The sequence below is a fragment of the Flavobacterium cheongpyeongense genome (assembly GCF_003202435.1).
GTDB classification, from domain to species: domain Bacteria; phylum Bacteroidota; class Bacteroidia; order Flavobacteriales; family Flavobacteriaceae; genus Flavobacterium; species Flavobacterium cheongpyeongense.
Window position 1 is genome coordinate 57,672 of the sequence record NZ_QJHK01000007.1, and the last position, 57,671, is coordinate 115,342.

Here is a 57,671-nt window from a genome sequence, read left to right on the forward strand (position 1 = left end):
TCTTCATCCCAGCCAATTAAAGTACATTCAATTAATATTTCAGGATAAATAATATCGCCAGCCGGTATATTGAAATCCAGGACCTGTCTTTTAAACCTTAATATTTCTTTATAATTAAAATCAGAAACCTCTAAAACACGTCGCTTGTGATAAGATACATCCTGACCAAAAATCAGACCTATGGAATCCAATAAATTAGATTTCCCTATATTGTTCTCACCTATAATCAAAGTCAAGGGCTTTAAAACAATTTTAAAATCATTAAATGTCCTGTAATTTTTTATAACAAGCTTAGATATATACATAGAGAAATTTTAAATCATTATTATTCTGTAAACTCGAAATAAGCATTGACTGGTTTGAAGTAAATGAAGGAGAATGTTTTTACAACAACAAAATTTGTACTAATTTATATATTATTTTACCGCACGCTAACTGTCATAAAGTTTTTTATGCACATTCTCAACCTGTTGGAATGTTAACAATTAATTTAATTCACAAATACCCTGCAATTTGATTGACTCCATAGAATTCCAGCTGTAGATATATGTGTCTGGCACTGTAGAAAGAAAGTGCTATTGCTTGTAAGGTTCCTTTTTTTGCTCCTTTTGCACTAAATGCTGCAAGTCAGGGTCATTTTTAATACGTTCCAGCTCCATTTCAATAACCATGATTATATCTCTTTTTATTTGTTTATAATTGGCATCAATTTCTTTTTTCATGTTATCTGTCCCGCTTTCGTCAACAAAGGATAAGATCTGTGGTATCCTTTGACAGGTTTCGGTTTCAGTGGCAATCTTTGCATTATCTACAACAATTTCAGCATGGAAAATTTTCTGCTCAATTCGCTGGTCAAAATTGTCCGATACAGCTCCGACAAAGAACCCTTGGGTTAATGTAGAAATTTTGGAAGCCGGTATAAGGTTGTCTAACTGGGTAGATATTGAGGTAGACGTATCATTTCGATTGATGCTCATGCTTTGTCTTTTCTGCAATACTTTACCGAAACGTTCAGAAAGGCTCTTCGCTGTTTCACCTACCACCTGACCGCTGAAAATGTTTCCCACCGTATTTTGGATAACCTTGCTTTCCTTGTCCCCGTAGTCGCGGTTCAATTGTGAAAAATCCTGGAATCCTAGACACACTGCTACTCTATTGCTACGGGCAGTAGCAATTAGATTATCCAGTCCGCGAAAATAAATAGTAGGCAGCTCGTCTATAATTACCGAACTTTTTAACTGTCCTTTCTTATTAATGAGCTTTACAATACGCGAATTATATAATCCCAGCGCAGCTGAGTAGATGTTCTGACGGTCTGGATTATTACCCACACATAATACCTTTGGTTCTTTAGGGTTGTTAATATCCAATGAAAAATCATCGCCGGTCATAACCCAATAAAGACTTGGTGAAATCATACGGGACAAGGGTATTTTAGCCGATGCAATCTGTCCCTGCAGTTGGTCCTGTGCACCTCCCTGCCAGGCATCCATAAACGGTGATAAATAGTTCTCCAGCTCCGAATATGACGTAAGAATGGTAAACACGTCCGCATATCTCTTATTCAATAATTCAATAGCGTGCGGAAATGTGCAATACCTTCCGTCTGCATAGATTTTAAGGAACCATATAATGGCCGCCAAAAGAATAATGGGGCTTTCTACAAAAAAATCTCCCTGCTTCTGTATCCAGCTCCTGTTCAGGTTCAGCATTATGGTGTACGCCGCCTCGTAGGCATCCGAAATGTCGGTCATGAAATCAGGATTAAGCGGATTGCAGCGATGGCTTTTTCTTGGATCATCAAAGTTAATTACATAGAATTTCGGTTTGACTTTGTACTTGTTATGATGCTTTAATAAATGATTGTAGGCAATTGTGGACAGATCGTCAAACTTGAAGTCATAAATATACATTGAAAAGCCTTTTTCAATCTGCTGCTTGATATAATTGTTAATTATTGCATATGATTTACCAGATCCCGGCGTACCCAGGACAATTGTTGCCCTAAATGGATTTACGATATTAATCCAGCCGTCATTCCATTTGTTTTTATAATAAAATCTGGTAGGAAGATTGACCGAAAATTCATTTTGCATGAGTTTGGTCTCCTGATGAAAACTCTCGTTCTCGTTGTTAAAAACGTCATCCATTAAGTTCGTTTTTAAAAGGCGACTGCTCCAGACTCCGGCCAGCATTAAAGCTACGTAGCCCAATCCCAAGGTTAGGATATAAAAGAAAGCTGCTATTTCCTTCGGCAGCATTAACAGCGAGGTATTAAAAAAGAAAAAGACAAAGCCAATGCAAAAAGCACTAAAGATCTTTGTCCAGGTAATTTTCTCATTCTTTACTCCCTTTGTTCCCAGACAGCTTAAAGCCAATAATAATACGGAAAAAATTTTCGTATAAAGTGCATTAGCAAACAAAGCTGCTTTACGGTCGAAACTGTTTAAAATCTTATTTAGGGTTTCCATTGTCAATCCCCTTTCCAGAAAAAAGCCATAACAGTACCAATATAAATGCATCAGTACTATCAGGATACTTACTGCCCTCATAAATGCCATTATCTTGGCAAGCCCTCTTAAATCATCATCACCCTGCATTTTAAAATGTTTAATGTTTGGGCGTGAATTTAAATGCTGGACTGTGCCTTATTATTATTGAGGCACATATTGGTGTTGCTTGGCCGTTTTTGGCTTTATGCAGTAAAATGAAATTCAGAATACATATTATTTTTTTTATTAATTTTATACTACTAAAAATCAATTACTTACAGAAAATTAAAAAAATCACCGCCAATCCATAAAATAATATGTATACTAATTATCCTGATGCTTTTCCAGGCGAAAGCGAAACAGAATATGAAAATCGGAAAATGGAAGAAAGCCAGGCTGCCATGGGATTAATGTTTGGGATAGCTTCCTTACTTTTTTTTGCATTAAAAATGTGTGCTATATTCGGCATTTACTTTTATGCCGGATTTATATTGTCCCAAAATCTGTTAGGGGAAGAAACCAGCAAATCTAGAATTTTGGGTTTGGCACTATTATTTACCTACCTCATTTTCTGCATCATTTATTTCTTTAAAGGAACTGTCATAGGCCTGCGCGCAAAGAACAACAAGCTTTGGATATTGCCTTGGGCATTATGTGTACTGATATGCTGTATTATTCCCGCAATAGTAGTAAAAGCAGTTGTCTCATCAATGTTTGATTATGGAGAACAACAGGGTGCTTTTTACATTGGACTTACCTGGGGAGCATTTATACTGTGCTCCTTATACATGTATGGCATATACCAGTTTAAGACACATGCAGCGCCGAGGATCCTGTATTGGAGCTATGCTTTGGGATTGAGAGTATCTTTATAGTTGCATATTATTATACTATTAAAATTTATTTATCCCTATTACGTTTTCTTTTCTTCTTCATTTTAGCAGCAAAAGCATCCTCCATATAATCTTCCCCATTCGCTTCGGGCAGCAGTCCTCCAAAAGCTCCTAATGAAAAATTATTTTCCTGGCTTACAACACCAGTTTCATTATTTAGAAACTTAAAAAGTTTATGTAGATTTTCATCAGGAAGATCATCAAAATTATCTATGACTATTTTTGAATTGAAGGCCAGCGATTCTTTTGTCTCCTGTATAATGTCGTTACTCCAATGCTTATTAAAAGTATTAGCTGAAAATTCAGTAGCTAAACGCGAACCGTTCCATACTGTCCTGAAATTATGGTCAATAAAAGTGATGCCATAAATACGCCCCGTTTCGTTTCTGCGAACTACTGTATTTATCCCCTGATGGAGTAGCTTATTTTTAAAATCCATTTCGTTATCAGTTGAGTGTAATGCAGCCCGTATTGTCTCTTTAAGTTTTAATGTTCCTGAATTTTCTTTTAAAGCTTTTTTGCATCTGCCAAAATGGACATCTAACGCGGGAAGTCCTACATTCTTTCCAAATAAAGAGGCTTTCAGTGCACGTCCAGCCCGCTCTCCATGTTCGTTTAATGGAAGATATAGTAAACCCTGCCTGATTTTTCCGTGTAGTTGGCTTTCCATTTTTTCAGCAGTAATATTAAACAGGGAAAGAAGGGCATTATATTCGCCCAAAGTCTGAAATTGGTAATATTTGGGAAGATGCCTGATTACCGATGCTATCTGACTTTTAACATCAGCTGCCCTGTAATCCACCGGATTGAATATTTTGTCCTGCTGCCTGCTTGCTTTGTCCTGCGCGGATATCAGTCCATATTTTCTTTCCAGCTCCCGACAAACGGCCATAGATCTTCTTTTCTCAAACTTATCCGAAATCTTCTTTCCTTCTTCATCTACGCAGATTGTTACTATATGGATATGCTCACGCTTTATATCGGAGTGTTTGAATACTGCAAAAGGCTGCTGCCCGTATCCCATTTCCTTCATGTATTGCTCTGCTATTGCGATAAATCTGTCATCGCTGACATTATCTTTTGGGTCAGGGTTAAGTGAAATATGAAGTACGGGTTTTTCCGTATTACGGTTGGCCAATATATAAGGTTCAAAAGACTGTGCTAACTGTGCCGCTGAATATATACCGCCTGGTGTTTCAATCATCTTGTTGGTAAACAGGACCTGTGCTTTTTCTTTTTGTACTTTGATCTGATTGTATGCCAATGCACCATAAAGATTGCTGCCTCTGCCAATTTTCGCTATCATTTTAAGGGTGGTTTTTAAAATGTTTTTCCTCAAATTCCTGTACAATCAGGATAATTTTTTGGCACAATGCGGCAAATTCGGCAGTCTGTTTTTCCAACTTGTACAAGTATGCTGCCGCCTTTTTCTCCGAAAAATTACGGTACAAAAGTTTCACGACCTGATTATAATTTACTCCTACTGACCGGAACTGACTGTGCAATGTGGTCAGCCGCATATAAAAATCAACTGTTCCCTTGTCTATTTTAACTGTCTTGACTTCTTTTCCAAATAAAAGGGATATAATAAATTTTGCCTTATTGTGCATTCCTGACGATTCATATAGCGATAACAGTTTCGCATTTTCCTTTTCAGTCAAACGAAAAACATGTCTGTGTATACTGGGATCAATTTTCGGATTCCTGCCCCCTTTGCCGCCTCTTCTTTTATTTTCTTCTTTCATCTCAAATCAATTATAACTTCTGCAATAAAACCTGACTCCGGAAGGTTTTTCCAGCCCCCGGAAGGGCAAGTTGTTTTGGGGCACGAATTCAATTTCGAGTGCCTCAAAACACAACTTGCCGTGTTCTGGCGAACACAAAAATCCGCCCTTCGGGACGGATTAAATATAGAAGGAAAGACAGCTTGACGCTGTCCTCTTTATTGCCAGAAATATTTATTTGTTTTTGCATAAGTCCGTTAGTAAAAATCACAGTACAAAAGAAAGTACTCTCTGTCAAAGTACTATAAGTCAGCAGAGTACCGAAAAAAGTCTTTGAACGCCAATTAGTGCCAGCTAAAATGAAGCACATATATACCTGCATTTCTTTGTATGTGCAAAAAGGCGCAGGGATGTAAGTATGTTGGGATGTAATTTATCAATTATATATGCACCTGCACATGCCCAGATTTACAGATTTGGGTTTATATATAAATAAGATCACAAATATCTGCCAATGTACATAACTCACTAAAAATGCATCAACATTGGTGAGTACCTAAATACCGCATCATGTACATATACGGCCAAGTGCATAAGTACACACTGAAAGGTCCACCTGGGTACTTACAACTGCGCGTACAGATATAAGTAAATATTAAATAACATAAAAATGAAAACAGAAAACCAACCCGTATTCGTTGCCTTTTCCTCCCAAAAGGGGGGTGTGGGCAAAAGCACCTTTACGGCACTTGCCGCCAGTACCCTGCATTACCGCCTTGGCTACAATGTGGCGGTATTCGATGCCGACTTCCCGCAGCATAGTCTCATGAAAATGAAAGACCGGGATTTATCAATGGTCATGGAAAATGAGTTTTTGAAAAAGGCTGCCTTCAGGCAGTTTACAGCTATTGACAAGAAAGCTTATCCGATCTTTCAGCATAAAGCCGAAGGAGTGCTTCAGGCGGCACATGACTTTGTAGATTCTCTATCAGCTCCTGTTGATTATATTTTTTTTGATCTTCCGGGAACAGTAAACACTCCTGGCATTTTGAAAGCCCTTGCGGGTATGCATCACATTTTTACGCCGATCACAGCGGACCGTGTTGTGATGGAAAGCACCCTTATTTTTACCCAGCTTATGAAGGATGTTATTATGAAAAAAGGAGACACGTCCATAAAAACAATCAACCTGTTTTGGAATCAGGTGGACGGCCGTGAACGCTCCCCTCTGTACGAGGTCTATAACAAACTTATTAATGAGCTAGGCTTAAGCCTAATGGACTGCCAGATCATGAACAGCACACGTTTTCGCAAAGAAAGCGAAGCAGATGCAAAAACTGTTTTTCGTTCCACCCTAATGCCTCCTGATGAACGGCTGATGAGCACGTGCCGTCTGGACCAGTTTATGACAGAATTTTTACGAATCACTCAATTATAGCATCATGGAAAAATACAATAACAAAAAAGCTATTCCTGAAATAGACGAAGAGATGATGATGAACCTCATGGTAGAGGGAGTAAAAAAAGAAGGTTTGCAGCTTCCTTCCGAGCAGCCTAAAGATGTTATAAAAAAGTCCAAGGAAAAATATTTTCCGAAAGAGCGCAGCAAAATCAAAAAAACAGCTGAAGAAAATTACGAAAGTCTCTTTTTCAAAAAGTCGCAAACCAACGCCCGTGAAGGAAAAACAGTTTATATCCGGCCGGATTTTCATGAGAAGCTTACCCGTATCGTACAGGTTATTGGAGAGGATAAGATCAGCATTTACGCGTATCTGGACAATCTGCTCGAATATCATTTTCAGGAGTTTGGTGAGCAGATTATCTCAAGTTTTAATGATAAGTACAAACCTATATTTTAATTATGGAAACGTTAATTTTGATATGCCTTTTGGCTGTAATGGCCCTACTCCTGCATGATAAAATTAGTATTCGGATACGGAAAAAGGAAAAACCTGTTCGCGGGAAACCCAATCATCAACTGCCGAATGTTATGGGACAGCCTAAAACGGTACAACGCCTTTCGACGCCAAAGTGTGCCGCTGAGCCTCCAAACAGCAACAAGAAACAACAAACCGATAATTTTAATATTGAAATCGACAAAGAAGATTTCGATATAGATAATCCGCAGGAAGAACTGGACGATGTTCTCAGAAATCAGCCCGATTTGGAAGAGGAAGAAGAAGAATGGAACGGCTATGGAATGTCGGCATGGAATGACGGTTTTGCCCAAGGGGTTACCTTCGAGGAACTAAGCGCTGTGGGGATGCTGCTGATAAAGGACAAGCTCGAGCCATCCCAAAAGGAAACAGCCATTGCATTAGTTCAAAAAATACAAGGAACCGAATTATTCAGCCTGCTGGAAAATTCCATGGAAAGTGCTTCCCGAAAAATAGCAGAGCTGCTGGACGGCAGCCTTTCCTCTGAAAAGGATTCCGGTTCTTCTTATCTGCGGAAAAATGATTTCAATGATTTTGATATTGGGGATTTTGTCTAAGGACAAAACCCCCTTTATTATTTAATGATTGATACATTCGGTAGTTTAAGTTTTAAAGGACACAAATACTTAGCTTTTTCGTTTGCGCTCAAATAACAAATTTTAATGTCGAAACACTGTCGTTTCGGCGTTTTTTTTTTGCCTGAAAATTACATTTTTCTACATCTGACTGCCAAGTAGTTCCACAGAAAGCCACTTCACTTCAGGCACTCAATTTTCATCACACTTTTGTCGTCAGAGCCCGCATAGTGCGGGAAAACAGTAACAATCTAAAGTGTTTAATGATGAAAAAACAGAGAAAAAAAATCCTGCAGGCAGCAATGTTAGTGCTGTCATCCTTACAGTTATCTGCGCAGGGAAACGGTACGGCAGGTATCACGGAAGCCACGCAGATGGTCACCTCTTATTTTGACCCTGCCACTCAGCTTATCTATGCCATAGGCGCAGTAGTAGGATTAATTGGCGGGGTTAAAGTGTATAACAAATTCAGCAGCGGGGACCCCGACACCTCAAAAACCGCGGCAAGCTGGTTCGGAGCCTGTATCTTCCTTATTGTAGCGGCTACCATACTGCGCTCCTTCTTCCTTTAACCCTGCACTATGGATACGTACAACATCAACAAAGGTATTGGAAGGACAGTCGAGTTCAGGGGGCTCAAGGCGCAGTACCTTTTCATTTTCGCAGGCGGACTGCTGGGAATACTTATCCTGGTCATGATCCTGTATATGGCCGGAACCAGTTCTTATATCTGTCTTTTTCTTGGGGCAGGCGGTGCTTCGCTGATTGTGTGGCAGACCTTCTCGCTCAACAGAAAATACGGTGAACACGGACTGATGAAAATCGGAGCAAAAAAAAGGCATCCCCGATACATCATCTGCCGAAAACCAGTACGTCGCTGCTTAAGGTCAACTCCTAAACCCACTACGGCATGAGAAATACAGCCAAGACCACAACACTGGAAAGCAGATTTCCACTGCTGGCAGTAGAGAACAACTGCATACTTTCCAAGGACGCCGATATTACTGCGTGCTTTGAAGTGCGGCTGCCCGAACTCTTCACGGTGGCCTCCGCCGAGTATGAGGCTATTCATTCTGCCTGGCATAAGGCCATTAAGACCCTACCAGATTTCACGGTCGTCCATAAACAGGACTGGTACATCAGGGAAAATTATGATCCTGAATTAGATAAGGATGACCATAGTTTTCTGGCCAGGTCTTACCAGCGGCACTTTAATGAGCGTCCGTTCCTGAACCATTACTGCTACCTGTTCCTGACCAAGACCACCAAAGAGCGCATGAGGATGCAGAGCAATTTCTCCTCGCTATGCAAAGGTACACTGATACCAAAGGAAATACGGGACAAAGAGACAATACATCGTTTTATGGAAGCCGTGGCGCAGTTTGAGCGCATTATAAACGATTGCGGATTTGTCAAAATCAGTCGGATGAGTGAAGACGACATTGTTGGATCTGAAGACAGACAGGGACTGCTGGAACAGTACCTGACCCTGTCAAGGGAAACCGGAACACCGCTGCAGGATATTGCCTTGGGCAGCGAAGAGGTCCGTGTGGGAAACAAAAGGCTGTGCCTGCATACCCTTTCTGACACCGACAACCTGCCCTCATCTGTATCGGCTGATACGCGATATGAAAAACTGTCAACCGACCGCAGTGACTGCCGTCTTTCTTTTGCCGCGCCTGTGGGACTGCTGCTGAACTGCAACCACATTTACAACCAGTACCTGTTTTTGGACAACAGCGAAGAGAATCTGCTGAAGTTTGAAAAGTCAGCCCGAAACATGCACTCGCTGGCACGATATAGCCGCGCGAACCAGATCAACAAAGAATGGATCGAACGCTATCTCAATGAGGCACATTCTTTTGGACTGTCTTCCATCCGCGCGCATTTCAATATCATGGCATGGTCGGACGACCCATCCGAGCTCAAACAGCTGAAGAACGACTGCGGGAGCGCACTCGCCCTTATGGAATGCAAGCCAAGGCATAACACGACTGATACCGCTACACTGTATTGGGCGGGAATGCCAGGAAATGCGGGAGATTTCCCTAGCGAGGAAAGCTTTTACACTTTTATCGAGCCTGCTTTGTGTTTCTTCACAGAGGAAACCAATTACCATAATTCGCCATCTCCTTTTGGTATCAAGATGGCGGACAGGCTTACAGGGAAACCGATCCATCTGGACATTTCGGACCTGCCGATGAAACGCGGTATTATTACCAACCGCAACAAGTTCATACTCGGCCCCTCGGGAAGCGGCAAATCTTTTTTTACCAACCATATGGTGAGGCAGTATTATGAGCAAGGGTCCCATGTATTGCTGGTGGATACCGGCAACTCGTATCAGGGTTTGTGCGAGCTTATCAAAGCAAAAACCAAAGGCGAAGACGGGGTCTATTTTACCTATACCGAGGACAATCCCATTGCCTTTAATCCTTTTTATACCGACGACGGGGTTTTCGATATTGAAAAGAGGGAAAGCATCAAAACCCTCATACTGACCTTATGGAAACGTGATGACGAGCCTCCCACGCGCTCCGAAGAGGTGGCACTCTCCAATGCCGTGAGCGGCTATATTGAAAGGATCAGGCAACTTGATGCATTTCCTTCTTTTAATGGTTTTTACCGTTACGTAAAGGAGGATTTCCGTCAGGTATTGGAAGCAAAGCAGGTAAGGGAAAAAGACTTTGACCTAGCAAATTTCTTAAATGTACTAGAGCCTTATTACCAAGGAGGCGAATACGATTACCTGCTGAATTCCGATAAACAGCTCGACCTGCTCTCCAAACGTTTTATAGTGTTTGAAATTGATGCAATCAAGGACCATAAAATCCTATTTCCAATCGTGACCATCATCATTATGGAAGTTTTCATCAATAAGATGCGCAGGCTTAAAGGTATCCGCAAACTGATCCTGATTGAAGAGGCATGGAAAGCGATTGCCAAGGAAGGAATGGCCGAATACCTCAAGTATCTTTTCAAGACTGTCCGCAAGTTCTTTGGAGAGGCCATTGTAGTGACCCAGGAAGTTGATGATATTATTAAGTCCCCTATTGTCAAGGAAAGCATCATCAACAATTCGGACTGCAAGATACTGCTTGACCAGCGCAAATATATGAACAAGTTTGATGACATCCAGGCCATGTTGGGGCTGACCGATAAGGAAAAGGCCCAGGTGCTTTCCATTAATATGAACAATGATCCATCACGCCTTTACAAGGAAGTATGGATCGGACTTGGCGGAACGCACTCCGCGGTCTATGCCACAGAAGTCAGCCTCGAAGAGTATTACGCCTACACAACCGAAGAAACCGAAAAACTGGAAGTGATGCAGCTTGCCTCGGAACTTGGGGGAAATGTAGAGCTCGCCATCAAGCAGATAGCCATAAGGAGGCGCGAGCACGAAAATCCATAATTAGTAATAATTCTAAATCTATAAAAATGAAAAAAATATTATTTATGGTGTCTGCGGCAATTATGCTTGCCGCTGCACCATCAGCAAAAGCGCAGTTCGTGGTTACCGACCCGGCCAACCTGGCCTCGGGGATTCTCAACAGCGCAAACGAAATCATACAGACTTCCTCTACGGTAAGCAATGTAGTTAAAAACTTCAAGGAAGTCGAAAAGGTGTATAAGCAGGGCAAGGAATATTATGACAAGCTGCAGGCCATTAATAATCTGGTAAAAGACGCACGCAAGGTACAGCAGACAGTACTCTTGGTGGGCGATGTATCGGAAATGTATGTACAGAATTTCGGCAGGATGCTCAGTGACCCTAACTTTTCGGCACGAGAACTAACCGCAATTGCCAAGGGGTATTCGGCGCTGCTGGGAGAAAGTACCGAGCTTTTAAAAGAACTCAAGCAGATTGTAACCTCATCAAGCTTGTCGCTCAGTGATAAGGAACGAATGGACATTGTTGACCGCGTATACAAGGAGGTAAAAGAATACCATAGCCTGGTGCGCTACTATACCAACAAGAATATTTCGGTCAGCATCCTGAGGGCTAAAAAGCAGAACAGCACCAAAAGGGTGCTTGAGCTTTACGGCACTCCTGACCAAAAATACTGGTGAAATGGAATTTAATAATCTTCACCAGGTCCTCCGCTCACTTTATGATGAGATGCTGCCACTCTCCGCCGATATGGCGGCGGTGGCCAAGGGACTTGCAGGACTCGGGGCACTGTTTTTTGTAGCCATAAAAGTATGGCAGGCGCTCAGCCGTGCAGAACCTATTGATGTATACCCGCTGCTGAGACCTTTTGCGCTGGGACTCTGCATCATGTTTTTTCCAACTATGGTCTTGGGCACAATCAATGCCGTATTAAGCCCGATAGTGCAGGGAACGCACAGCATTCTGGAAGACCAGGTATTGGACCTGAACGATCTGCAGGCAAAAAAAGACCAGCTGGAGCATGAGGCGATGATCCGCAATCCCGAGACAGCCTATATGGTATCGGACGCGGAGTTCGACAAAAAACTCGACGAGCTGGGCTGGTCGCCTTCGGATATCGGGACTATGGCAGGAATGTATATGGACAGGCAGACCTATCAGATAGAGAAAATAATAAAAGAATGGTTTCGCAACCTGCTTGAAATACTGTTTCAGGCTGCAGCGCTGGTTATCGATACCATACGGACTTTCTTTCTGATCGTTCTCTCGATCCTTGGCCCTATTGCATTTGCCATATCAGTCTGGGACGGCTTTGAGTCAACACTCACCCAGTGGATTACCCGTTACGTCAGCGTTTATCTCTGGCTTCCCGTAGCGGACCTGTTCAGCTCAATGCTGGCCAGGATCCAGTCACTGATCATTGAAAGGGACATTGAAATGCTTGCTGATCCCGCTTTTATTCCCGACACCTCAAACACCGTGTACATCATTTTTATGATCATCGGTATCGTGGGTTATTTTACTATTCCGACGGTGACAGGCTGGATTATACAGGCAGGAGGCGCAGGAAACTTTTCACGAAACGTTCACCAGACTGCCATGAAATCCGGAAATATCGCAGGCGCCGGAGCAGGATCGGCCGCTGGCAACATTGCCGGAAGGCTGATCAATAAATAACTATAAATATTCAATAAAATGGAATTTAAAACACTGAGAAATATAGAAAACAGTTTCCGGCAGATCAGGCTCTACGCCATCGTGTTTGCCGGGCTCTGTGCAACGGTGACCGGATACGCCCTTTGGAAATCGTACGGTTTTGCCGAGCTGCAGCGCCAGAAAATTTATGTGCTGGACAATGGCAAATCGCTCATGCTGGCACTTGCCCAGGACGCCTCGATCAACCGTCCGGTTGAAGCCCGCGAGCACGTAAGGCGCTTTCACGAGCTGTTCTTTACCCTGGCACCGGACAAAAATGCCATTGAAAGCAACATGAAAAGGGCATTTAACCTTGCCGATAAAAGCGCCTTTGACTATTACAAGGACCTTTTGGAGAAAGGCTATTACAGCCGTATCATATCGGGCAATGTACAGCAGCGTATCGAGATAGACAGTGTGGTCTGCAATTTCGAGACGTATCCGTATGCGGTGAGAAGCTATGCCCGGCAGATTATAATACGTTCCAGCAATGTGACCCGGCGCAGTCTGGTTACATCCTGCCTACTGGTCAACTCGGTGCGTTCGGACAATAACCCTCAGGGCTTTACTATTGAAAAGTTTGCGGTGGTTGAAAACAGGGACATAGAAGTTATTGAACGGTAAAAAAAATCTCATGGAAGCATTATTAGATTTAGACGCATTCGCGAGAGTCCTAACTGACAAAGGATATAGCGGTTATTTCCATACGCAGGGTGCGCATGCCGGAAAGCTCAGAGACAGCATCTCGGAATACCTTGAAAGCTGCCGAAAAGAAGCAGACTGTTTACCCAAAGAGCACTTGCTGCTGACAGGCTACCTGCAATGGTCGGGCGCGGACAAGCCCAGTGTACGCTGCATTATGCTGGTAAAATACCTGAACGGTAAATTTTCCCTCAACGCAATGGAGGTTGCAAGGAAAGACCAATTTGGGCAGCTGCTGAAAAAATCGGAACTGACAAACCTGTCTGTGCTATCGGCGCCGAGCGCAGCTCAGGCAGTCGCTTTGGTGAGTGAAGAACACGAGCAAAAAGCAGATAGGTCCGCTAAACGTTTCAAGCTATGAAAACAGAAATAATAACGTTATGAAAAATTTAAGAACAAAAATAGACCAGTGGCTGGAAAAGCTTGATAAGGACTGGGACGCGATGCCTGTAAAAAGGCAGCATCTGGTGATACGGTACTTTTTTGCAGCGTACGTGTTGCTTACCGGAGTTGTCATTTTCAATGTCTGCCGTGATACTGCAGCTGCCCGAAATAGCATGGCTGTAGACCATATCGAAAACCCCGCCCCGTCAGGAAAACAAAGTCCGGCGCCTTTGCAGGATTCCCTAAAGCCTATTTTAAAACAATAAGATTATGAAAGACACTAAGAAAAAGGTCAGCCTTCTCTCAGAAGGGACCGGCCAGAGCAGTACCTCGTTTTTGCCTGATGAAAAAAAGACGGCAGTAGAGCGTTTGAAAAAGCCGCTGATTTTTACCCTGATGGGTATTGTCTGCAGCGGCTGTATGTACTTGATCTTTAATCCTTCGACAGATAAAAAGCAGATCAAAAACCCCGGGCTAAACGACAGCGTACCTCAGGCAAGCGAATCGGTACTGCAGGCAGATAAGGAGAAAGCGTATGAGGAGGAAATGCTCGAAGACAAAGAAGAGCAAAAAAAGAACGCGTTAACAACGCTGTCCGATTACTGGCATGAGGATAGCGATCAGCAGAAAGAAGCCTTGCCTGATCAGGCGGAAGAGCCAAACAATCCGGCACTGAACAGCTACCGTAGTGCCCAAAGCACGCTCGGATCTTTTTATCAGCAGGACAACGGAGAAACAAAAGAACTGCGCCGGCAGCTCGAGGAGCTCAAAGAGGAACTCGCACAAAAGGATGTTCCCGCCACTGCTACGGTTGATGATCAGCTGGCACTCATGGAAAAATCCTATCAGATGGCCGCCAAATATCTTCCCTCAGGAGCCAGCCCCATAGAGCCTGCAGGCAAAAATATTGCTACTCCCACTCCTGAATTACAAAAGGAGACTTTTGAAGCTTTGATTCCCGCAAAAAAAAGCAGGGTGTCCTCGCTGTACCGCCAAGCGTCCGACAGCGTTTTTCTGGCGGACTGGGATAAAAACGGAAACCACGGATTTTATACCGCAGGTAAATCAGCAGAGCTGCAACAGCCAAAAAACAGCGTGAAGGCCTGCGTGCACCAGACCCAGACCATTATCGGGGAGGCCGGCGTTTCCCTTCGTTTACTGGAGCCTGCCCGGATTTCAGGCCTAACCGTAGCAACAGGTACAATTGTTACGGCGAATGCCAAGATACAGGCAGGACGACTGCAGCTCAAAGTCACCTCAATCGAACTGGACGGTATTATTATCCCGATGGACATCACCATTTATGATCTGGACGGACAGCAGGGAGTAGCAGTTCCCTATTCTGCTGAAAGGAATGCCCTTACAGAAATGGCGGGCAATATGAGCCAGCAGTCCGGCACGAGCCTTATGATGACACAGTCTACTGGACAGCAGATGGCCGCTGATTTGAGCCGGGGCGTAGTCCAGGGCATCTCGGGCTATTTCTCCAAAAAAGTAAGGACACCCAAAGTGACCCTGAAAGCAGGATATCAGGTCTTGCTGGTGTCTAAAAAATAACAGCAATCCTAAATAAATTATTATGAAAAATCATTTCAAAACATTTTGGGCAACTGCCCTATTAATGGCCTTTTCACTGCCCTTGTCAGCGCAGGAAAACCAAACTGAAAACCTTGATTTCGGAAAGATAGAACCCTACAATATGCAGGTTACCTATGACAAAACTTCGCATCTTATTTTCCCGTCGGCTATCCGATATATAGATCTGGGAAGCGAACACCTGATTGCCTCTAAGGCCGAGGATGCGGAAAACGTATTGCGCGTCAAGTCATCGGTCAAGAATTTTGAAGAAGAAACGAACTTTTCAGTAATTACCGATGACGGCCGTTTTTATAGTTTTACTGTGCAGTACAGCTCCAGCCCGCCCACCCTCAGCTATGACCTTGTCAACCTACAGAAGTCAATGGACAAAGCAAGAGGAAACGATGTACTCTTTGACGAGCTCGGGAAAACCCCGCCCTCACTGGCTGCACTAATTCTGCAAACCATTTACAAAAACAACAAACGAATCGTAAAGCACATTGCATCGCAGAGTTTCGGTGTACAATTCAGCTTAAAGGGAATCTACATCCACAATGGCAGGTATTATTTTCATACGCAGCTTGAAAACCGAACCAATGTCCCTTTCGGCATCGATTTTATGAGCTTTAAGGTGATAGACAAAAAAACAGCCAGACGCACTGCCGCACAACAGATAATGCTGGTAGCGCTTCGCATGTTCAAGCCCCTTACGGAGATTCCAGGAAAAAGCACAGACCAGAATGTGTTCCTATTGGACCAGTTTACCATCGCGGATGATAAGCTGCTGCTTGTTGAGATTTTCGAGAAAAACGGAGGCAGGCACCAGACACTGGAGCTGGAAAATGCAGATCTGGTAAAAGCAAGGCTGATCAATGACATGCACCTGAAATTGTAGCAATCCTAAAATTAGAAAAATGAAAAAATATATCTATGCAGTGATGCTGGTAATGACCGGCATTATTATGACCTACGCACAGCGCATGATCCCGGGACAAAAAGGATTCGAAGTTACTACCGGAACCCTGTCCGGCGATATGCCATGGCGTAATTATTACCTGAACCTGGGCATGACCCTAAATGGAAAAAACGGCAATTACCAATTATGGGCACTGGAATACAGCCACCAGTATTCGAAGTACAAGGCCCTGCGCCTGCCACTGGAAACCTTTACAGCGGAAGGCGGTTACAGTTTTTTCGTGCTGGGCGATGCCCACAGGAATTTTGCCCTGAATGGATCACTTGCTGCCGTTCTGGGTTATGAGAGCATCAACCGCGGTGAAGCCCTGCTTCAGGACGGGGCAAAAATAATAAGTGACGACAATTTCCTTTACGGGGCTGGTGGACGGCTGTCCCTTGAAACCTACCTGTCCGACCATTTTGTCCTGCTGCTGCAGGGACGCATCAAAGCAGTGTGGGGCACTGATCTGCAGCAATTCCGTCCGTCAGCTGGTCTGGGATTAAGGTTTAATTTTTAAAAAACGACAAGATGAAAGCAATTTTTAAAAGAAGCAAAAGAGCGGTACTGGCAGTGCTGATGTGCTCATTTACCTTGCTGTCCTGCGATCAGGATAAAATGGAAATACAGCAGGACTTTCCTTTCGAAGTGAAGGTCATGCCGGTGCCCAAAGAAATTGCCAGGGGCAGTACGGCGGAGATAAGGATCAGCATAGCGCAAAATAACAGCTATACGGGAGCCGGCTATTTTATCCGTTACTTTCAGTTCGACGGGAACGGAACACTGCAGTATTACGATCAGCCGCATTACCTCCCCAATGACCTATACCAGCTGAAATCAAGAGAGTTCAGACTTTATTACACCTCACAGTCTTCCGTCTCGCAGTCCTTTGACGTGTGGATCTCTGATAATTTCGGGAACGAAAAACAGCTGAGTTTTGAGTTTAACAGCTCTGATTAGTGCCTAAAGACTACCAGTGTATATGTAATGACCTGCTAATAATTAGCAGGTCATTTTTTTACAATGTTTTTTTTAGTACTTTAAATATTTAATTTAACTTCATTATTCTGTACATTCAGATCCAGTTAACATAGAAAAACATCAACACTATGGATATAAGTACAATTGCAGATCTCCTTGATGAATTTGTTTCAGCTGAAAGAGAAATTCTCAATAAGCAGGATATTAAACACCCCACTACTATAGGAGCAATGTATGAAGGGCTCACAGAGAGTGTACTGAAAAGATCACTTTTTGAGGGACTGAATCTAAAAGTAATCAAAAACAGCTTTATCACGGGCTGTGCAACGGAATTTGATGTGATGCTGGTTGAAGGCGAAGGTGAGCGAATCCCCTATACTGAACGGTATAAATACAGGCCTGAACAGGTTATTGCAGTTATTCAGGTTAAAAAAAATTTATATTCAAAAGATATAAAAGAAGGTTTCAGCAATTTACAATTTCTTGTAGATAATTATGACCCCGTAACTTCAGAAAATTTTATTGGAAGGCTGTTTAGGGATGCCTTTAAAACGGTCTGCAGGAAAGATATCACATCATATGAATCAGGTGAACTTACAAAACATGAACATTCCGTTTTTACTACTTTAAAAATTGAAGCAGTACTGCCAGTTAGAATAATTTGGGGATATAACGGATTCGCAAACGAATTTAGTTTTAGGGAATCATTTTCCAAATACTTAGAGGCAAATGTCACAACGGACCTGAACAATATCATTCCCGGATTTGGCCCGCATAATTTCCCGAGTCTAATTTTCAGCGGACAGTACTCCATGATAAAGCACAATGGGATGCCTTTTGGAAGTACAATAAAAGACGAAAACTGGTGGCCGTTTTATAGTTCAACCTCCTATAATACCACAAAACTTTTTCTTGAAACAATCTGGACCAGATTATCCTATAAGTTCGAACACCTTCCCATGAAAATATTTGGAGAAGACCTTACAATGGAACCCGTAAACCGGTTTCTGGACTGCAGGCTACAGGGAATTGAAGGCAATTATGGATGGCAGTATAGTTACTTTGAATTGAGTAAGAGTTCTTTAAAACAGCATACAGAAGCACTAATCTGGGAGCCTGCTGAACTGGATATCATACAGCATGCCATTATTGGAGAATTATGCATGAGACAAGAAATTGATCTTGCCGCGGAACAGCAGCTCGAGTTTTTTGTAACACGTAATGGTGCATACAAATCCCTGAATGACTTTTTAGAAAAACTTAAAAGTACCGGGCTCGTATTTGTTGAAGGCGGTAAATTAAAACTGCTTACTGATAATTGCCAGTGCGGGATGCTGCCAAATGGGAAATTTGTAGCCGGGGAAAATAAAAGCGGGCGATTCACAAGGTGGTTTAATAAGGAAATTGCAAAATTACAACAACAAAAAAATGACCCTGCCGATAAACTGCAAAAATAAAAACTGTGAATATGACCCGTTCCGGCGGTCTTCTTTTGCTTCTCCTATGTTTGTATAATATAATCATAGTGAAGAAGGGCGAGAGCAGATTTTGCTTTAAATAGCCTTATGGTATATTCAAGAAAAGAGACTGCCTCCTCTTCTTTAACCTTTTAGAATCTGAACAGAATGTAAGGAATTTGCTCATTATGAGTCTAATAGCCAGTATATCCAGTCAGGAGAAAAGATGAAGGAAGGTTATCACTTACCTAAACCATATAAGATGAAGGTATTATTAAAGCAGACAGTAGGAATTGATGTTGCACAAAATGAATTAGTTGTATCGCTTGGTAGAATGGATGAACAGATCAGCATAGAAGTCTATGGCTACAAAGTATTTCCCAATACTAAAAAAGGTTTTTTAAGTCTTGTATCGTGGGTAAATAAACAGACATCAACTACAACAGAAGTACGGTACGTGATGGAAGCAACAGGAGTTTACCATGAATCCTTAGCCTACTATCTTTACAGTATTCAAAAACAAGTCAGCATCGTTTTGCCAAACAAGATCAGTAATTATGCAAAAACACTTGACATAAAAACCATTACTGACAAGAGCGCTTCACAAGCGATTGCTAGATTTGGTTTGGAAAGGCAATTGGAAGTATGGCAACCTCCTTTAAAAATATTTAATGATTTGAGACAGCTTTGTAGGGAACGTGAGCAGCTTGTACATGAGCGTACAATGTTGAAAAATCAACTGCACGCAGAACGTACTTCTGCAACTTCAAGTGAAAGCTCAGTTAAACGAACTAAAAAAAGAATAGCTCTTATTGATTTGCAGGAAAAGCAGATAAGAGAAGAAATTGCTATCCTTATCAAAGGAGATCAAACTCTAGTAGAAAAGATGAAAATAGTATCTTCAATTCCGGGAATTGGAAATCTGACTGCTGTAACAATTATCGCTGAAACCAACGGATTCGAGTTAATAAAGAATAAAAGACAGTTGGTCAGTTATGCAGGATTAGATGTAAGAGAAAAGACATCTGGAACCTCAGTGAAATCCAAACCTCGAATTTCCAAGCGGGGTAATAGGAATTTAAGAAAGGTAATGCACTTTCCAGCATTAACTGCAATTAGGACTGATGAAAGGTTCAGAGATATTTTCTTAAGAATGGTTTCAAGGCATGGTATCAAAATGAAGGCTATAGTTGCCATCCAAAGAAAACTCCTAGAATTGACTTTTATATTATGGAAAAACAATTCTTATTATAATTCAGAACACCAGCATCAAATCATTCCGTTTCAGGAAGTAGCGATGTAAATAAAGAGAAGCTTAATTCTCTATCGATAATTTGTTTAAGAGGTTGGCTTTAGCTTATAACCCCCGAACCATTTTTGGGTTTATTTAAATCTAATATTTAAACTTAGTTTAAAAGTAAAAGGCTGAAATGCATAAAAAAAACATCGAAAACCATAGAAAAAATCTGATAGCTTTCGATGTAAACTTAAATATACCAATGTTACTTATTAGTCATTACTTTGTAGGTAGGATCTTCGATAATATTCACATCTATAACTGTTTCAGCATTTTTCAGTAACTGTCTGCAATCTTGGCTTAAATGTCGTAAATGTAGTTTTTTACCTTCCTTGTGATACTTCTCCGTAATTTTATTTAAAGCTTCAATAGCAGACATATCAACTACTTTACTTTCCTTAAAATCAATTACAACTTCATTCGGGTCATTTAGTACGTCAAATTTTTCAATAAATGCGGCAGTAGAACCAAAGAACAGCGGTCCAAAAATTTCGTAATGCTTTACACCATCTTCATCTACATACTTTCTTGCACGTATTCGTTTGGCACTTTCCCAGGCAAATACAAGAGCTGAAATAACTACACCTATCAAAACGGCTAAAGCTAAATTGTGTAATAGTACAGTTATAACTGCTACCAGCATACCAATAAAAATGTCGTGTCGAGGCATTTTATTAATAATTCGAAAGCTAACCCACTCAAATGTGCCTATAGCTACCATCATCATCACCCCGACTAATGCCGCCATTGGAATTTGTTCTATTACAGGACCTGCAACCAGAATGATCAATAAGATTGCAATTGAGGCAATTATTGCAGAAAGTCTGGCTCTTCCACCGGCTCCGATATTCACTAAAGTCTGAGCAACCATTGCACATCCACCCATTCCTCCGAAGAAACCGTTGGTGATATTTGCTATGCCCTGTGCGGCAGCCTCACGGTTAGATTGTCCTTTTGTGCTGGTTATTTCATCAACCATATTAAGCGTTAACAGACTTTCAATCAACCCAACACCTGCCATTACTAAGGCGTAGGGGAAAATAATTTTCAGGGTTTCCAGATTAAACGGTATTCCCGGAATATGAAATGATGGCAGTGAACCACCTACTGAAGCTATATCAATTACTTTTTTAGTATCAATACCGAAAAAATATACGATACCGAATACAACAATTATCGCTACTAACGATGCAGGAACCGCCTTTGTAAATTTTGGTAATATAAATACAATTGCTATGGTTAACAACGTCAATCCCGCCATTAAATAGAGGGCAGAACCCTGCATCCAACCTTCTATTCCGTTTTCTACAACTTTAAATTGAGCTACCTGTGCCATAAAAATGATTACTGCAAGACCGTTTAAGAAACCATACATTACCGGTTGTGGGATCAAGCGGACAAATTTACCCAGCTTAAAAATTCCTACTGAAAATTGCAGTAGACCTGCTAATATAACCGCAGCAAAAAGATATTCCACACCATGCGATGCAGCCAATGCAATAAGTACGACTACCGTTGCTCCAGCACCTCCGGAAACCATTCCGGGTCTGCCTCCCAAGATTGCTGTAACAATACCCATTAAAAAGGCTGCATAAAGCCCTGTCAAAGGCGATAGCCCTGCCAGAATAGCAAAGGATAAAGACTCAGGTATCATCGTCATAGCCACTGCAAGACCCGCAAGAATTTCATTTTTGTAATTAATTTTCTGTTTGAAATCAAACAAATTGATAATTTTCTGCATAAAGATTTATGTTTAAAGTTGTAAAATGTAAATAGAAAAGTAGGTACACGAAAGCAAAACCTTCGGATACGACAGAGAAGCCAATAAATTAAAATTGGGAAATATAACAGTTAGCCTAAGATCAAGGCGGAGTAACTTGAGATGATATTTGTACTGTTCTTTTCATTGAGTTATGCAAAAATACATTTTCTAGATATTTTACACAACCTAATGCAAAATAAAACTGGAAAAAGTTGTTTTATAACACAGAATCTTTTCTTTGGCCGCTAATGCAGAAAGAAAAGAAGCCCGCCTAAACGAAAAAAGGGATGCCGAACATCCCTTAAAAAAAACGCGGCGGGTTTGGTAAAATAGCGGGCACTGCATTTTGGCAAAGCCGCTCCACCGTTTTAAATGCAAAAAGACTGTCCCGCCCGAAGGAAGGGAGTGTCTTTTTGCCGCCCGATCTGGGCTTATCCAACCGCAATGGGCTGTGTTCGGAAATCTTTCAAGTTCAGGAAAAATCCCCTGTTTGCTGTCATCCCCTCACGGAACAAATTCCATAAAAGGGAGCATCCCATCTGCGCCAAAGCGGAATTAATATACAAGTCCTGTTTCTCCAGCGCCTCAGCAAGCGAACAGCTTGGGGTGTCGTCCTGCTGTTGGGACTGCTTTAGTACTTCCCCAAATTCCTCGGTCACAAACGGCAGGCGCTCCACCGTTTCAAAAATCCCAGACTTGGGTTGTGGAATCTCCCCGACGGTCGACAAAACAACCTGCCCCGTGTACTGGCTGTTGCCAAAATCCATCCAGTATTTCGGGTCGTCCCTGTGATGCCTCTGATTGCTGTATTTTAAAATATCGGCAATCTCAAAACGGGAGCCTGTGCTGTCCGTGCAGGTGATATAAATCGTTGCCTTTGCATTTGCGGGCAATTTTCCAAAATTGTCCCTTTTGAATTTTATAGTTTCCGCTTTCCAGTTTGTTCCCATAAAACGGTTGGCTCGGTTGACAAGTGCCACGGATTTGTAAAGCCCAACTTCACTCTGCGCAAAACGCTGTCTGCCAAGGTTGGCATTTGTGATAATGTCATCATCCCAAAGGCGGACACACAGCCCTGAATGCCCGAGCGATACGAGGCTGTGGTTCATTTCCATAAGGGCGGTCAGCACTTTTGAGCCTGTCCCGCCCGCCCCTATGAGGTTGACCGTAATGGGATTTGTAGGGCTAATCAGATACGGGTCTGTAAAATGGACTTTGGTCTTTCCTGTTTTCATGACAATAGGTTTTTAAGTGTTTTGTTATTGGTTTTTAAAAGGGCTGTCGGAAAGGGTCTGCCTGACAGGACAAGGTCTTTCCAAAGGCTCACGCAGTTTGCTTTTACGGGACTTATCTCGCCCATTAAATGGCTGAAATAACTGTTGAAAAAATAATCTTCCCACGCTTTTGTAAAGTCTTCCACGCAGGCAGATTCGGTAATGCTGATATTGACCGACCCCATACAGACCCTGCCGTCCTCATAGATATTGAAAAACGGGGCGAAGTACAGCGGTGTTTTTTCGGTGGGTCTTTTATTGCCCGAAAGCGCAAAGACCCGCAGGCTGTTTTTGGTAGCCTGCCAGACCATGGGCGGGACATACGCTGTTTCGCACGGTATGCCCAGCGATTCTATAAAATAAAGGCTTCTTTTTTGGGATTTGGTGTACCATATCACTGCGCCTTTGTCCCTGCTCGGATTGATGTGCAGGATGTTTGTCGGCAGAATCCCGCCCGATTTTAAAAAGGCGGTCTGCTTTTGCTTTTCGGTTACAAGCGCTTTTGCAAGCGCTTCGGCTTCACGCTCCGTGAGCGGGTGGGCATTGATGGGCGTGCCGTTTTTGTCCATATCGAAATGCTCGACGTAAATATCTTTCTGCGCTCCTTGTGATGCATAAAAAACAAGGGCGGATTTCGGGTGGTAGAGTGTCCCCAAATCTTGGGTGATATCAGTTAAAGTGTTCATCTTGTAGTGGTGTGTAGTTATACAATAATTCGCAGAGATCATCCAAAAGGGCAAACAGCCGGCTTTCAAAATCAAGACTGCTTTGGGTCAGTTCCTGCCCGTCAAAGGATTTTATAATGGTAGGCTCATCCATAGAACCGCACTCGTTAAATTCATTGTTGATGCTCTCTTGAATACTTTCATAGAGCCATCCTTTGGTATCGGAAATAAAGGAAATATACTTTTCCATGCCAATGCTCTCGGTTTCCGTGTCTTCATCCTCATCCTCTTCGTGTACGGATGCATTTCGAAAAATGCTCTCATTGGGGTAATCGGTGTATATAGCAAAAGCTTTTTTGCCTATATCCAAACACTGTTTATCAAAGTTATCACGGCTTTTAAAACCGTTAAGCCGTTTTTCAAAAAAGTTCAGGTTCATGGGACTGAAAAACTTTTGTCCCATACAGTCCCCGATAAGTTCTGCCTTGTCAAACTCCCGCACGTACCTCTCGTTTTCTTCCCTGTCCTGTTCCTCTTCCGTCCATTCCCTGTGCATTTCATAGAGCCAGTACAGGTAACTGCCCTGCTCCCTGTAGTTTGGAATGCCTGCAATATGGTACAGATAAGAGCAGACCGAGAGAAGCAGTTGCGTATTTTTTTTGCGCTCAGGGTCTCTGAGCATCTGATAAATCGGATGGGTCGGGATATAATACAGGGTTGTGCCTGTATTGAATTTTTCCTCGCTGACCAGATACGTTTTAAAGCCGTCCTGTAGTACCCTTATTTCCTGAAAATTAATAAAGCTGTTTTTCAGCTTCTGCTCCAAATCCCATACAGCAAGTGCCATATTATAAGGATATTCCAAATGACGGGTCGGCATTGGCGAAACACCGTAATGCCCCGCAAGACGGTCAAGGGAGGCATAAAAATCAGACTGCATTTTTTCAGTTTCCTGACAAGCCCGTGCCTTTTCGCCCTGATAGAGTTTAGGCAGAAAAGAAACCTTTAGAAAACCATCGGTAGCATCTGCGCAGGCACTGAGAGTCGTTTGTCCTTCTGCACCTCTCCCAGGTCTTTGGGTCTTTGCATCGAGTGCATAAACCCGCTGAGCTGTTCGTGAAGCTGTTTTTGTCTTTTTTGCGCAGGCAGTTTTACTGTCCCTGAAATAATTGTCTTTTGCATGATTCATGGCTTTTAAATTTTGGTTATCCTTTTGTCCCCATTACCGTTTCAAATCGGTATTCGACCGCATCGTCCCTGATGGCAGGGGCTGAGATTTTGGCGGTAGTCAAAATCGGATAGGTCGGTGCATAAAAATGCAGTACCGCCTCGGTACTCCATTTGGGTTCGGGGTCGGAAAGCCTGATTTCCTGCCCCTTGTCTTTGAGTATAAAGACCCGCTGTAATTGTGTCGCTAATAACATAACTGTTGTATTTTAAATTAATATCTTTCTTCGGGGTCGTCCTCCCAGTCTTCGATGTCCTGTTTGCCCGTTTCGCGGTCTTCTGTTTCGGGGTCTTCGACTTCATCGGGATAATTTGGAAAAAGTGCCTCTCGGGGCGGTTCGGGTGCTGACTTCTGCGCTGTACTGCCGAAAAGGTCGGGCGCAAATTTTGCCGACAGTTCGGATTTTCGCCTGCGTATCTCCTCCGCCTTAAAGGGGAACTCATGTATTTCAGGCACTTTTATCCATGCCTCACGGAATTTCCCGTCTTTTTCCAGTTCGTCCGCTTTTGCCATGGCATCCGTATACTTTTTGTCTTTGGCTTCGGTTTCTTTTTTTTGGCTGTCGGCTTTTTCCTTCTGCATTGCCGACTGCTTTTTAGTGGCTTCCAACTGTTTCATATAGCCTTCCATATCGACCATCAGACCCGAAGCGGTCTGCATGGGGGTGGTTATGTTTTCAAAAAAACCATGGTCAAGTTCTTCCGCTGTTCCTGTAAGGTTCAGGGGCGGTATGCTGTGCTTGGCGCTGTCGGTACAATTCTCGTTTTGAAGCATGACCTGTACGATAAGCCTGTTCTCTGCGCCCTTAGCTATCGTTATGTGCAAATCACCCGTGACCTGCAACTGCGCTACCTGATTAAAAAAATTAGTGTTCATTGCTGTAAATTTTAAAATGTCTTTTGTTGCATCCTTTCTATATGCAGGGCTATAAGTGCGCTTATATCCCTGTCGTGTTTTAAAGCAGTCGCCCCGTAAGGCGACCGCCTTTAAGGGTCTAGTTAAGGTTAAGGATTTCCGCTCCGCTTTTTTCAAAAGCCGTACATAAATCAAATGCCTTTTGGGCTTTTTCCTGGGCTGTGCCTCCCATGACAATCGACTGCAGTTTGGCCTGCTCGTCTTTATATTTTCGCACATTCTGATAATAGCCCGTCACGGCATTGTAAGCCCCGAAAAGCGTGCCTTTTGTGGTTTCCATCTGCTGTGATTCGCTAGCCATGGCATAGGCAAAAGCATCCTCAACTGTATTTTTAAACACGGTTGAAACCTCCTGCTCTGCCCCTTTTTTGATTAAATCCAACGTTTCCTTATTTGGGCAAAGTGCCAGCTGGATGAGTTTTTTAACCTCGCTATCGGTCACCTTTACTTTTGCCCACTCATTGAAAATGCCTTCCAACTGCTTGGTCAGGATGTCCGCCAGTCCCATGACTTTGTGGGCATCATCAAGGCGCTGTTTCGCCCCTGAGGTGTGGCGGATGCGCACCACGTTGCTCATCGAACGGAGCGAAGCGTTAAGGGTGTTTTGGCATACGATGCGGATAGGGGTAAAAGCCGCTGTGATGCTTCCGCTCCCGTCGTGGGAGGTGGTCAGGAAAATGTACTTTTCGGTAACGTCATCCCCTTTGCCCACACGGATATAATCAGGGAGTTTGGCTGTGATAAAGATGCGTTCCCCCTGCCCGAGCGCGCCCGCTGTTTCGTACAGTATGCCCTCGCCCCCGCCTACAATGGCATCAAAGAAGCTGAACGCTTCACGGTTCTGCACGATATGGTAGTCTTTCCCCACTACCCCCAGTACGGCATTGCTGTCAGTGCGGATAGTGGCAAAGCAGTCAGGCACTGCCAGTTCGGTTTGTGCTGTGACGATACCGTCAGGAGTTTGGATAATGCCCGATGCTTTTGTGTAAAGCGGGCTTTTAGCTACTTCGTAATCAAGCCCTGCGTGTTTGATGGCTTCTGCGCCTGTCGGGTACTGCTCCACAATCTGCCCTAGCCCATGCCATGCTTTTTCCTTTACGCTGAAAAAAGAATAATTTCCTGTTGTACTGTTGTAATTGATATTATGTGCCATGATAAATGATTTTAAAAATTTTTAATTTGTTTTTATTTACTAACCTTTAAAAAGGCAGGTCGTCCTCAGGCTCTTTAACTGTGACCTTTTTGTTTTTGTCTTCCGTTTGGACTCCCTGCGTAGTTTCTGATTTCTTGCCACCTGCATGCAGTTTTATATTGGAGGTGTTGAAGTTTAGTCCTGCTCGTGGTTCTCCGTCACTTCCTGTCCACGCCCTTGCGCTTACCCTTCCTGTTAGTTCCACAACAGTGCCTTTAGTAAGGATACTGGCTACTTTGGGGCTTATCCAATAAGCGCATTCAAAAAAAGTTGTCTGCTCTACTTTGTTGCCATCTTTACTGCGGTAGCTGTCATTGATTGCTACTGAAAAATTCACTACCTGTCTGCTGTTTGACAATGTGCGTACCTCTGCATCTTTTGTCACTCGTCCTGTGATGTTCATGATTTCTAGTTTTTAAAAGATTAATTTTTATTTTATTTTTTTTGAAATTTTATTCGGCAATGAGAGGAGGCGCTGTTTTGTTTCATCACTGCTGTTTTCAATATTTTACTTTTCATTTCTGACATTTTTTTTTATTCGTCTAAAGAGCCGGAGTATGCTATGTTTCGTTTCATGAGCATAAAAAGGTGAGTGTTTAGCAAAAGCAAGGCTTTGATAAAAAATACAACCCGGATGGGTGGAGATTTTTTATCAAACCTGAAAGGCACGGCCTTGCTGGTGCGTTAAGAACACGGAGTTACCTTTGCTCCTGAAATCGGACAACAGCATACAGGTTCTTTGATAAAAAATAAAAGGGAGGCAATTGAGAGACTGTTGATGCAAACATTCTTGTATGAATACAAACAGGCATCTTCCTGCCTGAATTCCAAAAGACGGAACCGCAGGTCCAGGACCGGCAGTAAAAAGAGTTTCTAAAAAACAAAAAAAAAACATGCTGGATAATTCTATGACTGCCACTATAGTTGGACAAAATCCATAGAAAACAAGTGAAAATTCTGCGGTACTAAGAGTCCCCAGGCCTTGACCGGCCTGTAATTTTTGCGTAATTTTGTCCATGACTCCAGATGAAATAAAACGCTACTTTGAAGCCGCTCCGCCACCTCAGGAAGTGGATTGGAAACCATGGGCGAAAATCACAGATTCACACGCAAATATCTTTTGTTATTGGAACAATAAATTGGAGCATCAATCCTGAAGAAATTCTACATTTTTAGATCCATTGATTCTTTAACGAAAATTTAATTTAATGTAAAATTCAGACTCCTGAATACTGCACATAAATATTACGCTTGTATTTCATCGTTTTATAATTTCATAAAAAAACGCTCCAAAAATGGAGCGTTCTTATTTTGATAATGAAATCAAAAGGACATCTATAAATAGAAACACAAAAAAACTATAGCAGCCTATATTTTTTTGCATCTTAATTCAGAATGTTTAATAATTCAGATTTATTCCCATACCAAATCCCATATCGCTGTCATAGTGTGTTGTAGCACTAACATTTCTTTTGATAATATATCGCAGCCCTGCCATATATTCCTTATCGGTATTCCACATCAGGTTCATTCGAAGCCGTTTGGAAACTGGAATATCCATTCTCTCAAATTGCAATCTGAAATTTCCATCGGTAAACACCTCAGCCTGTGCCTTTATAAGCATAGGCAGGGTATACTCGATACCTGCACTAAAAACCGCGCGGTTGTTTTTAGTGTTTGCTTGATTAAAGAGGTTTTTTTCCATTTCTCCATCTTCCATTTCCCTGTACCTCCAGTCGAAACCAATAAAGGGCATCAGCCATTGCATTTTGCCAATGTATCTCCCGATATGGGTTTCAGTTTCATAGCCATGCATGTCATTGTATCCCAATCGCCATTCTGTGCCTATGCTCCATCGTGTATTGCTTAACATGGCCATACCGTCATTTCCGTTGGTGGCAAAATCATTTTCTGTCATAAAATGAAATTTTCTGTCATCAGCAAATAATTTGCGCTGAGCCAGTTTGGGGTCTGGTATTTCCGGATTTGGAGGTGAATTTTCATAACTAAAAACTCTTCCCATTCCACTCATCATGTGATACAGAATATGGCAGTGAAAGAACCAGTCGCCCCCGTCCTCGCTTGCGGCGAATTCAATAGTATCTGTCTCCATGGGCATGATGTCGATAATATTTTTTAACGGGGCATAATCACCATGTCCGTTAATTACCCTAAAATCGTGGCCGTGCAAGTGCATTGGGTGGCGCATCATGGAATTGTTATGCAGGACAATGCGCAAAATTTCTCCCTTTTTGATCAGGATTTTGTCTGATTCCGAAACGACTTTATTATCCAGACTCCAGACATAGCGATTCATATTTCCGGTAAGCTCAAATTTAAGTTCCCTTACAGGAGCATCTTTTGACAATGCCGTATTGGTAGGGGATTTTAGCATGGCATAATTTAATGTGACAATATCTGAAAGAGCGTTGGAATCGTACTTGTTTTCCATATTGTGCATCTCGTGCGATTTGTCTGCAGTACCCTCTTTGGTTTCCGTATTGTTCATCTCCATTGGCATATCTTTGTCAACCCCTTTTTGCGGACCTGTAATTTCTGGGTACATTACGGTATTCATATCCATCTGGTTCAGCGACATCTGCATTCCCATATCATCCAGGTCTCCATTCATCTTCATCATATCGTTCATCATCTGCATGCCTTCAAAGTATTTCAGTTTTGGCAAAGGCGAGATGAGCTGCTTGACACCCTTACCAATATATAGGGAAGTCGATTTTGTCCGGTCTTCCGGTGTGGCCAAAAATTCATAGGATGTGTTTTCTGCCGGAATGGTCAGTATCACGTCATAGGTTTCAGAGACTGCAATGAGCAGACGGTCTACCTCAACAGGCTCAACGTCATTGCCATCACTGGCCACTACTGTAATTTTACCTCCGGCATAGGTAAGCCAGAAATTACTGGAAGCCCCTCCGTTAGACACGCGTAATCTTACTTTATCACCTGCTTTGAACTGCGAAAGCTGGCTCTCATTTTTCCCATTGATTAAGAACTTCTCATAATAGACATCACTTACATCCATTGCGGTCATACGTTTCCATTCGTTGATGACCTTGGTTTTGAAATAACCTTGTTTTATGGCTTCACCATAGCTTTGGGTCGTGCCCTTTTTTATTGCAAACCAATCTGAGGCATTGTGCAACAGCCTATGGACATTCTCCGGATCGATGTCGGTCCATTCGCTCAGTACAATGGGAACTGTCGGAAGATCATCTATGCCTTCCCTGAAATTTGGATCAGAGTTTCTTTTGTTCATCACAAAAGATCCGTACATCCCGATTTGTTCCTGCAATCCTGAATGGCTGTGATACCAGTGTGTGCCATGCTGTCTGATAGGAAAGGAATATTTATAGGTACTGTGTGGTTTTATTGGCATTTGGGTAAGATTAGGTACACCATCTTCCTTATTGGGTAAAAATAAACCATGCCAGTGTAAAGAGGTTTCCTCATCAAGCTGGTTATGGACATAAATCTCTGCGGTATCACCTTCAGTAAATGTTAATGTAGGCATCGGTATCTGTCCATTCACTGCTATTGCCCTTTTTGATTTTCCTGAAAAATTCACTACTGTATCGCGAACATATAAATCGTACCTGACTACTTTTGGCGGCTCGTCTTTTACCATCCTTTTTTTTACAGGAGGATTCACTGCTGCCTTTTCCATGTTTTTCATATCATGTCCCTTATCGGGATCGGGTTTATCTGCAGTGGAAGATTTGCCTTTTTCCATTGTTTCCTTTTTAATAGTAGCTCCGGCCTTAGGTTTTGTAGCTGCTTTGGACTGACTTGGCTTTGACTTTTCTTTTACTAATGCCATGCCGCATTTTGGACATTTTCCGGGTTTTGGTGCGTGGATCTCGGGATGCATCACACAGGTATAAAAAGTCTGTGGTGAATTAACCTGAGCTTTGGCAATGATATTTATAAAAAAAAGAAAAACTATAATTGATAATTTGCTTTTCATGACTTTAATTTTTTAATATTATTTCCCAATCCGCTATTCTTTTCTTTAATATCTCGATTGTACTCTTCTTTTTTCCCTTTTCGGCCAGCGCAAGTGCTTTTTTGGCGGCTTCGATCGCAGTGGTATAATCTTTTAATTCTGAAGCTATTTTCTGTCTCAAATTTGGATAATAGAAATTTTCAGGATCAATTTTTTCTGCTTCTGAAAGCCATATTATTGCCTGTTTATAATCTCTATTGGTACTGTAATAATAGTTAGCGGCCTGAAATAACAAAGTGGCATCCCTGCTTTTTCCTTTTATTACATGTTGGTCTATCAATGCTAATATACTCTCGTCCTCCTTACTCTTTATTGGTATTTTGACCATTGTATTTTCCCAAATTATTTTTAGAAATGCTTCTCCTTTGCTATTGATGTCATTTAATTCAACTGTAAATGTTTCATAAAAGCTGGGACTCTTTTCTAGAGGGACCTTGAAACGCATCACATCTTTTTTTTCATCATATCCAGTTTCCCCATGTAAAGTAGTATCTGTATTAACAATTAAAGTCCACTCGTTTATTGAAGGAATGGAAAATAGGGAATAGCTTCCTGCTTTCAATACATTGTTAGCAAATGAAATATCTTCGGAGGTTGTTATAACCGTACAATCACTTGCACCAGTGCGCCAAAGTTTATCAAAAGGCACCAGCTCACCAAATATTTTCCTTCCTCTTACCAATGGCCTGCTGTATGCCACTTTTATTTTCGCGCTGCCTATTTCCTGCTCAAAGGATGCTGCAGGGCTGGCTGAGGTTAGTTTAATTTGTACTTTGTCTTGTGCTGACAGTAATACAGACTGCAAAAGCAGAAAGCTTATCAGTATTCTTTTTTTCATTTATTTATATTTTATAATGATTTCTTAATTTTTATTGCGCTTTATCTAATTCATTAAGTTTAGCTTTTATTTGGTCAATTTCCGCCTGCTGGCTGGTAATAATGTTCTGAATCAATTCTTTTATTTCAGGATCAGTTACTGATGCCTCTTCTGCCATTAATATTGCTGCAGCATGGTGAGGTATCATTGATTTCAAAAATTGTTTATCTCCTACAGCAGTTTGCTGCCGGATACCCGTAAAAAAGGCAATCAATAAAATCAAGCCTGAAGCCAATAGGATATAATTTAATTTTTTGTTCTTATACATCCCACCCATAATTACAATTTCAATAATAAGCATAGGCATAGTCATCAATCCGGCCATATACAGTTGGTTGACATTAGGTATTACATTGGCAAAAACATCTACCATTGCATACATAAGCGCATACATCGCACCAAATGATAATACTATCATCAGTGCTAATTTCTTGTACATCACACTTTCTTCTGTTTTATGTTGATGTTTCTGTGCTGCATGTTTCATTTCCATATTTATTTGATTTTAGTTGATTAGATGCTCATTATATCAGTCCAGATCAGTTTCAACCTATAAACTGTTTGTATTTAATTAACATGCTTCTAAAGCTTCAGACTTCGCAATCTCAAAGCGTTTACAATTACCGATACGGAACTGAAAGACATTGCCAAAGCAGCGATCATAGGCGATAATAATATTCCAAAAAACGGATATAAAACTCCAGCTGCAATTGGTACGCCAAGCACGTTATAGAAAAAAGCAAAAAATAGATTTTGTTTGATATTTCTCATAACTGCATGACTTAGGTTTTTAGCTTTTACAATACCTTGTAAATCACCTTTGACCAAAGTTATTTTAGCACTCTCTATAGCGACGTCGGTTCCGGTTCCCATTGCAATTCCAATATTGGCCTGTGCCAATGCCGGAGCATCATTTATACCATCACCAGCCATCGCTACAATTTTTCCTTCGGCCTGCAAGCGTTTAATTTCATTTAATTTATCTTCCGGTAAAAAACCAGCCTTGTACGATGACAGGCCTAATTCATCGGCAACTGCTTTGGCCGTATTGATATTGTCACCCGTAATCATGATGACTTCCACACCCTGTCTCATTAATTCTTTTATTGCATCTTTGCTGGACGTTTTGATAGCATCTGTAATTGTCACAAATCCTGTCCCAATTCCATCAACGGCTATGTATGAAACTGTTTTTCCTAGTTTTTGTTCAGCACTAATTTCATTTTCTAAATCATCTGAAATCTTTGCCTGTACATGCTCCATCAGTTTTTTGTTGCCTAATGCCACTTTTTTACCGGTGACTGTTCCGGTAACTCCTTTTCCTGTAACGGCTTCAAAATCGTTTACCCCGATTAAAGAAATTGATTTTCCTTTGGCATAATTCACTACAGCTTGCGCTAAGGGATGCTCGCTGTATTGATTCAGCGAAGCTATGGCCTGTAGCAAATCAACTTCGTTGTTATTGGCTGCATAAATTTTTTCTACTGATGGTTTCCCTTCCGTAATCGTTCCTGTTTTATCGGTAATTAAAACGTTTACCTTATTCATGTGCTCCAGAGCTTCGGCATTTTTTATCAAAACCCCTGATTGCGCACCTTTTCCAACCCCGACCATTACTGACATAGGTGTTGCCAATCCTAAAGCACAAGGACACGCGATAATCAATACCGCAATGGCATTTATAAAACCATAGACCAATGCCGGTTCGGGTCCAAATTTTGCCCAGACTAAAAACGTAATTATCGATATAATCACAACAATTGGCACAAAGTATTTGGCTATGCTGTCAGCTAATTTTTGAATAGGTGCTCTAGAGCGTGAAGCGTCGCTGACCATTTGTACTATTTGGGAAAGCAATGTCTCAGAACCTACTTTTTCTGCAATCATCACAAATGACTTGTTGCCATTAATTGTCCCGGCAATTACATTATCGTCTTTCTTTTTGTCAACAGGAATTGGCTCACCTGTAATCATGGCTTCATCGATACTGCTTTCTCCGTCGGTTATTTTTCCGTCAACGGGAATTTTATCTCCAGGTTTTACCCGAAGTAAATCGCCTTCTTTGATGTCATGGATTGAGATTACTTTGTCTCCTCCGTCTATTACCAATGTGGCCTCAGTTGGCGCTAGTTTCAGCAGTTCTTTTATGGCGCTGCTAGTTTGGCTGTGCGCCCGGGCCTCCAATAATTGTCCCAACAAAACTAAAGTAAGGATAACGGTAGTAGCCTCAAAATAAAGAAGGACTGTGCCGTGGTCTGTTTTGAATTCACTTGGGAAAATGTCAGGAAAAAACATACCGACTAAACTAAATAAAAATGCTACTCCCGTGCCAATTCCGATAAGGGTAAACATATTGAGATTCCAGGTAATGATTGATTTCCATGCTCGTACAAAAAATATCCAACAGGCATAAAAAACAACCGGAAGAGATAAAATAAGCTGTACCCAATTCCATTTAGCGGCATCCATTAACCCGAGTAAAGGATTGTTGTGTGCCATTTCTATCATGGCAATAACGAAAATGGGTACCGTAAACAGTACTGCTATTTTCATTTTCTTTACCAAATCCTTATATGTCTTTTGATCTTCGCTTTCGCTTGGTTCCATAGCCACCAAATCCATCCCGCAAATAGGACATGAACCTGGAGTTTCACTGATTACTTCTGGATGCATCGGGCAGGTATATAAAGTTTTGCTGAGTGTTAGTTCAGGTGCCTTCACCAGATCCATTCCACACACAGGGCAATCCCCTGCGTTGTCATATACCTTATCGCCTTCACAATGCATTGGACAATAAAACTTTCCCTGTGCATTTTTTGGTATCCCGGTCTCATTTTTATGATCCCCCGAATGCATGGAGCAGCATGACTTTGCAGAGGCTTCACTAGTTGCCGCTTGCTCTGTTATCTTACCGTTATTCATTTCTATGGTGTATTTCCCAACTGCTGTCAATGCTTCCTGCAGCCGCACTTCTGGAATGTGCTTTTCCATAGTAATCGTTGCCACTGGAGGCTGTAATGTTACAATAGCCTGAACACCGTCAATGGCATTTAATGCTTTTTCGACTTTAGAGCGACAGCCATCGCAAGTCATACCGGTAATGCTGTAAGTATGTATCATATTTATTTCTTTAGTAAAATAGTATTATATGAATTATTTTTTTTTCTTTTCAATAATCGGCCGCGAGACTATCCGTTGTTTTCTCGATCCATTTAATAACTTGCTGCTTTTTATTATCCGATAGGATTGCATTTCGATGAATGAATGTATAAGAAGCCAATGGCATCTCATCAGACTTAATTTGTTTTACAATTCTGTCTAGCTTATTTTTTTGCTTGCGATTTCCATAATCTCCCCACTGGTCGAAATTCAAATTTTCTTTGCCTTCTTTGATATGGCCTTCCATAAAATAACGAGCAGGTTGAAGGTACGAATAAATAGGGTAATTCGTATTATTGCTGTGACAGTCATAACACGAAGTTCTAAGGATAGTTTCTATAGGTTTTGGAACATGATAAACCTTGGTAAAATTTACAGTTTTAGCCTGCTCATAACTTTCGTTGCGGGCAGGCTGATATAACTGTATCAGCAAAAAAACGAGTAATCCGATAAGAACTGATTTTTTGGCTGTACTTTTCATCTACAGTGTTTTTTTTACAGAACCGCAAGTAAGCATATCAGAACCATAATATGGATTTTTGATCTCTTTGATTTCACTGATCCAGATAGCACCCTTTCCTTCGTCAGCCATCGGACAATAATCCTGATATAACGTTTGACTAGTTTTGAATGTTTTTAGCAAATCGTTAATGTCATTGCTTAACATTACAAAATGCTCCCTTTGGTGTGCAATTTTACCTGCATTGGCGCCAATATGTTCAGCATGCTCTTTAGCGTCATCAGCAATGTCCAGATATTCTTTTTTCAATTTTACATCCATGGATCCCGGATCGATTGTATTGAAAGCTGCATATAATTTTTTACCTGCCTTGGATGCCAGATTAGCATCATCTTTTGTCAACGCATTCTTTAAAGCCAAATAATCCACCACAATAGCATCAATTGAAAATCCTGATTTAGCCGTTTTAGTGCCTGCTTTAGCTGTTAAAGAATCTTTATCGGTTTGAGTTGCTGCTGCTGGTTTTACCGGTTCTGTTAGTTCCATTCCGCATTTAGAACATTTTTCACCTTTTTTTCCTGTTACTTCAGGATGCATAGAACATGCGTATGATTGTGATGCTGTTTCTTTAGGCTCTGGAGTATTGCTTACTGCTTCTTTATTTTTTTGATTACAAGACACTAGTAGTAATGCAGCTGCTGCTGTAGAGAGAATGATATTTTTCATGTTTTTTATTTTTTGTTTAAAATATTATTTTTTTATGGTTTCAACCGTCTTGCCACATGTCATCATTTGAGTGCCGTAGTAAGGGTTTTTAACTGAATTCTGTTTGCTTAACCAATTGGCATCTTGCATTGGGCAATATTGATAGTAAATCGGTTGCGCTGGTTTTGAAGCTTTTATCAATTCGTACATGTTTTTAGACAATGATTTAAAAGATTCCCTTTGCTTTTTAATATCTTGGGTTTCAGAAATACTCTTGGAATCTGCTGATAAACCCTTCAACACTTTCATCCAGACCATATGCTCGTCCATTTGCAAGGTTTCCATTTTAACAGAAGAAATAACCGTCGCTAATTCTTTTGCGCCTGCAGCGGCGGATTTAACGTCTGTATTGACCAAAGCATCTTTGAGTATAAAATAAGAATCATATACAGACTGTAATTGATTCGTTTCCTGATTCTGGACCATACCGGCATGATTATCTGCTACCATCTTAGATTTAGGTTCTTGTTTAATTACTGTTTTTGCTTCTCTTTTATATTGACAGCATTCCAGCAATTTAGAGTACGCCATATCAGGGGCAAGAAAGTACTGATTGTCATACCCGGCCAATGCAACACGTTTTAGAATCTCATCAGTATTTGTCTTTTGGGCATCATAAGTAATGACAGCCATTTTAGTGTCTTTATCCCATTCGACATTGGCCACATCTCTTATATTTCCAGCCTTTTTAATAGTAGCTTTGCACATTTCACAATTCCCAAATATTTTTACTGTTTCAGTAGTTGGGTTTTTAATTTGTGCGCTGAATCCAGCGATTGATAACAATAGAGTTATTGCCATCATCAATTTTTTTAATGAATACATTTTGTGTGTTTTTAAATGAAATCGGTTATCAAATGAACAAAACAGCAAACTAGTAGAAAGCAGCAGCGATCGTCATTATATGAACCGAAAAAAAATGAATTGATTTGAGCAAAATGCTCATAATTAGACATACCTATCGCTGTCTATTTTAGAATCAGCCTATTTTAGGGATAAGCCAAAGTGAAGAGAAACCGGAGGAAATAAAGGTTTCTGAACTGTAAAATTTTTGTTTCTCGTTTGAAAAAACATAGCGATTGAATTTTAAAGAAACAGCAAAAAAAGCTGAAAAACCACTACAAGATGCGGCGCAAATACATTTAGAATGCTTGCATTTTCCACCACAGGAATTATGCCTTTTATTTTTGGATTCACTACTGCTTTCGCAACAATCTTTTTTTTCTGTTTTGGAGGACATTTCTGTCTTAGAAGAATGTTTTTCTGATTTATTTCCACACGCAAAAACATGACTTGGCATCAGGTAGAAACCAAGCAATAAAATGAATATGATGTGAAAATTTTTCATCTTTTGAAATACATATAAAACAAAATTAAACAAATTATGTTTATTATTACCAATAGCAAGTTAAAATAATAATATAAAACAATACGCGCTGTTTAGCTGCAGGAAAGGGAAATGTATTAATTTAGATTAAACCGATCCTTAAATTTAACTGAAAACTAAATAGACAATGATCAAAATCAAAAAATTACCGGCACTGCTGGTGCTGTCGCTTTTAATGTCCTGCACTTCAAAATACAAATACCACAAGATGGTGCAAACAGACTATAACCTGAATCCATTTAGGGCCAGTGATATTATCAGATCAGATACCACAGCAGGCAATTATATTGAGACCGAAAAGAAAGAAAGCCTATTTATATTTGAGGACAATAGTGATTTCATCTTTAAAGTTTCAAAAAATCCCCCTCAAATAGACATTGTGGACAGGGAAGGCGTAAATTCAAGATTTGTAGCAGAAAGGGGTTTTGAAATTACCAGCAAAAAAGCGGGGGACACTTTAATTGTGCGCTTTTTCCCAACCAAATCAACCCCAGACAACGTATTGAAATTTGGGGTTGAATATAAATTTTTCAAATAAGACAATTGTTCGGGATAGGGAGAATTAAATGTGTTTATTCACTAATTATCCTCAGCAAAATATCAAATATCATCACCTTCATCTCCTTATTGTAAATCGTAATATCCTCCTGGGGAATACTTCCATGATAAATAATGTTTCTAATACGTATGAGGTCTGTTAGTTCAATTTCATATTTACCAGGATCCAAACCTAAATACAAAATAAAATTCTCAAACTGGTCTATCAGTCCCGTTTTTTTTATAAAACTCACCTTGAGGTTTGCTTTGGAATCAAACTCCCCCTGATCTGGCTCTTTTACTATTTCGCCAATTTCCTTAATTTTATTTTTAATGAACTCATTTGTGCGTTTTACGCCCTTTGTAAATTCAAATTCTTCCTTAATTATGAAAAGAGTATCTCCAAAAGGATTTTCTAAAAAATAGTTCCTGAATTTTTCTATAATATTATACAGGATCATAAATACAGAGATATCATCTAAATTTTTGACTCTTATTAAACGCGGAACTGCCTGCCTGACAAGCACCTTATAGATTTGGTATTTTTCAAAATTCACGGACTGCGCAAACTCATACAATGTTGGATACATATCCTTTAAAAAATAGGCCTCAGCATAATCCGGATTTTCACTCGTGAATCTGAAGACCTCTCTGGTTTTATAATTCTCCAGATCATTGATACGAATTGCGGCGCTAAAAAAATCAATGTTTTTTTCCCAGTACAATGACATCAGCAGGCATAAGTCCTCCCCCAGTTTCAGCAGTTCGGTGTCTTTTAGAGTTTCACTCTGATCAGTCAATGTCAGGTAGGCATCCCTGGTAATCTGAAAATCCTTAACTGATGGAATAGATTTATAGGAATGATTAAAATTGAGGATAAAATCGATCGGACCAAACTTTGTCATCCTATTGTCATTGCGCTCTATAAACTTATCATCACCTTCATAATTCCCCAGCATCCCATATTGTACATACTGGTCCAGATGCAGAAAAATGTTTTCGTTCATTTTAAATCGCGCATCACCAGCGTATCTCCCATTTAGGATAAGTTCGAGATTATCTATAACAAGCATCAGGGTTTTCTTATCATGGTCCCAATAGTGCGTATCCTTGATCTCAATTAAAGAACTTCCTGAAAAATCAAGGATATCAGGATGCACCCAGGCGTGCTGAGAACTTACCGGCTGTATTACCTCAAGAATATTAACCTTTGAAGTGTATAGAAAATTAAGCTTCTCATATAAAAAATCAGCTTGCTTATAATAGATTAGCAATTGCAGATGTTCCGGTTTTCTCTCATTGTATACTAGCCTGGCATCGTACTGGACATTCTGGATATCACCTTCAATTATCTCGCCTAAAAGTGCCTGATGCCCTGCCAGGTGCAGGCTTATCGGAATGTCCCTCTGAAAATATTCTTTCATTACTTTACAATTAAATTACCACATGTAAATATATTATATTCAAGAGTATTCCTTACAAATAAACGGCCTGTTATTTCTATAGAAAAAGCTGATGCGCGGATAATGCCAGAGATAAGTTCAATTTTATATTTAATGGCAGCAACAGAAAATCAAAGCCAAAATGCCCCACGCAAAGCCTCAAATCTGCACTGCTCTATATACGTCCTAATTTTACACGCACATAAAACTGATCAACCGATTTACTTTATCAATCAATAAAACCTCAGCTTGCTTATCAAATACTATTGAATGAGTATCCCAGAAAGCTATTAATATGGTTTAATGATTTAGAGGTGATGCAATGTTGATCAATAAAAAAATATTGAAACAGCATAAGGCAATTGAAAAATGTCAAATTAAAAATGACCAGATTATGAGCGAGCAGATAACAAAAGACGATTTAAGACAGTTTGCCCAAATGATTATTAATGAAATCAGAAGTGATCGCAAAAAACACGAGGAGTTCTGTGCGGACTGGATTAAAAGCAGTGCAGTGAAAAAGTTTTTGAGTATTTCTTCGGCCTCTCTTCAAAGCCTGCGCATCACGGGAAAAGTGCGATGCAGAAAAATACTCGGTTCATATTACTACAGCAAAAATGATTTGACAGAGCTTTTTAAAGATTAAGCTGTATGGAAATGCAAGCACTACTAAAATACTTAAAGCTCTTTGAAAAAGATAACCGATTAAATGTATGGCATTTCTCATTACTGAGCGCTGTTTTATATTTGGGTTACCGGCAAAACCAAAGCAAAATTATAAAAGTAAGCAGAAGCAGAATAATGTCACTATCCCATATAAAAACCTTGCCCACTTACCATAAATACTTTAAAGAGCTGCAGACAATGGGCTATATTAAATACACGCCATCTTATCACCCCGGATATCAAAGCGAAGTTGAATTATTGTTCAATTAATCTTTTGTAACTTATCCAATAAGCGGAGTATATCCATACATCAAGAGCCAGCCTAAATCATAAACCACTATTAACGTCAGTCTACCCTTCCACACGTAATCAAGCAATAATATAAGATTGAAGGCAAATTATGTAAAAAAAGCAAAATTATTGAATCTAATTTTATAAGATGCAGCCGATTTCTATTCTGCTATGTTCAAAAATCCCTTTAATTATCATCATAAGAGCATGCTAATTGGCTAGGGACTTAACTTCAATACTAATGATGCATGGCAATGGAAACATTGGAATCTAGCTTGCAAATTCCTGAATTGTACATGATAATTTAAACCCAATAAAACGAAAATTATGGATCAGAAATTTAGAAATTGTATTGAGGCCTGTCTGGCTTGCGGTATAGCGTGTAATAAATGCGCAACGGAATGTCTGAATGAAGACGATATAAAAATGCTTGCGAGATGCATACAGCTCGACAGGCAATGTTCGGTGATATGTTTTGCTGCTGCAAACCTTATGAGTATTGGGGGCGAGCATGCCTCTCACCTATGTGCTGAATGCGCAGAAATATGCAGGGCCTGCGCCGAGGAATGTGAAAAACATGCCGCAATGGGCATGGATCACTGCAAGGAATGCGCGGAAGCCTGCCGTAAATGCACGGAAGCTTGTGAGGCAATCGCAAGTTAATGCTATAAACTAATTAAACAAAAACCGCACAGCAGTGCGGTTTTTGTTTATGAATATCAAGACTTACCTCAGCAAATATTTGTTCTGTTTATTGCAATTAGAATTTCATTTTCTGAATCCGTACTGCATTAAGTATAGCGAGCAAGGCAACGCCGACATCTGCAAAGACAGCCTCCCACATTGTGGCAAGTCCACCCGCTCCCAGAATAAGGACAATTGCCTTGACAGCAAAGGCCAGTATAATATTTTGCCAGACTATTTTTCTGGTCTGTTTTCCTATATTGATAGCCATTGGGATTTTGCTTGGCCTGTCATCCTGAATGACCACGTCCGCAGTTTCAATTGTGGCATCACTGCCTAATCCTCCCATAGCAATACCTACGGTACTTAACGCTACAACAGGTGCATCGTTGACACCATCACCCACAAAAGCAACTGACTCATTTTTGGCTTTAATTTCATTTACTTTATTTACTTTGTCTTCGGGCAGTAAATCCCCAAAAGCATTCACAATACCAAGTTTATCAGCTACAAATTGAACAACATTTGTTTTATCACCACTGAGCATTGTTGTCTTAACGCCCATTGCTTTTAATTTATCAACAGTCAGCTGTGCATCTTCCTTTATAGTATCGGCAATCGTTAAATAACCTGCAAACTTTTTGTCGTACGCTACAGCAATCAAAGTATAGACTATGGAATTCGGATCAATATCATATTTAATACCGAACTTGTCCATCAGTTTAAAATTACCAACATGCAGCTCTTTTCCATTAATTTCAGCTTTTAATCCATGTCCTGATATTTCTTCTACATTTTCAAGTACTATCGAGGAATCAATCTCGCCAACATGATCATGGATAGCCGTTGCTACAGGATGTGTGCTCTGGCTTTCTAAGGCATTGACCATCTTAAGAATTTCTTCCTTCTTAAATTCGTCTGAAATCACTACATCCTGCACTTTAAAAACACCTTCGGTCATGGTTCCGGTTTTGTCCATTACCACATTTTGAATATTGGCAATACTGTCCAAAAAGTTACTTCCTTTGAATAATATTCCGTTTTTGCTCGCTGCCCCAATTCCGCCAAAATAACCAAGAGGTATGCTTATAACTAAGGCACAAGGACATGATATTACAAGAAAAACTAAAGCCCTGTACAACCAGTCGTTAAAATCATAATTATCGACAAAAAAATAAGGCAGTAAACAAATAGCAACCGCCAGGAAAACCACAATTGGGGTATAGATCTTTGCAAACTTTCTTATGAACAATTCCGTTGGCGCTTTCTGCGTAGTGGCATTCTGAACCATTTCCAGTATTTTTGAAAGCTTACTGTCATTATAAGCTGTGGTTACCTTTACTTGTGCAATGGTATTTCCGTTTATCATCCCTGCCAGAACAGTTTCGCCTTTTACCTTGGTGTCAGGTTTGCTTTCACCGGTAAGGGCAGCTGTATTAAATGAAGCCGTATCAGATAGCAGTTCTCCATCCAAGCCTAATTTTTCACCGGATTTAAGCTGTATTACAGACCCGATACTTACCTCAGATGCTTTTACTGTTTCTACAATATTATCCCTAATGATATTTACTTCATCAGGTCGCTGATCCAGCAGGCTTTTAATGTTCGATTTTGCACGACTTACGGCCAAAGTCTGGAATACTTCTCCAATGGTATAAAAAAGCATAACTGCTACCCCTTCCGGATATTCACCAATGGCAAAAGCCCCAATTGTGGCAATACACATGAGTAAAAATTCAGAGAAGACTTCCCCTTTGGTAATGCTTTCGAATGCCTCTTTCAAAACCGGAATTCCCACAGGAAGATAAGCCGCAATATACCAGGCTAACCTAACATACTTGGTAAACCAGCTTTGCGGAAAATAGTTATCGAAACCTATACCGATAATCAGCAGGACAAATGAAATTATCGCAGGCAGGAACATTTTAAAGGTACTTTGGTCAGCATTATGTTCATGGTCATGCCCATCGTCGTCAGAATGATTATGTTCATCCTGCTGTGTCGAACAGCATCCGCTGCTTTTGTCTGTTTTTGCATTAATTTTTTCTTCCAGTGTGCAACAAAGCTGTTTGCCGTTTGCATCGTATTTGTGCTCATGTGCCATATTGTCTATTTTTTTAATTCAAAATTTTAATTATGGAATGTCTCTGTTTTAATGTTCATGCTCCCCACCGCCTTTTATAGCAGATAAAAGGTAAAATGCCCCTTTGATTACTATTTTGGCATCAGAGGGTATATGGTCAACAAATTTCACCTCGGTAAAGCCCAAATCTGTTGTCCCGGGTACTACTTCGATTGCTTTAAAATGAATTTCATTATGTTCTGCTTCTGCCTCTTTGGCTTCACTTTTCTCTTCCTTATGATTCTCTTCCTGAATATACACAAAATATTTGTCACCATTTCTAACAATCGCATCTTTTGGCAACGCCGGAACCGTAGCATTTGTGATATTAATGTTGGCCGAAACATACATGCCGGGAATTAAGCCCTTTGCATCTGCCGGATCAATTTTGGCGTGAACCGCCACTGTTTTGCTTTCATTTGAAAATGATTTGTTGATTCCGAATATTTTTCCTTTGATTGATTTGTTAGACTGGTTGGTGAGAACAAAATCAATAACCTGCCCCACAGAAATAGATCCGAGGTCTTTTTCGTAAACATTAAGGTCCAGGTGCATCTGGCTATTGTCCACTACTTCAAAAAGTGTTACCCCTGTTTCAGCAAACGCACCTTTTGCAATATTTATTTTTCCCACATAACCGCTAATGGGTGCCACAATAGGAACAAGTGAACTGCTCCCCTTGGTGCTCACATGCAAGGCTTCCAGTTTGTTTTTCGCTGCCTGTGCCCTGGCCCTTTCCGCTGCTAATTTTGCTTTGACTTCCTGAAAAGTCTTTCTCGGGTTTACGTTTTCATCACTTAGGGTTTTCTGACGGTTGTATTCCAGCTGCAGGTATTCAATGCTTGCTGAGGCAGAATGATAATCTTCCTGCATTTCAATGACCTCAAGATTCTGAATGGTTGCCAGCACTTTTCCCTTATTTACATAAGTCCCTTCCAATACCAAAATATCCTTGACTGTTCCACCGATAAGCGTTGCCACTTCTGCGGAGTTTTGCGGCGGAACGGTAGTGTAGCCGTTGGCCTTTATAATTTTGTTTAAATTCCTGTTTTCTACGGAACCCGTTTCAATCCCAACGGTTTTAAATTGAGATTCGGTCAATTCCACTTCATTCTCAGACTTTTCCTCTTCATGGGATTCTTCTTCTTTTTTATCCTGACAGGAGGTCGTCAGAAACAAAGCTATAAAAACAATCAGAATAGTACTTTTAACTGAAACCAATGAGATGTTATTTTTAACTATATTTTTCATTCTGTAAAATTTATTTGTTTGAAATAGATGGAAACTGCAGTTCGATCGCACTTTGATTATAAGAATGGGCAGCTTCGGCATATTGTTTTTTAATATCGATGGCCTGATTTAAAAAGCTGATATAAGACCAGTAGCTCATATCACCATTGGCATAACTTTTTTGTGCCGTCTCAATTATCTGACCGGCATACTGCATTCCCTCATTTTGATAATAGAAAAGCGCTTTTTGCTGCTTTTCAAAATTATTTTCAAGTTCCTGCATCTGGAGGTTTATAGCCAGTTTGTTTTTATCCAATGCCAGCTGCGATTGTGAAATACTTATAGAAGCCGCCTGAGCCCTTGCAGTATTCACTCCTCCAAATAGTGGTATTTGCAGACCTGCGGTAAACCCCTGGAATAGTGATTCGGTATTGATGGTCTGGGCAAAATACCCCAGTCCTAATTTTGGTGTGCGCATGGCTTTAAAAGTATTGGCTTCTTTTTGGGAAACGGCAATCTGCTGCTGATAAAAATCTGTAACAAGTGCCTCTACTTTTGGATTTCCTTGCTGTTTTATCGCTGAATACAGTAAAGGAACAGTCACATCAGGAACAATATCCTGGTCTGTCTGAATAAAAAACTGCAGTTGTTTCTGGTAGATTGCCAGATCATACTCCAACTGCGCTTTCTGGGTTTCAATCTCTTTTACTTTTGCCTTTGCACTGATCACTTCAATATTCCCGCTTTCGCCCGTCTGAAAACGTAGCTCTGCATTTTTAAGAAATTTGGTATAAATATCACTGAGCTCCAAATTTAATTTTTGAATAGAAATACCATACAAATACTGATAGTAGGAAAGTGTTACCGCCTTTTCTATTTCATATTCAGATAGTGCTTTTCTTTTCTCAGCCAATTTGACCAGTTCCTCCTGAAGCTGACGATTGGCTTTTGTGATTTTTCCTATTGGAAAATACTGCTGGATTGAAACGTTATGATCAAAGTCAGCACTGTTGAACTGCCCCCCCTGGTACTGAACGTTTAGAGGATCGGGCTGGAAGGCGGTCTTTTTTAAAACAGTTAGTTTTTCAATTTCCTTATCAGCAATTTTTAAATCAATGTTATTTGATTTTGCCATCTCGAGCGCTTTTTCCAAACTTACTGCCTGGCTGTTTTGAGAAAACGAGAAACTGGTAATAAATAGCACCAGTAGTGTTATAATAGGCTTTTGTATCATTTTTCTTTTTTTTGTTCTATTCTCCAGCAATAGGTATAATATAGGCAAAACGATCAGGGTCAATAACGTTGCTGAGAATAGTCCCCCAATAACTACCGTAGCCAATGGCTTCTGCACTTCCGCCCCTCCGCTGGTAGATAGGGCCATTGGCAAAAATCCAAGCGAAGCAACTGCTGCTGTCATCAGCACGGGTCTTAATCTGGTTTTGGTACCAATTAAAACACGCTGCAGAGGATCTGTTACCCCTTCGGTCTTTAGCTGATTGAAATAAGAAATCAAAACGATTCCGTTTAGTACGGCGATTCCAAATAAGGCTATAAAGCCTATTCCTGCTGAAATACTAAAAGGCATGCCGCGCATCCAGAGGGCAAAAACACCTCCTATAGCTGATAATGGAATGGCTGTAAAGATTAATCCAGCTTGTTTGAAACTGTTAAAAGTAAAAAACAACAGCACCAATATGAGCCCTAAAGCAATTGGCAAAGCTACCGATAAGCGTTTTGTTGCTTCGACCAAATTTTCAAACTGCCCGCCGTAGGTCACATAATAACCTGCCGGAAGCTTAAGTTCCTTGTCTAATTTTAATTGAATTTCTTCCACAACACTTTTGATATCTCTCCCACGAACATTAAGCCCTACGGTAATTCTTCGCTTGCCATCTTCACGGCTCACCTGAACTGGTCCCTGCTCGTAATCAATGGAAGCTACCTGTGATAGTGGAACCTGCTGCCCGTTAGGAAGGGGAATAAACAAATTACTCACATCAGTAATATCGCTTCTGTTGTTAGCATTCATGCGCACGACAACATCAAACCGTTTGCTCTGGTCGTATATTTTACCGGCACTTTCCCCTGCAAAAGAGGATCGTATAATTCGGTTTATATCAGATATATTTAGTCCATACAAAGCAATTTTATTGTAATCGTATTTAATGGTAATCTGAGGAAGACCTGTTACCTTGTCGGCTTTTAGGTCTCCTATCCCTTTAATGCCCTTTACTTTTGATATCAGTTCGTTTGCCTTTGCATCGAGAACTTCCAGATCATCTCCAAAAATTTTGATGGCGATATCGCTTCGGCTTCCTGTCATAAGTTCGTTGAAACGCATTTGAATAGGCTGGGAAATTTCAATGTTGGCACCTGGAATCACTTCCATTTCTTCCTTCATGGCATTGGCTAATTCTTCCCAGTTATCATATTTTCCGCTCCACTCTTTTTTGTCTTTAAGGACAATTATTAAATCGGCACTTTCTATCGGCATTGGATCGGTTGGTATTTCACCGCTTCCAATTTTGGCTACAATAGTTTTGATTTCAGGAAATTTAGCTTTTAATATTTTTTCATATTCAGTAGTGGTTTTAACCATCTGTGTAAGTGAACTTCCTGTCATTATAGTAGCATTGATTGCCAAATCACCTTCCTCTATGGTTGGTATGAATTCACCTCCCATGTTCTGAAAAATTATAATTCCCAAAGCGAATAGTCCCAATGCAATACTCAAAACTATTTTTTTAAACTGCAGTGCTTTCTTTAAAAATGGAAGATAGATGTTTTCTAATTTTGCCATCATTCGATCACTAAAGTTGTCCTTATGCTCTGTATTTTTGGAAAGAAACATGGCACTCATCATGGGTACATAAGTAAGCGACAGCACAAAAGCTCCAATCACTGCAAAACCGACTGTCATTGCCATTGGTTTGAACATTTTTCCTTCTGTTCCGATCAGCGCTAAGATAGGGAGGTAAACTATAAGGATAATAATTTCTCCAAAAGCGGCGCTATTTCTGATTTTTGATGCTGAGGCGTAAACTTCTGCATCCATTTCTTCTTGTGATAAATCATCTTTCCGTTTGAGCTTTTGCAAATGATGCATTGTGGCTTCCACTATGATGACCGCTCCATCGACAATGATTCCAAAGTCAATAGCTCCAAGGCTCATTAGATTTCCACTTACACCAAAGGCATTCATCAGGATAACTGCAAAAAGCATTGCCAGTGGAATCACGGAGGCAACAATTAAACCGGCCCTAAGGTTCCCCAGGAATAAAATCAATACAAAAATAACAATCAAGGCACCTTCTAATAAATTTTTAGTTACGGTTCCAATGGCATTATCCACTAATTTTCCTCTATCAATAAATGCTTCAGCAACAACACCTTCAGGAAGGCTTTTATTAATCTGGATCATCTTTTCTTTGATGCGTTCAACCACTGCACTGGAATTTTCACCTTTTAACATTAAGGCCAATCCACAAACAATCTCTCCCTTTCCATCTTTGGTCGCAGCGCCGTAACGCAACGATATTCCCTCTCGTACCTCCGCAACATCGCGTACCAAAACCGGCGAACCATTACGGTTTTTTACCACTACATTTTCAAGATCTTTGATCCCAGTTGCCATACCCACTCCACGAATAAAATAGGCATACTGGTCTTTTTCAATATATGCGCCTCCTGTATTTTGATTATTTTTTTCTAACGCATCAAAAATTTCTGTTATGGTAACTCCAAGGCTGTTTAAGGTATTTGGATTTACTGCGATTTCATATTGCTTTAATTTTCCTCCCCACGTACTCACTTCTGCAACGCCTTCAATTCCCTGTAATTGAGGTATAATAATCCAATCCTGTATGGTTCGAAGTTTGACAGCGTCATATTTGTCTTCATATCCTTTTTTGGCATAGACATCATATTGGTAAATTTCACCAAGACCAGTAGAAATAGGGGCTAATTCAGGGGAACCTGCATAGTCGGGAATATTTTCTTCAGCTTGTTTTAAACGCTGAAATATTTGTTCTCTCGCCCAGTAAATATCTACATCGTCTTCAAAGACAACTGTAACTACAGATAGTCCAAAACGGGAAATACTACGGAGTTCAATAACTTTAGGAACCGTTTTTACAGCTTGCTCTAAAGGATAGGTAATTAACTGTTCTACTTCCTGACTTGCTAAAGTTGGAGCCGTGGTAATTATTTGTACCTGATTATTAGTTACATCAGGTAAGGCATCGAGGGGTAGTTTTTTAAGCGAGTAGCTTCCCCAGGCAATTAATACCAAGGTGAATAAAAGTATAATGAATTTGTTCTTTATACTAAATTGTATGATTTTATCTAACATTTGAATAAATAATGAAATGAGAAATGAGACAAAGTTTTGTCTATTTAAATACTGTGGAAATTCCACAACTCTCTAACCCGAAATTACTCGGGCAACATTATTATACTATTTGGGGTGGTTGCCAAATACTTCCATAGAAATTGGAAGCGACAACTGAGATATAACTAGGTAAAGGGCACTTGATAGTTTTAGCCAGAACCGGAAAATCGTAAGTAATAGCAGAGGAATAACTCAAAACCTGTACTCCACAGCAGCTGCAGATGCAAAACGGTGAACATGAATCATTTTGCTTTTCATGTGAATGATCTATATCTGCTGTAGCAAATCGGGCTGCCATATGAGCAGAACTGTTTGCTTCCTTGTCTGCACAGGGCATACAGGAAATTATCAGAATGATAAGAGACAATATGATATTGGTCATTTTCAAGACAGTAAAAATACTACTTATTCTATTACAAAATTAAATTATTTAAAATGCTCTTGATAAAAATGAATAAAACGTGCCCCTATACCTAATAATAATATGGCGCAGATCAAAACAATTAAAAATATCCGAATAAAATCTTTAATGGTTAATTTTTTCTTAGCTTTTATTTTTTTCTTATTCTTTGATTTGCTGTTTCTCCCTGATTTTCTCATGTAAATTCATTCTTCGAGTAAAGTTAAAAATCAATATGCTTTATTTCTTTTATTGGAAACAAAACTAATCTCAAATGCATTTTTTTCCGTTTCCCAAATGTAGAAATATAAATAAAAAAATTTAAAATAAATATTTTTCATTTAATAGTTATGTTTGTTTAAAAAAATATTTAGATTTGTCTAAAAATTAAATAATGTATTGTATAAATATTTTTTCTACAAAACCTTTCTTGCTGCTAATCTTTTGTTTCACACTATTATCTTGTGATGCAAGTTATGTTGAAGTACCAGCCGATGATGAACTACTAGACGGTCCGGTTGATGGTTTGTCGAATTCTGAATCTGCACAATTCTTAAGAGGTGATGCAGCAGTAAACGAAGTTTTTACCAGAGAAACAGGTTTAGGACCAACATTTGTTGGAACGAGCTGTATCAATTGCCATGCGGGTGACGGAAAAGGGCATTTATTTACAACACTTACCCGGTTTGGACAAATTGATGAGACAGTGAATCAATTTTTAAATCAAGGAAGCCCGCAGCTTCAAAACAGGGCTTTGCCAGGTTACTTGCCTGAACAAATCCCAGCCGGGGCGACATTCTCTAAATTTACACCCCCAGCATTTACAGGCTTGGGCTTTTTACAATATGTTTCTGATGCTGATCTAATCAAGATGACAGATCCTGACGATAGTAATGGTGATGGTATTTCAGGTAGTGTAAACTGGATTACTATTCCTGGTTATTCAATTCCAGCTTCCAATGCAATAACCCAAAACAGTAAATATATTGGACGATACGGCAAAAAAGCCTCTGCATTTGATTTATTGCATCAAACAGTTAATGCCTACAATCAGGATATGGGAATTACATCTGTATTTAATCCCATTGATCATTATTCTAATTTAGAAATTGATCCTGAAATCTCAACTGCTAAGGTCAATGATGTTATTTTTTACTTAAGCACCTTAAAGGCTCCAATTCAACGAAATCAAAATGATGCCGGTGTTATTCGCGGTAAAAACATATTTACCCAAATTAATTGTGTGGCTTGTCATAAAAGTGAACTTAAGACAAGTTATTCTCCTATAAACGCCCTTTCTTATAAAACTTTTGCCCCTTATACTGATTTGCTTTTACATGATATGGGAAGCGCATTAGATGATGGCTACACAGAGGGAAGTGCCAAAACCTATGAATGGAGAACTCCTCCGCTTTGGGGGATAGGTCTTTCAGAAAATTCACAAGGAGGAAACTTATTTCTGATGCATGACGGTCGTGCACAAACTATTGAACAAGCCATAACATTACATGGCGGCGAGGCCGAGCAAAGCAGAAATGCATTTGAAAAACTGTCTACACAAGATAAAGAAGCTTTACTGAAATTTATAAAATCATTATAATAATGAATAGAAAACAATTTTTAAAAACATGTGGTTTTGGATGTTTGGCAGGAATAGCCGGAGTAACTTTATTACAAAGCTGTGCTTCTTCCCAGATTCTTTCAAGAGAGATTAAAGACTCTGATCTTTTAGTTCCCATTTCTGATTTTATAATACAAAAAGGAACAAAAACAGAATTTAAAAAATACATCATCATTCAAAATGAAATATTAAAAGCACCCATTTGTGTGTATCGTTTTGATACAAACGATTATTGCGCCATGTTTATGTTATGTACACATCAGGGTGCGGAATTACAGGTTTTTGGAGATAAATTACAATGCCCCGCACACGGAAGTGAATTCAGCAACCGGGGTATTTTAGAGAACGGTCCCGCAAATACAGATCTTAGAAAATTTCCGGTAGCAATAGAAAATAATATTCTAAAAATATCTTTAAAATGAGATTAAAACTAACTTTATTTCTGGCAATCTCTTTCTTCATTTACGCAAATTGTTTTGCACAAATTGATCCCAGTTTACTAAAAAGGGTACCAAAAGATACTGTAAAAAACATCTTAAATATGGATGCTGTTTACAATAGACCGGCATTGAATATAAACAAAACACCAATTTCTATTGGTGGGTACGTTGAAATGAACTGGCAAAAACTAACCACAGACGGAGTATCAGAAGGTCATCAATTTCAAGCCAGAAGATTATCTATTTTCATGTCATCAGCTATTAGCAAAAGAGTGAAGTTTTTAAGTGAAATTGAATTTGAAGATGGAGGAAAAGAAATTGCGATTGAATTTGCATCTGTAGACGTAGAATTTGATCCTTTGCTAAATTTAAGGGCTGGAATAATTTTGAATCCAATTGGTTCTTTCAATCAAAATCATGACGGACCCAAATGGGAATTTACCGACCGGCCAATTTCATCAACTCAAATGTTACCCGATACATTTAGTAATGCCGGCGCGGGACTTTTTGGAAAAAAATATACAAAAAACTGGATGTTTGGATATGAAGCCTATTTATCGGGAAGTTTTGATAACTCTATAATTGAGAACACCGAAAATAAAACTTTCCTGCCGGCAGCAAAAAATAATCCTGAAAGATTTGAAGAAATAAATAGTGGCGAACCGTTATTTACAGGAAAATTAGCCCTTAGGAATAATAAAATAGGTGAACTGGGAATTTCATATATGGGTGGAATATATAACAAATTCCAGGATGATGGAATTGTTATTGACAAGAAGAGACGTGTAGCAATTTTTGCCTTGGATTTTAACACTACTCTGCCAAAAATCAAAACCTTTATCACTACAGAATTTGCCTGGATTTATGTTGATGTTCCCGAAACTTATTCTCAACAATTCGGAAATAAACAAAAGGGGGGCTTTATAGATATTGTACAGCCCATCTTGACAAAAACAATTCTGGGATGGGAAAAAGCAACTATAAACATCGCCTGCAGATTAGAATATGTGGATTGGAATGTGGGAAAATTTAAAGAGACAGGAGGCAATATTGGTGAAGATGTATGGAGTATAATGCCTGCCATTAGTTTCAGACCAACTTCTCAAACCGTAATTCGTCTAAACTATCGCTATTTAAAACAAAGAGACATTTTTTCTAACCCTTCGTCAATTACTGATGGATTCAATATGGGGATTTCGACATACTTCTAAAAATAAAATGCTCTTCTCTTACTGAATTGTTCCCTGCAGGTTATTTCTATCGTGGCACAAAAATTGTAGTAATCTCATATAATAAACATAAAAACATCTTTATATGAATAATAGGCTAAATTGTTGGAAATGTGTGTTGGTAATTACTGGTGTGATGGGCTTTGTTTCATTTTTTTCACAGTATTAAAAAATTACAACATTTATCAAAATTTGAAGGAAATTAGTATAATCAAAATTTAAAGCCATTTCTTGCGAAATGGCTTTTTTATTTCTTATTATTAATTCAGGTTATCGAATTTAAAAAGCCATTTTCGTAGTTTTATATTGATAAATTTCAAGGTGAAGTATTTTTTAAAAAACTTGTATAACCCATTCTTTGCATGATTTAAAAGAAACTTTATACAAAACAATTTTATTATAAATATTATATTTTAAATTTGTAGCGTGAAAATATTGATAACTTTTCTATCGCTTGTTGTACTGTTTCTTTCAACAGTGCCTTGTTCTGCATATTCTAAACATTCTGAGTGTAATGTAGAAAAGAATTGCAAGAATGATTCGCATGACTGCGGAAATGATTGCAATGGAAAATGTTCTCCTTTTTATTCTTGTGGCAGTTGCATTGGCTTTACTATTGCACAAAGTTCACTTTTAATTTCACAAGAATTAGAATTTACAACAAACGAAGTCCTACAGCCTAAATTTTATAATAAGTTTGTTGACTCTTCATTCATTTGTAAAATTTGGCAGCCTCCTAAAATTACTTAATATGTAAAATAGTTTTTCGTTCTTGATCTACAGATCATGAGCATATTTATGTATTAATATTAAGAAATTATAAATGTTTAAATATATTTTATCAATTGTGGCAATAATAACTATTGGCACAGCACAAGCACAGAATAAAATCAAAATTATCATTAAAGATGCCCAAACAAGTCAGCCAATAAATAGCATTACTGCTAAAATTGAGAAAGCTAATTTATCATCTGTATCAAACGCAGAAGGCGTTATTGTTTTTGAGAATCTTCCCCAGGGAGTTTATAATGTTTCTTTTTCTACAGAAGGTTACAAAACTCACATCGATACTTTTACTATACCACTGGAAACCGAATTTTTAGAAGTTTTGTTAGAAAGCGAAGCTGAAGAGATGGATGAAATTATTGTCACTTCAACCAGGAGCACACGAACGATAAGTAATATTCCTACCCGAGTGGAATTTATTGCCGGAGAAGAGCTCGAAGAAAAAGCCAATATGAAACCAGGCGATATCCGAATGATGCTTAATGAAAGTACTGGTATTCAAACTCAACAGACATCGGCAACTTCAGGAAACTCTTCCATCCGAATTCAGGGATTAGACGGTAGATATACACAGATATTAAAAGATGGTTTTCCTGTTTATTCAGGAGCTTCCAGCGGTCTTGGATTACTGCAGACACCACCGCTCGATCTAAAACAGGTAGAGATAATTAAAGGATCTGCCTCTACCCTATATGGTGGTGGAGCGATTGCCGGATTGGTGAATCTAGTCTCTAAAACCCCGACAGAAGAAAGAGAATTGCGATTTTTATTAAATGGAACTTCAGCACTTGGCTTAGATATTAGTGGATTTTATTCACAAAGGTTCAATAAAATTGGATTGACTGTATTTGCATCGCATGATAGAAATGCACCATATGATCCTGCCGACATTCAGCTTACAGCAATTCCTAAATTTGAACGTTATAATTTCAATCCGAAATTGTTTGTCTATTTTAATGAAAACACAAAACTTAATTTTGGAGTAAATACAGTTTTCGAAAATCGTATCGGTGGAAACATAGATTATATTAACGACGAAAGTAAATACCCTGATAGTTATTTTGAAAAAAACAAAACACAAAGAATCAGTACCCAACTTACCCTTACACATAAATTAAGTGAAAAAGAATCTCTAACATTTAAAAATAGTTTCAATAATTTTAGCCGTGTTATAACTATTCCTGATTATGTTTTTGACGGTCTTCAGAATAGTACTTTTTCTGAAATTACATATTCGCACAATGGTGAAATATCCGAATGGGTTACAGGAGCCAATTTGTACACTGATAAATTTACAGAAAACAGTACTAGTGTTTTTCCTTTAAGAGATTACAATCAGATAACTTATGGGGCTTTTGTTCAAAATACTTTAAAAGCTAAAGAATGGCTGGATATTGAGACAGGTCTAAGAGGTGATTATGTCATTGATTACGGGTTTTCGTTATTGCCAAGAATTTCTGCTTTATTTAAAATAAATCCTAAACTTACTTCAAGAATTGGCGGTGGATTGGGTTATAAAACTCCAACCATATTTACTGAAGAAAGTGAACGTATTCAATATCAAAACGTATTGCCTATTAATAGTGATTTTAATAAACTTGAAAAAAGCTATGGTGCTAATTTTGATGTTAATTACAAGACCAATATTACTGAAGATATATCTTTATCACTCAATCAATTGTTCTTTTACACTAATGTTGACAATCCACTGATTTTAACTTCTCTTCCAAATAATATTTACCAGTTTGTTAATGTTGATGGCTATTTAGATACCAAAGGAGCCGAAACTAATGTAAAATTAGGATATAAAGATTTCAAACTATTTCTGGGTTATACTTATACTGATGCATCAATAGATAATAACGGTATTAAATCTGAGAACCCTTTAACCGCTAAGCATCGATTGAATAATGTTCTGATGTATGAAGTAGAAGACAAATGGAAAGCCGGATTAGAGGCGTACTATTACAGTCCACAAAAACTAAATGATGGAACCACAGGAAGAGAATATTGGATTTTCGGTTTTATGGTTGAAAAATTATGGGAGAATTTTTCGCTTTATGCCAATTTTGAAAACTTTACCGATACCAGACAAACGAAATTTGGAAGCATTTATAGCGGACCAATTTCAAATCCTGTTTTCAAAGATATTTATGCTCCGTTAGATGGTTTTGTTGTAAATGCTGGGATTAAAATAAAAATTTAAACACCCTTAAAATGTTATCTGATTAAAATATTTCTTGCTTTAAAATTATCGCTTCATAAATCTCAGTAACTTCAAGTAATCATAAAAGTTACTCGATTACCAATTAGTTTTCTAACCAAAAAACCTCCTAAATAGACTTTGGAGGTTTTTATTTTTTGTTGGACAACAATGAGTTAAAGTCGAAGTAGCTCTTAAAATTTAAATTAAATTTTCTTCAATTCAGTTTAATATGATTCACATTTATTTTTTTCTGCTATTTAATATAAAACTGTATTTTTGCTTTTCAAACAATTATGAATTACAACGTTCATTTTAAACAATTTAACACCTTTAAGGTGTACAATTTTAATTTTGTGGCACATTCATGGCGCAGTAGAAAAAAAACATTAGAAATGCAGTATTAAAGCGGGATGTGACGATTTTGTTCGAATCCCTCTTTCTCCGTTGCATGGTATGAAAATATTGTATTAAAAAATTAAACATTAATACTAAAAGAAGGTGTTCGACTGTCGAACACTTCTAAAAAATGAAAATATAACTAAGCTTATCAATAAACATTAATATAGGGATTAAGTGTTCGATTGTAATCCCATCAATTCCACATCTCGCACTCATAACCGTTGTAAAATTTATGTCCTATAAGTCTCTAAATTTTTTATAAAATAGATTACATAAGAAAACATTAATTTTATTTTAGGTGCAAAATAGGTGCATTCAGATCCAGTACCAAATTAAAACCCTGTGAAACAAATATTTAAGAGTTTAAGTTCGAAACATTACTAGGAACATGATAAGAACAAATTTCCGTATAATGAGTTCCATATGATAAAAACTCAGCAAAATTGAATTCTTCGACGACTAAAAATTATCCAAATAAATCAAAATACGACATAGAAAGAGTAAAATCTCTATACAAAAACAAGAAATCTTACAAAACCACATCAAGTGCTTAAACTAACCATTTGTAATTTTAAGCCCTTTCAAAAATACAAAATACAAAATTCTGAACCGAATTAAAGGGGGTTTTATGATCTACAGTAAAGGATTCAATCATTTTGAAATCAGAACTAAATTGTTCCTCTAAAGAAATTTCAGAATATTGCTTAATTTCTATACCACTACATTTGGTCGGTCCTGATTCAGAAAATGTTCCAATTGCTAAAGTACCATTCTCATTTATCCCTTGTTTGGCGGCCTGCAGATAGGCACTGATATCATCCTGTTGCGTCAGGAAATGAAAAGCAGCTCTGTCATGCCAAAAATCGTATTTAAAAACAGGCTTAAATTCTGATGCATCACATATAATCCAATTCACTTTATCAGCATCTTTACCTAAGCGTGTCTTCGCTCTTGATACTGCATGTTCAGAAATATCCAAAACAGTTATATCCCTATATCCTAATTTTAACATGTGATCAACAAAATAACTGTCACCGCCTCCAATATCAATAATCTTAGCATCATAACTAATATTGTATTTTTTTAATAGATCCAATGAAGTTTGAGGAACTTCCTGATACCAGCTTACTTCAGTCAACTCTTTTGTTTGATATATGTTTTCCCAATGTTTTTTCTTATCCATTTCTTTAATCTTTGAATTATTATCAAATTTCTCAATCTTTTTTAGAGCTTTTAGAATTACAGTGCCGGCTGCTTCAATGTCCTCTACTGTAGTTTCCCATCCTAAACTTAACCTAATGGCTGAGCTTGCTATATCTTTAGAACGCCCAAGCTGAAGCAAGACATTGGACGAATCCGGCTTACCTTCATGACATGCCGATCCTGTCGAGCAAGCAATTTTATCTTGTATGAAATCTTTGAGCAAAGCAGAATCAATACCGGGAAAACTTATATTTAG

At 39.5% G+C, this 57,671-nt stretch carries 53 protein-coding genes (2 of these 53 cut by a window edge); 27 read left to right on the forward strand and 26 right to left on the reverse strand.

Annotated features, from left to right (window positions below; translation table 11 throughout):
• Positions 1-305, reverse strand: partial view of an ATP-dependent nuclease gene (locus DMB65_RS09855; RefSeq protein ID WP_110306484.1) — the beginning only. It extends 1,579 nt beyond the left edge of the window; 305 of the gene's 1,884 nt are visible here — the first part of the coding sequence; the start codon lies at positions 303-305; the stop codon falls past the left edge of the window.
• Between the two features lie 270 nt (positions 306-575).
• Positions 576-2,600 carry a conjugal transfer protein MobC gene (mobC, locus tag DMB65_RS09860; protein ID WP_110306485.1) on the reverse strand — a complete coding sequence of 675 codons (2,025 nt, stop codon included), beginning with the start codon at positions 2,598-2,600 and terminating at the stop codon, positions 576-578.
• Between the two features lie 209 nt (positions 2,601-2,809).
• Here mobC and DMB65_RS09870 point away from each other — a divergent pair, with 209 nt between their 5' ends.
• Positions 2,810-3,367, forward strand: a complete 558-nt coding sequence (locus DMB65_RS09870) for a hypothetical protein (RefSeq protein ID WP_110306487.1) — start codon at positions 2,810-2,812, stop codon at positions 3,365-3,367.
• 25 nt (positions 3,368-3,392) lie between these two features.
• On the opposite strand, the gene mobB is transcribed toward DMB65_RS09870, so the two are convergent.
• Together mobB and mobA are read right to left on the reverse strand one after the other, a co-directional pair.
• On the reverse strand, positions 3,393-4,691 hold the full coding sequence (gene mobB, locus DMB65_RS09875) for a conjugal transfer protein MobB (protein WP_110306488.1): 1,299 nt from the start codon (positions 4,689-4,691) through the stop codon (positions 3,393-3,395).
• 1 nt (position 4,692) lies between these two features.
• The gene (gene mobA / locus DMB65_RS09880) at positions 4,693-5,130 is read right to left on the reverse strand and encodes a conjugal transfer protein MobA (RefSeq protein WP_110306489.1); all 438 of its coding nucleotides are present in this window, start codon (positions 5,128-5,130) and stop codon (positions 4,693-4,695) included.
• Positions 5,131-5,779: 649 nt separating this feature from the next.
• On the opposite strand from mobA, the gene DMB65_RS09890 reads away from it, so the two are divergent.
• The 17 genes from DMB65_RS09890 (at position 5,780) to DMB65_RS09970 (ending at position 20,070) form a co-directional block, all read left to right on the forward strand.
• Positions 5,780-6,547: a ParA family protein gene (locus DMB65_RS09890; protein ID WP_110306491.1), complete on the forward strand. Its 768-nt coding sequence runs from the start codon at positions 5,780-5,782 to the stop codon at positions 6,545-6,547.
• Between the two features lie 4 nt (positions 6,548-6,551).
• Positions 6,552-6,968 carry a DUF3408 domain-containing protein gene (locus DMB65_RS09895; RefSeq protein ID WP_110306492.1) on the forward strand — a complete coding sequence of 139 codons (417 nt, stop codon included), beginning with the start codon at positions 6,552-6,554 and terminating at the stop codon, positions 6,966-6,968.
• Between the two features lie 2 nt (positions 6,969-6,970).
• A complete protein-coding gene (locus DMB65_RS09900; protein WP_110306493.1) occupies positions 6,971-7,603 on the forward strand; it encodes a conjugal transfer protein TraD in 633 nt (210 codons plus the stop codon).
• A 284-nt stretch (positions 7,604-7,887) separates the two neighbouring features.
• Positions 7,888-8,193 carry a DUF4134 domain-containing protein gene (locus DMB65_RS09905; protein ID WP_095382661.1) on the forward strand — a complete coding sequence of 102 codons (306 nt, stop codon included), beginning with the start codon at positions 7,888-7,890 and terminating at the stop codon, positions 8,191-8,193.
• 9 nt (positions 8,194-8,202) lie between these two features.
• The gene (locus DMB65_RS09910; protein WP_095382660.1) at positions 8,203-8,535 is read left to right on the forward strand and encodes a DUF4133 domain-containing protein; all 333 of its coding nucleotides are present in this window, start codon (positions 8,203-8,205) and stop codon (positions 8,533-8,535) included.
• Positions 8,532-11,036: a TraG family conjugative transposon ATPase gene (locus DMB65_RS09915; RefSeq protein WP_110306494.1), complete on the forward strand. Its 2,505-nt coding sequence runs from the start codon at positions 8,532-8,534 to the stop codon at positions 11,034-11,036. The genes DMB65_RS09910 and DMB65_RS09915 overlap by 4 nt, the downstream gene beginning before the upstream one ends.
• A gap of 26 nt (positions 11,037-11,062) precedes the next feature.
• Entirely contained in the window at positions 11,063-11,695 is a 633-nt protein-coding gene (locus tag DMB65_RS09920; protein WP_095382658.1) for a DUF4141 domain-containing protein, read from the forward strand.
• Position 11,696: 1 nt separating this feature from the next.
• On the forward strand, positions 11,697-12,692 hold the full coding sequence (gene traJ / locus DMB65_RS09925) for a conjugative transposon protein TraJ (RefSeq protein ID WP_110306495.1): 996 nt from the start codon (positions 11,697-11,699) through the stop codon (positions 12,690-12,692).
• A gap of 18 nt (positions 12,693-12,710) precedes the next feature.
• On the forward strand, positions 12,711-13,334 hold the full coding sequence (gene traK, locus DMB65_RS09930) for a conjugative transposon protein TraK (protein ID WP_110306496.1): 624 nt from the start codon (positions 12,711-12,713) through the stop codon (positions 13,332-13,334).
• Between the two features lie 10 nt (positions 13,335-13,344).
• Positions 13,345-13,773 carry a hypothetical protein gene (locus DMB65_RS09935; protein ID WP_110306610.1) on the forward strand — a complete coding sequence of 143 codons (429 nt, stop codon included), beginning with the start codon at positions 13,345-13,347 and terminating at the stop codon, positions 13,771-13,773.
• Between the two features lie 19 nt (positions 13,774-13,792).
• The gene (locus DMB65_RS09940; RefSeq protein ID WP_110306497.1) at positions 13,793-14,062 is read left to right on the forward strand and encodes a nitrogen regulatory IIA protein; all 270 of its coding nucleotides are present in this window, start codon (positions 13,793-13,795) and stop codon (positions 14,060-14,062) included.
• Positions 14,063-14,066: 4 nt separating this feature from the next.
• Positions 14,067-15,353, forward strand: a complete 1,287-nt coding sequence (gene traM, locus DMB65_RS09945) for a conjugative transposon protein TraM (RefSeq protein WP_110306498.1) — start codon at positions 14,067-14,069, stop codon at positions 15,351-15,353.
• A 22-nt stretch (positions 15,354-15,375) separates the two neighbouring features.
• Complete coding sequence (traN, locus tag DMB65_RS09950; protein ID WP_110306499.1) at positions 15,376-16,269, forward strand: conjugative transposon protein TraN; 894 nt, start codon at positions 15,376-15,378, stop codon at positions 16,267-16,269.
• Between the two features lie 19 nt (positions 16,270-16,288).
• Complete coding sequence (locus DMB65_RS09955; protein ID WP_110306500.1) at positions 16,289-16,849, forward strand: conjugal transfer protein TraO; 561 nt, start codon at positions 16,289-16,291, stop codon at positions 16,847-16,849.
• A gap of 11 nt (positions 16,850-16,860) precedes the next feature.
• Positions 16,861-17,289, forward strand: a complete 429-nt coding sequence (locus tag DMB65_RS09960; protein WP_110306501.1) for a DUF3872 domain-containing protein — start codon at positions 16,861-16,863, stop codon at positions 17,287-17,289.
• Between the two features lie 149 nt (positions 17,290-17,438).
• On the forward strand, positions 17,439-18,767 hold the full coding sequence (locus tag DMB65_RS09965) for a DUF6602 domain-containing protein (protein ID WP_110306502.1): 1,329 nt from the start codon (positions 17,439-17,441) through the stop codon (positions 18,765-18,767).
• Positions 18,768-19,029: 262 nt separating this feature from the next.
• The gene (locus DMB65_RS09970; RefSeq protein ID WP_110306611.1) at positions 19,030-20,070 is read left to right on the forward strand and encodes an IS110 family RNA-guided transposase; all 1,041 of its coding nucleotides are present in this window, start codon (positions 19,030-19,032) and stop codon (positions 20,068-20,070) included.
• Positions 20,071-20,269: 199 nt separating this feature from the next.
• Here DMB65_RS09970 and DMB65_RS09975 read toward each other — a convergent pair whose 3' ends face one another.
• From DMB65_RS09975 to DMB65_RS10010, 8 genes are all read right to left on the reverse strand, one after another.
• A complete protein-coding gene (locus DMB65_RS09975; protein ID WP_110306503.1) occupies positions 20,270-21,805 on the reverse strand; it encodes a SulP family inorganic anion transporter in 1,536 nt (511 codons plus the stop codon).
• 452 nt (positions 21,806-22,257) lie between these two features.
• Positions 22,258-23,061, reverse strand: coding sequence for a PRTRC system ThiF family protein (locus DMB65_RS09980; RefSeq protein ID WP_110306504.1), 804 nt, complete (start codon positions 23,059-23,061; stop codon positions 22,258-22,260).
• Entirely contained in the window at positions 23,058-23,786 is a 729-nt protein-coding gene (locus DMB65_RS09985; protein WP_110306505.1) for a PRTRC system protein B, read from the reverse strand. The genes DMB65_RS09980 and DMB65_RS09985 overlap by 4 nt, the downstream gene beginning before the upstream one ends.
• Complete coding sequence (locus DMB65_RS09990) at positions 23,770-24,954, reverse strand: hypothetical protein (RefSeq protein WP_110306506.1); 1,185 nt, start codon at positions 24,952-24,954, stop codon at positions 23,770-23,772. The genes DMB65_RS09985 and DMB65_RS09990 overlap by 17 nt, the downstream gene beginning before the upstream one ends.
• 16 nt (positions 24,955-24,970) lie before the next feature.
• Positions 24,971-25,189 (reverse strand): PRTRC system protein C, encoded by a 219-nt coding sequence (locus tag DMB65_RS09995; RefSeq protein ID WP_110306507.1) that lies wholly within the window; start codon positions 25,187-25,189, stop codon positions 24,971-24,973.
• A 17-nt stretch (positions 25,190-25,206) separates the two neighbouring features.
• Positions 25,207-25,869 (reverse strand): PRTRC system protein E, encoded by a 663-nt coding sequence (locus DMB65_RS10000; protein WP_110306508.1) that lies wholly within the window; start codon positions 25,867-25,869, stop codon positions 25,207-25,209.
• Positions 25,870-25,987: 118 nt separating this feature from the next.
• Positions 25,988-27,061 (reverse strand): DUF932 domain-containing protein, encoded by a 1,074-nt coding sequence (locus DMB65_RS10005; RefSeq protein WP_110306509.1) that lies wholly within the window; start codon positions 27,059-27,061, stop codon positions 25,988-25,990.
• 46 nt (positions 27,062-27,107) lie between these two features.
• The gene (locus DMB65_RS10010) at positions 27,108-27,503 is read right to left on the reverse strand and encodes a single-stranded DNA-binding protein (protein WP_110306510.1); all 396 of its coding nucleotides are present in this window, start codon (positions 27,501-27,503) and stop codon (positions 27,108-27,110) included.
• Between the two features lie 613 nt (positions 27,504-28,116).
• Between DMB65_RS10010 and DMB65_RS22680 the strand changes: the two genes are divergently transcribed.
• Positions 28,117-28,257: a DUF6965 family protein gene (locus tag DMB65_RS22680; protein WP_394336104.1), complete on the forward strand. Its 141-nt coding sequence runs from the start codon at positions 28,117-28,119 to the stop codon at positions 28,255-28,257.
• A gap of 242 nt (positions 28,258-28,499) precedes the next feature.
• Here the strand turns inward: DMB65_RS22680 and DMB65_RS10020 are convergent, their stop codons facing one another.
• The 8 genes from DMB65_RS10020 to DMB65_RS10055 all read right to left on the reverse strand — a co-directional run bounded on the left by DMB65_RS10020 (position 28,500) and on the right by DMB65_RS10055 (position 37,730).
• Entirely contained in the window at positions 28,500-31,082 is a 2,583-nt protein-coding gene (locus DMB65_RS10020; protein WP_110306512.1) for a multicopper oxidase domain-containing protein, read from the reverse strand.
• A 4-nt stretch (positions 31,083-31,086) separates the two neighbouring features.
• Complete coding sequence (locus tag DMB65_RS10025) at positions 31,087-31,959, reverse strand: DUF2911 domain-containing protein (RefSeq protein ID WP_110306513.1); 873 nt, start codon at positions 31,957-31,959, stop codon at positions 31,087-31,089.
• A gap of 31 nt (positions 31,960-31,990) precedes the next feature.
• Positions 31,991-32,491 (reverse strand): DUF305 domain-containing protein, encoded by a 501-nt coding sequence (locus DMB65_RS10030; RefSeq protein WP_110306514.1) that lies wholly within the window; start codon positions 32,489-32,491, stop codon positions 31,991-31,993.
• A gap of 89 nt (positions 32,492-32,580) precedes the next feature.
• A complete protein-coding gene (locus tag DMB65_RS10035; RefSeq protein ID WP_110306515.1) occupies positions 32,581-35,118 on the reverse strand; it encodes a heavy metal translocating P-type ATPase in 2,538 nt (845 codons plus the stop codon).
• A 49-nt stretch (positions 35,119-35,167) separates the two neighbouring features.
• Positions 35,168-35,638, reverse strand: a complete 471-nt coding sequence (locus DMB65_RS10040; RefSeq protein WP_110306516.1) for a heme-binding domain-containing protein — start codon at positions 35,636-35,638, stop codon at positions 35,168-35,170.
• Entirely contained in the window at positions 35,639-36,343 is a 705-nt protein-coding gene (locus DMB65_RS10045) for a DUF3347 domain-containing protein (RefSeq protein WP_110306517.1), read from the reverse strand. It abuts the gene before it with no gap.
• Between the two features lie 24 nt (positions 36,344-36,367).
• Positions 36,368-37,207, reverse strand: a complete 840-nt coding sequence (locus tag DMB65_RS10050; RefSeq protein WP_110306518.1) for a DUF3347 domain-containing protein — start codon at positions 37,205-37,207, stop codon at positions 36,368-36,370.
• 154 nt (positions 37,208-37,361) lie between these two features.
• Complete coding sequence (locus DMB65_RS10055) at positions 37,362-37,730, reverse strand: hypothetical protein (RefSeq protein WP_110306519.1); 369 nt, start codon at positions 37,728-37,730, stop codon at positions 37,362-37,364.
• A gap of 166 nt (positions 37,731-37,896) precedes the next feature.
• Between DMB65_RS10055 and DMB65_RS10060 the strand changes: the two genes are divergently transcribed.
• Positions 37,897-38,307, forward strand: a complete 411-nt coding sequence (locus DMB65_RS10060) for a hypothetical protein (protein WP_110306520.1) — start codon at positions 37,897-37,899, stop codon at positions 38,305-38,307.
• Between the two features lie 34 nt (positions 38,308-38,341).
• Here the strand turns inward: DMB65_RS10060 and DMB65_RS10065 are convergent, their stop codons facing one another.
• On the reverse strand, positions 38,342-39,730 hold the full coding sequence (locus DMB65_RS10065; RefSeq protein ID WP_110306521.1) for a hypothetical protein: 1,389 nt from the start codon (positions 39,728-39,730) through the stop codon (positions 38,342-38,344).
• A gap of 412 nt (positions 39,731-40,142) precedes the next feature.
• On the opposite strand from DMB65_RS10065, the gene DMB65_RS10070 reads away from it, so the two are divergent.
• The 3 genes from DMB65_RS10070 (at position 40,143) to DMB65_RS22385 (ending at position 41,368) form a co-directional block, all read left to right on the forward strand.
• The gene (locus DMB65_RS10070) at positions 40,143-40,394 is read left to right on the forward strand and encodes a DNA-binding protein (RefSeq protein WP_110306612.1); all 252 of its coding nucleotides are present in this window, start codon (positions 40,143-40,145) and stop codon (positions 40,392-40,394) included.
• Positions 40,395-40,399: 5 nt separating this feature from the next.
• Entirely contained in the window at positions 40,400-40,684 is a 285-nt protein-coding gene (locus DMB65_RS10075) for a hypothetical protein (protein WP_110306522.1), read from the forward strand.
• A 513-nt stretch (positions 40,685-41,197) separates the two neighbouring features.
• Positions 41,198-41,368, forward strand: coding sequence for a four-helix bundle copper-binding protein (locus tag DMB65_RS22385; RefSeq protein WP_230470645.1), 171 nt, complete (start codon positions 41,198-41,200; stop codon positions 41,366-41,368).
• Positions 41,369-41,465: 97 nt separating this feature from the next.
• On the opposite strand, the gene DMB65_RS10085 is transcribed toward DMB65_RS22385, so the two are convergent.
• The 4 genes from DMB65_RS10085 to DMB65_RS10100 all read right to left on the reverse strand — a co-directional run bounded on the left by DMB65_RS10085 (position 41,466) and on the right by DMB65_RS10100 (position 49,513).
• Positions 41,466-43,493 carry a heavy metal translocating P-type ATPase gene (locus tag DMB65_RS10085; protein ID WP_110306524.1) on the reverse strand — a complete coding sequence of 676 codons (2,028 nt, stop codon included), beginning with the start codon at positions 43,491-43,493 and terminating at the stop codon, positions 41,466-41,468.
• A gap of 48 nt (positions 43,494-43,541) precedes the next feature.
• The gene (locus tag DMB65_RS10090; RefSeq protein WP_110306525.1) at positions 43,542-44,762 is read right to left on the reverse strand and encodes an efflux RND transporter periplasmic adaptor subunit; all 1,221 of its coding nucleotides are present in this window, start codon (positions 44,760-44,762) and stop codon (positions 43,542-43,544) included.
• 10 nt (positions 44,763-44,772) lie between these two features.
• Positions 44,773-49,092 carry a CusA/CzcA family heavy metal efflux RND transporter gene (locus DMB65_RS10095; protein ID WP_110306526.1) on the reverse strand — a complete coding sequence of 1,440 codons (4,320 nt, stop codon included), beginning with the start codon at positions 49,090-49,092 and terminating at the stop codon, positions 44,773-44,775.
• A gap of 100 nt (positions 49,093-49,192) precedes the next feature.
• Positions 49,193-49,513, reverse strand: a complete 321-nt coding sequence (locus DMB65_RS10100) for a DUF6660 family protein (RefSeq protein WP_230470641.1) — start codon at positions 49,511-49,513, stop codon at positions 49,193-49,195.
• A 412-nt stretch (positions 49,514-49,925) separates the two neighbouring features.
• Between DMB65_RS10100 and DMB65_RS10105 the strand changes: the two genes are divergently transcribed.
• The 4 genes from DMB65_RS10105 to DMB65_RS10125 all read left to right on the forward strand — a co-directional run bounded on the left by DMB65_RS10105 (position 49,926) and on the right by DMB65_RS10125 (position 55,813).
• Positions 49,926-51,131: a di-heme oxidoredictase family protein gene (locus DMB65_RS10105; RefSeq protein ID WP_110306527.1), complete on the forward strand. Its 1,206-nt coding sequence runs from the start codon at positions 49,926-49,928 to the stop codon at positions 51,129-51,131.
• Between the two features lie 2 nt (positions 51,132-51,133).
• A complete protein-coding gene (locus DMB65_RS10110; protein ID WP_110306528.1) occupies positions 51,134-51,574 on the forward strand; it encodes a Rieske (2Fe-2S) protein in 441 nt (146 codons plus the stop codon).
• Positions 51,571-52,803, forward strand: coding sequence for a hypothetical protein (locus DMB65_RS10115; RefSeq protein WP_110306529.1), 1,233 nt, complete (start codon positions 51,571-51,573; stop codon positions 52,801-52,803). Before DMB65_RS10110 ends, DMB65_RS10115 begins: the two co-directional genes overlap by 4 nt.
• A gap of 841 nt (positions 52,804-53,644) precedes the next feature.
• Positions 53,645-55,813: a TonB-dependent receptor gene (locus DMB65_RS10125; protein ID WP_110306531.1), complete on the forward strand. Its 2,169-nt coding sequence runs from the start codon at positions 53,645-53,647 to the stop codon at positions 55,811-55,813.
• A 970-nt stretch (positions 55,814-56,783) separates the two neighbouring features.
• On the opposite strand, the gene DMB65_RS22640 is transcribed toward DMB65_RS10125, so the two are convergent.
• On the reverse strand, positions 56,784-57,671 hold the 3' portion of the coding sequence (locus DMB65_RS22640; RefSeq protein WP_165834907.1) for an aminotransferase class V-fold PLP-dependent enzyme. The gene runs 879 nt beyond the window's last position; the window shows 888 of its 1,767 coding nt (coding positions 880-1,767); the start codon falls outside the window, past its right edge; it ends in the stop codon at positions 56,784-56,786.

Excerpts from the sequence above, each read along its gene's own strand:
- DMB65_RS09955 (WP_110306500.1), top strand. The coding sequence starts at position 16,289 with ATGAAAAAATATATCTATGCAGTGATGCTGGTAATGACCGGCATTATT.
- DMB65_RS22680 (WP_394336104.1), top strand. The coding sequence starts at position 28,117 with ATGACTCCAGATGAAATAAAACGCTACTTTGAAGCCGCTCCGCCACCT.
- DMB65_RS10005 (WP_110306509.1), bottom strand. The coding sequence starts at position 27,061 with ATGGCACATAATATCAATTACAACAGTACAACAGGAAATTATTCTTTT.
- DMB65_RS09985 (WP_110306505.1), bottom strand. The coding sequence starts at position 23,786 with ATGAACACTTTAACTGATATCACCCAAGATTTGGGGACACTCTACCAC.
- DMB65_RS09960 (WP_110306501.1), top strand. The coding sequence starts at position 16,861 with ATGAAAGCAATTTTTAAAAGAAGCAAAAGAGCGGTACTGGCAGTGCTG.
- traJ (WP_110306495.1), top strand. The coding sequence starts at position 11,697 with ATGGAATTTAATAATCTTCACCAGGTCCTCCGCTCACTTTATGATGAG.
- DMB65_RS09980 (WP_110306504.1), bottom strand. The coding sequence starts at position 23,061 with ATGAAAACAGGAAAGACCAAAGTCCATTTTACAGACCCGTATCTGATT.
- DMB65_RS10070 (WP_110306612.1), top strand. The coding sequence starts at position 40,143 with ATGAGCGAGCAGATAACAAAAGACGATTTAAGACAGTTTGCCCAAATG.
- DMB65_RS09940 (WP_110306497.1), top strand. The coding sequence starts at position 13,793 with ATGAAAAATTTAAGAACAAAAATAGACCAGTGGCTGGAAAAGCTTGAT.
- DMB65_RS10045 (WP_110306517.1), bottom strand. The coding sequence starts at position 36,343 with ATGAAAAATATCATTCTCTCTACAGCAGCAGCTGCATTACTACTAGTG.
- DMB65_RS10090 (WP_110306525.1), bottom strand. The coding sequence starts at position 44,762 with ATGAAAAATATAGTTAAAAATAACATCTCATTGGTTTCAGTTAAAAGT.
- DMB65_RS10100 (WP_230470641.1), bottom strand. The coding sequence starts at position 49,513 with ATGACCAATATCATATTGTCTCTTATCATTCTGATAATTTCCTGTATG.
- DMB65_RS09975 (WP_110306503.1), bottom strand. The coding sequence starts at position 21,805 with ATGCAGAAAATTATCAATTTGTTTGATTTCAAACAGAAAATTAATTAC.
- DMB65_RS09900 (WP_110306493.1), top strand. The coding sequence starts at position 6,971 with ATGGAAACGTTAATTTTGATATGCCTTTTGGCTGTAATGGCCCTACTC.
- DMB65_RS10040 (WP_110306516.1), bottom strand. The coding sequence starts at position 35,638 with ATGAAAAGTACAGCCAAAAAATCAGTTCTTATCGGATTACTCGTTTTT.
- DMB65_RS10050 (WP_110306518.1), bottom strand. The coding sequence starts at position 37,207 with ATGTATTCATTAAAAAAATTGATGATGGCAATAACTCTATTGTTATCA.
- DMB65_RS10065 (WP_110306521.1), bottom strand. The coding sequence starts at position 39,730 with ATGAAAGAATATTTTCAGAGGGACATTCCGATAAGCCTGCACCTGGCA.
- DMB65_RS09895 (WP_110306492.1), top strand. The coding sequence starts at position 6,552 with ATGGAAAAATACAATAACAAAAAAGCTATTCCTGAAATAGACGAAGAG.
- DMB65_RS10075 (WP_110306522.1), top strand. The coding sequence starts at position 40,400 with ATGGAAATGCAAGCACTACTAAAATACTTAAAGCTCTTTGAAAAAGAT.
- mobB (WP_110306488.1), bottom strand. The coding sequence starts at position 4,691 with ATGATAGCGAAAATTGGCAGAGGCAGCAATCTTTATGGTGCATTGGCA.
- DMB65_RS10105 (WP_110306527.1), top strand. The coding sequence starts at position 49,926 with ATGTATTGTATAAATATTTTTTCTACAAAACCTTTCTTGCTGCTAATC.
- DMB65_RS10025 (WP_110306513.1), bottom strand. The coding sequence starts at position 31,959 with ATGAAAAAAAGAATACTGATAAGCTTTCTGCTTTTGCAGTCTGTATTA.
- DMB65_RS09990 (WP_110306506.1), bottom strand. The coding sequence starts at position 24,954 with ATGAATCATGCAAAAGACAATTATTTCAGGGACAGTAAAACTGCCTGC.
- DMB65_RS09890 (WP_110306491.1), top strand. The coding sequence starts at position 5,780 with ATGAAAACAGAAAACCAACCCGTATTCGTTGCCTTTTCCTCCCAAAAG.
- DMB65_RS10125 (WP_110306531.1), top strand. The coding sequence starts at position 53,645 with ATGTTTAAATATATTTTATCAATTGTGGCAATAATAACTATTGGCACA.
- DMB65_RS09995 (WP_110306507.1), bottom strand. The coding sequence starts at position 25,189 with ATGTTATTAGCGACACAATTACAGCGGGTCTTTATACTCAAAGACAAG.
- DMB65_RS10115 (WP_110306529.1), top strand. The coding sequence starts at position 51,571 with ATGAGATTAAAACTAACTTTATTTCTGGCAATCTCTTTCTTCATTTAC.
- DMB65_RS10035 (WP_110306515.1), bottom strand. The coding sequence starts at position 35,118 with ATGATACATACTTACAGCATTACCGGTATGACTTGCGATGGCTGTCGC.
- DMB65_RS22385 (WP_230470645.1), top strand. The coding sequence starts at position 41,198 with ATGAGTATTGGGGGCGAGCATGCCTCTCACCTATGTGCTGAATGCGCA.
- DMB65_RS09920 (WP_095382658.1), top strand. The coding sequence starts at position 11,063 with ATGAAAAAAATATTATTTATGGTGTCTGCGGCAATTATGCTTGCCGCT.
- DMB65_RS10020 (WP_110306512.1), bottom strand. The coding sequence starts at position 31,082 with ATGAAAAGCAAATTATCAATTATAGTTTTTCTTTTTTTTATAAATATC.
- DMB65_RS09910 (WP_095382660.1), top strand. The coding sequence starts at position 8,203 with ATGGATACGTACAACATCAACAAAGGTATTGGAAGGACAGTCGAGTTC.
- DMB65_RS10010 (WP_110306510.1), bottom strand. The coding sequence starts at position 27,503 with ATGAACATCACAGGACGAGTGACAAAAGATGCAGAGGTACGCACATTG.
- DMB65_RS09965 (WP_110306502.1), top strand. The coding sequence starts at position 17,439 with ATGGATATAAGTACAATTGCAGATCTCCTTGATGAATTTGTTTCAGCT.
- DMB65_RS10060 (WP_110306520.1), top strand. The coding sequence starts at position 37,897 with ATGATCAAAATCAAAAAATTACCGGCACTGCTGGTGCTGTCGCTTTTA.
- DMB65_RS09905 (WP_095382661.1), top strand. The coding sequence starts at position 7,888 with ATGAAAAAACAGAGAAAAAAAATCCTGCAGGCAGCAATGTTAGTGCTG.
- DMB65_RS10085 (WP_110306524.1), bottom strand. The coding sequence starts at position 43,493 with ATGGCACATGAGCACAAATACGATGCAAACGGCAAACAGCTTTGTTGC.
- DMB65_RS09915 (WP_110306494.1), top strand. The coding sequence starts at position 8,532 with ATGAGAAATACAGCCAAGACCACAACACTGGAAAGCAGATTTCCACTG.
- DMB65_RS10055 (WP_110306519.1), bottom strand. The coding sequence starts at position 37,730 with ATGAAAAATTTTCACATCATATTCATTTTATTGCTTGGTTTCTACCTG.
- DMB65_RS10095 (WP_110306526.1), bottom strand. The coding sequence starts at position 49,092 with ATGTTAGATAAAATCATACAATTTAGTATAAAGAACAAATTCATTATA.
- DMB65_RS10000 (WP_110306508.1), bottom strand. The coding sequence starts at position 25,869 with ATGAACACTAATTTTTTTAATCAGGTAGCGCAGTTGCAGGTCACGGGT.
- traM (WP_110306498.1), top strand. The coding sequence starts at position 14,067 with ATGAAAGACACTAAGAAAAAGGTCAGCCTTCTCTCAGAAGGGACCGGC.
- traK (WP_110306496.1), top strand. The coding sequence starts at position 12,711 with ATGGAATTTAAAACACTGAGAAATATAGAAAACAGTTTCCGGCAGATC.
- mobC (WP_110306485.1), bottom strand. The coding sequence starts at position 2,600 with ATGCAGGGTGATGATGATTTAAGAGGGCTTGCCAAGATAATGGCATTT.
- mobA (WP_110306489.1), bottom strand. The coding sequence starts at position 5,130 with ATGAAAGAAGAAAATAAAAGAAGAGGCGGCAAAGGGGGCAGGAATCCG.
- DMB65_RS10110 (WP_110306528.1), top strand. The coding sequence starts at position 51,134 with ATGAATAGAAAACAATTTTTAAAAACATGTGGTTTTGGATGTTTGGCA.
- DMB65_RS10030 (WP_110306514.1), bottom strand. The coding sequence starts at position 32,491 with ATGGAAATGAAACATGCAGCACAGAAACATCAACATAAAACAGAAGAA.
- DMB65_RS09870 (WP_110306487.1), top strand. The coding sequence starts at position 2,810 with ATGTATACTAATTATCCTGATGCTTTTCCAGGCGAAAGCGAAACAGAA.
- DMB65_RS09970 (WP_110306611.1), top strand. The coding sequence starts at position 19,030 with ATGAAGGTATTATTAAAGCAGACAGTAGGAATTGATGTTGCACAAAAT.
- traN (WP_110306499.1), top strand. The coding sequence starts at position 15,376 with ATGAAAAATCATTTCAAAACATTTTGGGCAACTGCCCTATTAATGGCC.
- DMB65_RS09935 (WP_110306610.1), top strand. The coding sequence starts at position 13,345 with ATGGAAGCATTATTAGATTTAGACGCATTCGCGAGAGTCCTAACTGAC.